This is a genomic window from Pelatocladus sp. BLCC-F211, from assembly GCF_041928655.1.
GTDB lineage: Bacteria > Cyanobacteriota > Cyanobacteriia > Cyanobacteriales > Nostocaceae > Pelatocladus.
Genome location: NZ_JBHFLM010000167.1, coordinates 1 through 57,671, shown reverse-complemented (window position 1 = coordinate 57,671; position 57,671 = coordinate 1). Strand labels below are relative to the sequence as shown.

The following is a 57,671-nucleotide window of genomic DNA, read 5'->3' as shown; positions in this document are numbered from 1 at the left end:
CACTACGAAAAAATTCAAGCTCAATGTGGAACTCTTCATCTTTTGGATATTGCTAGACCCATAGGTTTAGATGATATCTATGTAGAAGTCGATTTTTTTGAAGAAATCACCAGTAAAAGATGGCTGGATATGACTGAATTACAACGGCTAGATTCTAATAATTTAGACCGTTTTAATTTAACTAATTTTCATCAAAAAAGAATTCCTGCTTTAGAAGCAGTTGCTAAGTACTCCAAATTGATGGTGTTTGGTAAAACAGGTTCTGGGAAAACCACTTTTTTACAATCAATCGCAGTTCGTTGTAATCAAGGTAAGTTTAAATCCGATTATCTACCAGTTTTTATCAGTTTAAAAAATTTGGCTAAAAACAATCATGACAGCCATCAAATTAAATTATCAACATATATTTATCAAGAATTTAATGATTACGGTATTCCTGAATCTGAATTGATGTCAATATTGTCTCAGGGAAAAGCATTGATTTTACTAGATTCATTAGATGAATTAACAGATACAGAAAGTGAAATAATTATTAGAGAAATCTACAATTTTTCTGAAAAATTTTATAAGAATACAATCATTATTACTTGTCGTCTTGCTGCTCAACAATATCAGTTTAAGGGTTTTACTGAAGTTGAAATTGCTGATTTAAGTAAATCACAAATCGCAACTTTTGCAGATAAATGGTTTGTAGCTGTAGTGAAAATTTCTCTTTGGGAGGGAAAAGCCAAGGCTGCTGAATTTATGAAAAAATTAGAATTACCAGAAAATCAGCAAATTTTAGAGTTAGCAACAACGCCAATTTTACTAAATCTTACTTGCTTGATATTTCAATTCCTAGGAGATTTTCCAGCCTTGCGCTCAGAACTTTACAAGCAAGCATTAGAATTGTTGTTAGTGCGTTGGGATCAAGCTAGAGGAATTAAAATAGATGAAGTTTATCGCAATTTGTCGTTACTAGATAAAATTAAGTTACTTTGTCGTGTAGCAGCAACTACCTTTACTCAAGGAGATTATTTTTTTTCAAAAACCAAAATCCAATTATTGATCGCTGAGTATCTACGTGATCTTCCTAATGCGCCCACAGATTTAGAAGCATTAGGTCTGAATAGCGCTGCTGCATTGCAAGCTATTGAAGCACAACACGGTTTATTACTCGAACAAGGGCGCAGTATTTATTCTTTTTCGCATTTAACATTTCAAGAATATTTAACTGCGAGAGAAATACTTACTGTTGGAAATTCCCAAAACCTGCAAGAATTTGTCATCCATATTGGAGAAAAACGTTGGCGAGAAGTTTTTTTACTAGCTGCGGAAATGATGCGACCTGCGGATGAATTATTGTTATTAATGAAACAACAAATAGATAATTTGGTGATTTCAAATCAGAAATTGCAAAAATTTCTGATTTGGTTAGGTGAAAAAACTTCTAGTATAAAGGTATCTTATTATCCAGCTAGTGTACGTGCTTTTTATTTTACCCTGGCGCTGCCTCCAGATTATTCTCTTTCTTATAATCAAACTTTGGCTTTATCTCTAGATAGTCGATTAGCAGGAAAATTAGCTGTTGATTTAGCTTTAGACATGGCATTAATACATGCATTGACTATTAGTTTAAAGATGACTACTGATATTTTCTATCAACGCTTATCTGCGATTGCACTTGCTCTTGACTTACAGCACTTACTACAAGATCGTTCTGATCTAGAGCAGTCACTGCAAAATCTACACGAGGAACTTCCATCACCCCAAGAAAGTAGAATAGCTTTGAAAGGATGGTGGCAAGAAAACGGAGAAATCTGGACCAGTAAATTACGAGATTTAATCATTCGCGATCGCCAAATAGGTCATGATTGGCAGTTTAATGAGAATGACTTACAAAAATTACAGGAATATTGGAACGCTAACAAGATTTTACTAGATTGTCTCAATAATGCTAGCAATGTTACTTCCGCAACAATCAAATTCATAGAAAAAAATTTATTATTAGTCAATCACCATTAATCTGTTATCAAGAAAATCATCTTCCTTTCGGGAAAAGCACCTAGTCAGAGTGGAATCTATAACTATAGTTACAAACATAACAATAATTCCATTCTCAGGTAGTAGCCTATTTTTTAGTTCTGGTTATACTAGGAGATTGATACACTAGTCTTCCCAATAATATCAACACCAAAGCAAAGTCAGTTTATGCATACAAATTTATTTTCTCAAGTCCCATAATACCGATTTGCTAGAGTCAGACGACAATCACAGTTCAGATTGTAGTTGTTTGATAAGTCAAGCAACTGAGTTCATATCCAGAAAATACATAATCACTCACATAATTCTCTGAGGAAGGAGCGATGAAAGCGGAACTGATTGAATTGGTTTCCAAAGTTCTACGGGTCTTGCAAATCAATATGAGTTGGATGACTTGGAATTTATTTCTGGCGTTTATACCTTTAGCTTTGAGCGTTTGGCTGTTTCGCATCAAACGTGGACGTTCTTGGGTTTGGTGGCTAGGATTTTTGGTCTTCTACGCTTTTTTACCAAATGCACCCTATTTGTTAACTGATATTATTCACCTCATCGACGATATCCGCACAATTCAATCTGTGTGGATGATTACCTTGGTGCTAATTCCTGTGTATTTCCTAGTTATCATGGCTGGTTTTGAAGCCTATGTTATCTCCTTGATTAATGTGGGATACTATCTACACCGTATTGGCAAGAGTCAATGGATTGTCTGGATGGAAATGATCACTCATGCCTTATGTGCTGTTGGTATTTATTGGGGTAGATTCTTACGTTTTAACAGTTGGGATTTTATCACTCAACCGGATGCTTTGTTAACTAGAGGCATAGAAGAAACTTTGGGTAAACAGCCTTTAGTGATAATTGCCATTACTTTTGCTATACTCGTTGGCTTACATTGGCTGATGAAACGAGTAACTTTAGGTTTTGTGAGCCGAAATAGCAAAAGCATAGGCATTCAGCCAATAAGTATTAATCCTAACAGTCATAATGCTGGTTAACTTACCCGATGTTCTATTGAACTTACGGATAAATATCCAGATGTAGTAGATGATGAAAGAATATTTAGAAGCAACCGAAATTATTGACTGGAAACATCCTACAGTTCTGGAGTTAGCGAAAAACCTCGCATCAAAGCATCAAACACCAGAGGCGATCGCTAAAGCTTGTTTTGAATGGGTACGAGATGAAATTTATCATAGTTGTGACTATCAAATGAATCCTGTAACTTGTAAAGCTTCAGACGTACTCAAATACAAAACAGGTTATTGCTATGCAAAGAGTCATTTACTAGCAGCATTACTCAGAGCGAATGGTATTCCAGCAGGTTTTTGCTATCAGAGACTAAGCATTGATGATCATGGTGAACCCTATAGTTTGCATGGTTTCAACGCAATATACCTACCGAAAATAGGTTGGTACCGTGTTGATGCTAGAGGAAATCGTCCAGATATTAATGCTCAATTTATCCCTCCACAAGAACAGTTAGCTTATAAAAATCAACTTTCAGGTGAAGCAGAATTTGAAAACATTTTCTCTGAACCTCTTTCAGTTGTTGTGGAAGCACTAATGGCTTACAGTACATGGAATGAAATGCTCAACCATCTTCCTGATGTTTCCCTAGCAACTTTTGATAAATATGGTTTGATTTTGAAAGTTCCTGCTAGTTAACTCTCAGGTAAGTAGAACGATTTGAAAAAAACAAACTATGTGAAGTAATGTAAAAATATTGGAATCTAGTTCGTAGTAAGGACTTTAGTCCTCAAATAAGGACTAAAGTCCTTACTACAAACCTTTTTTTAGTGTTTGGACTATCAATTCAGCATCTTTGCCAAAAAACTTTCCTTTTCGCCATTACTCCAAATGATGAGGCAGGAAAATTGCCAAGCCATGTTATAATTCACCCTCCGAAAGCAAACTTTGCGAGCATAAGCTAAATTTACAAAGCCTCTAGTCGGTGTGTGGCAAAAAATTGGTTGGGTCATTGCTACAATTTTGAATAATCAAAACGATGAATAGTTGTTTTGAGATAGAGAGGCGCTTGAGATCATGAGTCCGGAGCGCCTTCTCTATATTTTTTATATTACACTAAGAATTTTTAGCTTGCTAACTAAGAATTCATGGTTTAATATAAAATAATGAGTTAAATTTTTACTCTATTTAGGTCGTTTTGTAATAAGTGCGATCATGCGAATAAGACAAGTCAAAGAAATTGAAATTGAAGGTTTGGGCGATCGCATCAAGCAAGCTCGACTAGATTCCAGGAAATCTCTCGAACAGATATGTGATGAGGTTGGTGTGTCGCGCACTTACTGGTATGACATCGAAAAGGAAACTCTCAAAGGAGCGCTTTCCATTGAGAACCTCCGCAAAATTGAAGAAGCATTGGGGGTTGATTTAGATGTGAAATTCTGAGGATTGGGGATTGAGGATTGGGGAGCGGGTATAAGGAGGATGTGGGGTTAAGTAGACTGATTTTTGCCTTGTCTGTTTACCAGCGATCGCCTAAACTAAAATCATGCGATCGCTCTCTGATCACAACCCCATCACCAACCGATAATGTGCTTCAATTTGAGCAACTGTTTGAGATTGGCGCTGAGTATCCCACTGACTGTGATGAAATAATTCTTGTCGTAATTTATCAACATCAATTGTTGTGACTTTCCCCTCAGCAACAATTTGTTTACCATTCACCCACGCACTATTAACTACATTACTAGGACGTCCTAAAACTAATAAACCAATTGGATCTGTACGCGGTAATAATGATAAATTAGTCAGATCATAAAGTACTAAATCTGCTTTTTTCCCAACACTGAGAGAACCAAGTTTATCTGCTGTATTCAATCCCTTTGCACCACCCAAAGCAGACATTTCTACTGCTTGTCTGGGTGTAATCCAGTGCTGATAATCTAAATCAGTGACGTTATGTAAAATAGAACCAATTTTGATCGCTTCTAGTAAATCTTGGGAATCATTACTAGATGCACCATCGCAACCAAAAGTTACGTTTACTCCTGCTTGCCGATATTTTAAAATTGGGGCGATACCACTACCCAAACGCAAGTTACTTAAGGGATTATGAACTACGCTAGATTGAGTTTCAGCGAGAATGGCAATATCATTGTCAGTGAGATGAACACAATGGGCTAGGCTTGTGCGATAGTCTAAAAAACCAATGCGTTGGAGATGTGCAACGGCGGTACAACCGTATTTTTCTTGGGCTAGTTTTTCCTGTGCTTTGGTTTCTAGTAAATGGGAGTGACGACAAAGATTGTATTTTTCGCTTAACTGTCTACATCCATCAAATAAAGCATCAGAACACAGTTGGATACCAGTTGGGGCGACGAGAATATTAACACCTGATTCTGGACGATGAAACTGTTTTACTGCTGCTTCAATTATTTCTAATGTTGCCTGCGTTGAGCGAAAATAAGGTTCATGAGTTTGTTGAGTTTCCCCGGATGGGATACCAGCAGTAATCGATTCATCTTGAATCAGGGGCGCAACAAAGGCACGAATACCAACTTCTTTGTAAGCGCGAACTGCTGTGGCGATTGTTTCTAGTTCTTTACCAGGTATCAATACTAAATGATCTACGACACTCGTACCGCCAGAAAGTAGAGTTTCGACTGCTGTTCCTAAAGCACTGAGGTAAACTTTTTCGGGATCGAGAGGCGCGAAATCATAGAGTTCTGCTAGCCATAATTCTAGGGGTAACATAGACATGATCCCCCGTTGCCACATTTCCGATGAATGGGTATGGGCGTTGAAGAATCCTGGTAATAAAAGTTTATGTTCACCGTTAATAGCTGTTCCCACCACCTCAAGCTGGGGTGCGATCGCACTAATAATTCCCTCAATCACTTGCACATCAACAGTGGTGTAACCAGCCTCGACAGGAATTAAAGCATTCTGAATAGTAAAGTTCATCTAATGTTTAACCTTAATTAAGTAATCCAGCTCTGGAGCTAATTTCAAGTTACAAAGTAAACAATGATGTTGGATGTTGCTTTTATGGATCTGCCTCTTCGGATATTAGGAATTGCACCAAACGCTTGGGCAGTAAATCAGGCGATCGCAGATATCACTCGTCCTCCCCTTGACCCACAACCCGTTATCTTAGCAACAGAAACCAAAAATCTGCGCCTTGATCTCGCAAAAGCTGCCATCCTCGTCATTGATATGCAAAATGATTTTTGTCACCCTGATGGTTGGTTATCACATATTGGTGTAGATGTCAACCCAGCACGTCAACCAATCAAACCTTTGCAAAATTTATTGCCAACACTGCGGGCAACTGGAGTTCCGATAATATGGGTAAATTGGGGAAACCGTCCTGACTTACTCAATATTAGTGCAGGTATACACCACGTCTACAATTCCACAGGCGAAGGTGTGGGGTTAGGTGATCCATTACCTAATAACGGTGCTAAGGTACTGATGAAGGGTAGTTGGGCAGCAGCTGTGGTAGATGAACTCGAACAATTACCAGGAGATATTTTTATTGATAAATACCGCATGAGTGCTTTCTGGGATACTCCTTTAGATACTATCCTGCGGAACTTGGGCAGAACGACACTATTTTTTGCTGGTGTCAATGCTGATCAATGTGTTATGGCGACTTTACAAGATGCCAATTTTTTAGGATACGACTGCATATTAGTTAAAGATTGTACAGCGACAACTTCCCCTGAATATTGCTGGTTAGCAACACTATATAACGTCAAACAGTGTTTCGGTTTTGTCACAGATTCAGAAGCAATTTTCAAAGCAATTAATAGTTTGTAGGTAGTAGGGGCGTAACATCCCTACTAACAAATGACAAATGACAAATGACAAATGACAAATGACATAGACGCGCAAGCGGCTTCTCGAAGAGTAGGACAAATGACATATGATCAATTGCTGTGTAATTCCTGTTGTCAAATCTCCCAAAGATTACCAAGTTTATCGTATTAGCCCCCAGGATTCAAATCGTTTGGCGATCGTATTTGACCCAGCGATCGCGAATACTTCCCTAACTTGTTGTGTGGAAATTTTTGATGTTGGTGGTAAAACTCCCCCAAATCGTCATCAATTAGCTGTAGAGATGTTTTTTGTTCTCAAAGGGGAAGGTAGGGCGTCTTGTGATGGTAAAAGTGTTTCCATTAAAGCTGGAGATAGTTTATTAGTGCCTCCTACTGGTACTCATGTAATTGAGAATACGGGTTCAGGACGTTTATATACATTGACTGTGATGGTTCCCAATGAAGATTTTGCCGAACTCATTCGTAGTGGGACACCTGTAGAATTCGATGCGGAAGATATGGCTGTGCTTGGTAGATTTGATGCTTTTGTTGCGAATTAAAGATATCTGTGGTTGATTTTTGTGGATTGTGGAGAAGTGGGAAGGATAAAAATTTTCTTTACATTCAGAAATTTTGATAGGTTTGTAGTAAGGACTTTAGTCCTTACTACGAACTTCTTTAGCTTGTGACAATCCTTGTGGCAAACTACTAGCCATCAAAAACTTTGAACGAGAATGTTAGTTTTTGATCAACGCTGGGTATTCTCTTAACAGGAGGCTTGCTGGTACTTAAGTATTTACCGCAGTAACTGTTTAAAGATGGCTAGTTCTGGAGAAGAATACCTAGTTAACCGCAGCAAGAAAATTGAGCGGCGAAAAAGGATTTTAACCTGGGTGTCAATTGTATCTTTTGTTGGCTCTGGGCTTTTTGCTATAGTTCCTACAATACAAGAAGTTATCGAGAATCCCTCAACTCAACCTGTGTCTGCTGAGTCTTCATTACAGCAACAGGAACAGGGTTATAAGTTGGTGTTACAACGAGAGCCAGAAAATAGAGCTGCTTTAGAAGGATTAGTAAAAATACGGTTAGAGTCACAGAATTTCAAGGGTGCAGTCGAACCTTTAGAAAAACTAGTAAAACTGAATCCTGAAAGACAAGATTACAAAAATCTTTTAGAACAATTGAAAAAGCAAATAGGTAATCAGAGCAAAAAATAGAATAACAAATTAAAAATATGAATAACGAAATTACTAATTCTGACCTGAACCGTTTAATTCCTCCCGAAATTAAAAATGATGAATTTTATGCAACTATTCAAAGAATTGCTAGAGAAGAAAATATAAAAACAGTTTTAGAAATCGGTTCATCTTCAGGAGAAGGAAGCACAGAAGCATTTGTTACAGGAATGCGCCAAAATCCTCACAAACCCATATTGTTTTGTATGGAGGTATCAAAAACTAGATTTACTGAATTGAAAAAGAGATATGAAAATGATGATTTTGTAAAAGTATATAATTTATCTTCTGTACCTGTAGAGAGTTTTCCTAGTGAAAATGAAGTTGTTGAATTCTATAACAATACTGAAAACAATCTAAAACTTTATCCGTTAGAACTTGTTCTTTCTTGGCTACAGCAAGATATTGAGTATGTAAGAAATTCTGGATTAACCGAACATGGAATTAAAAAAATAAAACAAGATAACAATGTCGTTTTTTTTGATTTAGTATTAATTGATGGCTCAGAATTTACTGGTAGTGCTGAATTAGATAAAATTTATGGAGCAAAATATATTTGTTTAGATGATATCAATACATTTAAAAACTATAGAAACCATTATAAACTAATTTCAGATAAAAACTATACACTCATTGTTCAAAATAATTTTGTAAGAAATGGTTACTCTATATTCAAGAAAAATGAAAATATAGAAAATTATTGTTCTGCTTATCATATTGCTATTCCAGCACTGCCAATTCACTTTTTTACTATTGTTCTTAATGGACAACCATTTATCCGTTACCACATTGAAATATTCAAACAACTACCTTTCAAATGGCATTGGCATATTGTTGAAGGTGTGGCAGATTTAAAACATGACACCAGTTGGAGTGTAAAACTCGGTGGATGTATTAGCGATGAAATTCATCGAAATGGGCGTAGTTGTGATGGAACTACGGAATATTTAGATGAATTGGCAGAACTTTATCCAGATAACATCACAATTTACCGTCAATCGGAAGGCGTGTTCTGGGATGGTAAACGAGAAATGGTTAATGCACCACTTGCTAACATTCAAGAAGAATGCTTATTGTGGCAAATAGATGTCGATGAGCTATGGACATTAGAACAGATTTGTACTGCTAGGGAAATATTTATTAGTAACCCAGAAAAAACAGCTGCTTTCTATTGGTGTTGGTATTTTGTCGGTGAACAATTAATTATTAGCACTCGGAACTGTTATGCACAGAATCCTCAACAAGAGTGGTTAAGAACTTGGAGATTTAAACCGGGATATATTTGGGCTGCACATGAGCCTCCTGTGTTGGTAGAACCTTTAGCTGATGGTCAGTATAAAAATATAGCAAATACTAATCCTTTTTTACATCAAGAAACAGAACAGCATGGTTTAGTTTTTCAGCATTTTGCTTATGTCACACAAGAACAATTGAGCTTTAAAGAAAAATACTATGGTTATAGTAATGCTGTTGCTCAATGGAGCTTCTTACAAAAGAATACTAAATTTCCAATTTTATTAAGGGAATATTTTCCTTGGGTTCAAGATGCAACTCAAGTAGACATTGCAGATAGACAAGGAGTAGTTCCAATTGCCCAAAGAGACAATTACAATAACAATTGGCGATTTTTACAACCAGAAGAAGTACAGCAGCAAATTGCTAAAATCAGCAAACTATCACCGATAATTCTCATTGATGGTGTATTTTTCCAACTCTATCAAACTGGAATTGCGCGTGTTTGGAAATCTCTATTAGAAGAGTGGGCAAACAATGAGTTTGCTAAACATATTATTGTACTTGATCGTGCTGGAACTGCTCCGAAATTTTCTGGTATTAAGTATTTGAATGTACCACACTATGACTATAACAGGATCAATACTGAGCGAGAATTTTTACAGCAAATATGCGATCAAGAAGGTGCAGATTTATTTATCTCTTCTTACTATACAACACCTATAAAAACACCTTCTGTGTTCATGGCTTATGATATGATTCCAGAAGTCATGGGCTGGGATATGAATCATCCCATGTGGCAAGATAAACAACAAGCAATAAAACACGCATCCGCTTATATAGCTATTTCCAAAAATACAGCACTTGACTTGGCAAAATGTTTTAATCATATATCTTTAGAATCTCTTACTGTAGCATATTGTGGAGTTAGCAGTACTTTTAAAGAATCTACATCTGAAGATGTAAGTTTTTTGAAAACAAAATATGGAATCACCAAGCCTTACTTCTTATTAGCTGGTATTGGGACTGGATATAAAAATAGTATTTTATTCTTCCAAGCTTTTTCACAGCTTGTTAGCAGCTATGGTTTTGATATTGTTGTTACAGGTAGCGGAGGTTTATTGGAATCTCAGTTTAGATCCTGTACATTTGGTAGTGTTGTTCATATGCTGCAACTGAATGATGAGGAATTAGCAATAGCTTATTCTGGTGCAGTAGCATTAGTTTATCCATCTAAGTATGAAGGTTTTGGCCTACCTGTATTAGAAGCAATGGCTTGTGGTTGTCCTGTGATTACTTGTCCTAACGCTTCTATTCCAGAAGTAGCTGGAGAAGCTGCAATATATATCAATTATGATGATGTAGATGGACTAGCAAATGCACTTTGCGAAGTACAAAAACCTAGTGTTCGTCAATCATTAATTGCTGCGGGTTTAGAACAAGCGAAAAAGTTTTCTTGGTCAAAAATGGCAGAAATTGTCAGTTCGGCTTTAATTGATGCAACACTTTTATCTTTAAATCTTAAGGAGATAAACTTAATTGTTTTCCCTGATTGGCTCCAACCAGAAGAATTTATCAGTTTAGAATTGGCACAAGTGATTAAGACACTCGCAACTCATCCTGATAGTTGCAATATGACTTTACTAATTGATACTAATAATATTGCTACTGAAGATGCAGATTTATTGTTATCAAGTGTCACAATGAGCCTTCTCATGGAGGAAGATTTAGATATTACTGATGGATTAGAAATTTCTCTAGTGGGAAATTTAGCTGAGATCCAGTGGAAGGTATTACTACCTCGTCTTCATGGGCGAATTATTTTGCAAAATGAAAATCAACAAGCATTAATACAAGCAAAAGCAGATAATATTACATCTTATGAGTTAGCAAGTTTTAGCCAAGCACGAGATCAAGATTTTTTTTTACTTGAGTAATAAATTATTTGCTGAAGGAAGATGGCAAGAAGCGATCGCCTCATATAAAAAATTGATAGAATTGCAGCAAGTAAGTGCAGATATTTATTTCAATTTAAGCCAATGTTATAGAAATTTAAGCTTACTGGATGATTATTTTCAGATTCTACAGCAAGGGATTCAATTTTACCCTACAGATGCGAGACTGCATTTTACACTGATTATTGATTTGCGACGTTATGGGCGTATTCAAGAAGCGATTGTTAGTACAGACAAAGCTTGCCAATTTTTACCGGATGATTATACTTTCCAAATTCTCAAATATTTAACAGTTCCGAGTATTTACAACACTCAAGAAGAAATAAAATTATATCGCCAACGATTTACCAAAGGATTGCAAGATTTAATTGAGCAAACATCTCTCAATACTCTTGCAGAAAAACAAAGTGCTTTAGCAGGTATTGGTAGATTGACTAATTTTTATCTATCGTATCAGGCACAAAATGACATAGATTTACAACGCCAGTATGGGAAATTAGTACATGAAATTATGGCGGCTAATTTTCCTCAATGTGTTGAGAGTTTATCTATGCCTAAATTGCAACCTAATCAAAAAATCCGTGTTGGTTACGTTTCCTATTATCTGCATTCTTATAGTGGTACACTTTGGTTAACTGGCTGGTTAAAATATTGCGATCGCCAGAATTTTGAAATTTACTGTTATTACATAGGTAATGAACCAGATGCTGTCACCGATAAATTTCAAGAATACAGTGATTTTTTCTACCATATTCCTTGCAATTTATCAGCAGTTTGTGAACAGATAATTACTGATAAATTACATATTTTAGTCTATCCAGAAATTGGTATGAATCCCCAGACTATGCAAATGGCTGGTCTGCGGCTTGCACCTGTGCAGTGTGTTGCTTGGGGACACCCAGTAACTACTGGTTTACCTACAATTGATTACTTTTTATCTAGCGAGTTAATGGAACCAGAAAATGCTCAGGAACATTATTCAGAAAAATTAATTCGCTTACCTAATATTGGTGTTTCTTACCCTAAACCTTATATTCCACCAGTTGTTAAAAATCGCTCTGATTTTGGCTTGTCAGATGATGCAGTTCTCTATCTATGCTGTCAAGCACCGTTTAAATATTTACCACAATACGATTTTATTTTTGCGGAAATCGCTCGTCGTGTTCCTCAAGCTAAATTTGTGTTTCTGCGTGGTACTTTGCTTCAAGAACGTCTAAAACGTGTATTTGCTGCTGTTGATCTCAATAGTGAAAATTACTGCATACATCTGAATATTCCTGAACGTTTAGACTATTTGATGATTAATTTACTCTCAGATATTTACCTAGATACTTTTACTTGGTCTGGTGGTAATACTAGCTTAGAAGCGATCGCATGTAATCTCCCTATTGTTACCTGTCCAGGAGAATTTATGCGAGGTCGTCACTCTGACAGTTTTCTGAAAATGTTGGGAGTGACAGATACTATTGCTCAAAATGAAATTGAATATATCGAAATTGCTGTGAAATTAGCTCAAGATCCGGCTTGGCGACGCGAGATTTCAGAACGAATTAGCCAAAGTCACGACCGACTATTTGATGATCAAGCCTGTGTTGCAGGTTTGGAAGCTTTTTATAAACAGGTTGTGGAATTAAGTTTAAGTTCGTAGTAAGCACTTCAGTGCTTAGGAAATAGAGGACTGAAGTCCTCACTACTAACAAAGTCAATAGTTTGTATAAGCACTTTAATGCTTAACAAATATTATGTATGAATATCGCAAACTCACGCCAGAAGAAAAAGCTGAATTAGTTGAACACCGATTGAGTCGTGGTTATCCGCCTCACGCACCGCCACACCCTGTACAAGATAGACAATTTTACTTATTAACAGTAGCTTGCTACGAACATCAATCTCATATGCACTCTGAATCTCGTCGTCAGCAACTGTTAAATATGATATTTAATTACTTTGGTAATCTTGGAAATGAAGAAATGAGTACGGAAGCACTGACTACGAACTTAACAATTTGTGCCTGGATTATTTTGCCTAATCATTATCATTTGCTGGTTCGTGTTGCGAACTTTGAGATTTTGAGTGAATTATTTCGTAAAATACATGGTACGCTTTCTCGCCAGTGGAATCTTGAGGACAATATAACTAAGCGAAAAGTTTGGTATAGATGGAGCGATCGCGCTATTCGCTCTGAAAGACATTACTATACAACCCTGAACTATATTCATTACAACCCAGTCAAACATGGTTTAGTGACATCTCCTTATGACTGGGTCGAAAGTAGTGTTCATTGGTATTTACAAGCTAATGGGCGACAATGGTTACGTGATTTGTGGATTCAATATCCGGTACTAGATTATGGTAAAGATTGGGATAATTTTTAACGTTTGTAGTAAGCAGCTCTAGCCCTCTCAGAATTTATTTTGAGGGCTTCAGCCCTCACTACGAACTAATATATATTTGCCACATTTGTTCGTAAGCCTTTTCCATTTCACGGGTAAATTGCTTACCATTCCATAGAGGTGATGTTTTCCTTGACTGTCTCAATTTCCACGCAATTTGTTGTCTTAAAGCTTCATCTTTACCCAAGCGTACACCCCACTCTACATATTCTTCATCAGTCCAGGCAATACCTTCTGTGATTCCAGCATTCATCATCATGGTGTAACTGTTACGAGCGGCGAATTGTTCACCAACTTTTGTCACCATAGGAATACACATCCACAGAGTTTCTAAAGTGGTTGTAGCTCCATTGTAAGGATAGGTATCTAATACAACATCTGCGATACCCAAATTAGCCCGGTGAACTGATTCAGACATAACGTTTGGCAAAAATCTAAGTTTTGATGTGTCTACTCCTTGTTCTTGCCCTAGTTGCTCAAAGAAAGTTTTAATAGACTCTTGATCAGCTAGCCCTTTAATTAATAAATAGCTATTGGGAACTTCTTGGATAATCCTTAATTGTAGTCTAGTAACCTCTGGATGTCGCTTAAAACCTCGTTGAGCAGAGAAAAACACTACTGCATTATGAGGGATGTCTAATTGTTCACGAGTTACTGTCGGGACACCTACCTCAAAACCATCAACTGCTATATAGGTTTGAGGTAAACGCCAAATTTTTTCAGTGTAATATTCCTGAGCTGATTCTGGTAAAACATAGGGGTCAGCAATAAAGTAATCCACTGCTGGAATTCCTGAAGCATCCCAACCTAACCAAGTAACTTGAATTGGTGCTGGCTTTAGGGCTATGATGCTACAACTAATATCTAGAGTAATACTATCTAAGTCGATCAAAATATCAATTTCATCTTGATATATTTGTTCTGCGATTTCTGGAATTGAATTTGATTTAAAGGATTTTTCTACATGATTGAGATACCATTCATGCAGTGGATCAAAGACCGGGTTAGTACTAATAAAATAAGCATTTATTTGAAATTCATCTTGGTTACTATGTTCAAACAACCATCGAGCTAACCAACCTACAGAATGGCTTCTAAGGCAATGTGATAGATATCCTATTTTTATTTTTTTATCAGTTCTATTTTTATTCTTTCTCTCTATATGTCCGTGATAATATTGCTCTACTTTTTCCCTATTGTTATTTTCTATATTTATTTGGCAAAGCCGTAATAATTTATTTTGTATATCTCTATTTTTTCGTGGGTTGTCTTCAATATAGGGTGTAAAAAAGTTAGCATTAAATAGTCTTGCTATTCTAATATTGTTAAGTTCTTTAGGGTTTTCTTCGAGCAACAATTTAACTAATGATTCTTGTCTTTGATGCACAGAACAAGATTCTTCCCAGTGTCCGCCTGCACTCATTAACACCCTAATGATTTGGCGATTAGCAAAAATTTTATCTGCTAATTCTTCTACTATAGAAAAGAAGAAATTAGCAATTTTTATACCTTTTTCATATTGCCCAGAGCTTTCATAAAAACTAGCTAAATGACCACAAATCTCTGTATTATTAGGACTTAATTTTAAATACACCTCACAAAATTGAGCTGCAAATTGGGGCATTATTTTAGCATAAGCTATTTCTAAAGAAGTTGGCAATAATACCATCAATAAATCTTCGGTATTCTTTTGAAAATGTGGTAGACAAGCTTCCAAAAAATTCAAGGTTGATGGGTGTGCAGGGGCATAAATTAAAATACTCTTGAGAGTTTCTAATAATAGTTCTAAATTAACTTCTATTCTGGGTTCAGCCTGGAGTATTTTAATTATTCCCGTTTCTTGGAAATCATCACCTGTGTAAATTTCTAGCTTGATAGATAGCTGTAATAGATGCAATAAATTGTGAGGATTTTTAGGTGCAATTTCTTTAATATTTTGGCGAACTTTCTCAGCAATTACATATTGTTCCAGTTTTTCTCGGCGTTCAGCTTCTTTTTGCAAGACCTCAACTAATTCTTCATTCCAAACCTCGATTTGTTCTGGTTCTCCTTCTATCATGACCATGAACCATGTCGTCTGAGCTTCTACCTCCTTACCTTGCAACAATAACATTAAACCTAGATACCAATAATTTAATTTCACATCAGGTTCTGCGTTAATTGCTTGCTCGTAGAGATTAGCAGCTTGGAAGTAGTCTTCTTCGATGAGCAAATTATAAGCTTTTTGCTGTAATTGAACTGGACTAGCATTTAAAACAGATTGATTCATAGGATTTTCCTAAATAAATGACAAAAATGAGTAGTCAATAGACCACTCATTCATTTTGATAAAATGATTACTAGACGATAACGGTTACAGGCAGGTGTAGTAACAAATTTTGTATTTTATTACCTAGATAAAGAGACATAGTTGGTCTGACATCCAGTGAAGCTACTACTATCAGTGAGGGTTGCTACACCTGTAGTAGGGCCTGCTGACTCACAAGCAATAGCTAAAGTTAGTGACTCTGAAGTGGCGGTAGCAGCAGTAGTTGTGCCTACAACACCATAGTAAGATTTCAGGGCATTTTTATAGGCTGTACCTGTAAATGCACCAACCGCTGACAAACCAGAAGTGACTGTGTATAAGTAATTATCGGTTTGACTCTTAATCCCTACTTGCAATTCAGAGAGGTTGGTAGCGAACTTTTGATATTCCAAGAAGTAAGCTTGTTGAGAACGGTTAACTGTACCTACGTAGTTTCTCGCTTCTGACTGTTTAGCTTTGTTTACTTGACCCAGTAGCGAAGGTAGTGCGATCGCAGCAAGTACACCGATAATAATTACTACCACCAATAATTCAATTAGTGTAAAACCTTCTTCATTTTTTTTCTTACGGTTGTTCAAATGCTGGAGGAATTTGGCTTGCAGTTCTGGCTTGAGCATTGGTTTCTCCTGAAGTGGGTATCTTATAAGTAATTGTCGTGTTGTAAAAGTAACTTACCCACTTGCGATCGCTTTCATATCACTCTGGTAAAAAATTTTCTCGCCAACGCGCAAAAGGGATGGGATTGAGGGGAGAAGGAGGACAAGGAGGACAAGAAATTTTAGATTTTAGATTGAAATCCAAAATCGCAAATCCAAAATTCTTCCCGATGCCCAATGACAAATGACAATTGACCATTGACTAACAACCAACAATTTATTTATTATGCTAAATTATACGTAGTCGTTATGAGTTTGGATATTTAGCCATCATGACTAACCCAAATGTAGAAAACGTGGTAATTATCGGTTCTGGGCCAGCCGGCTACACAGCTGCTATTTACGCGGGACGCGCCAACCTGAAACCAATTGTATTTGAGGGGTTCCAAGTAGGGGGTTTACCTGGTGGACAGTTGATGACAACAACGGAAGTAGAAAACTTTCCTGGCTTCCCCAAAGGGATTACTGGGCCAGAACTGATGGATTTGATGAAGGCTCAAGCCGAACGTTGGGGGGCTGAACTGTACACAGAAGACGTGATTGAAGTAGATTTGAGTCAGCGTCCGTTTACAGTCCGCTCAGAGGAACGAGAATTTAAAACCCATAGTTTAATTATTGCCACAGGTGCAACGGCAAAGCGTTTAGGTTTAACTAACGAGCATGAATTTTGGAGTCGTGGTATTTCTGCTTGTGCAATCTGTGATGGCGCTACACCAATTTTCCACGGTGCTGAATTAGCTGTGGTGGGTGGTGGCGACTCAGCAGCAGAAGAGGCTATTTATCTAACTAAATATGGCTCTAAGGTAAATTTGCTGGTACGCTCTGAAAATATGCGGGCTTCTAAAGCTATGCAAGACCGGGTTTTGAGTAACCCCAAAATCCATGTTCATTGGAACACTGAACCTGTGAATGTGTTCGGAAACGGTCACATGGAAGGGGTGAAAATCCGTAACAGTAAGACTGGGGAAGAAAGCGAACTGCACGTCAAGGGTTTATTTTACGCGATTGGTCATACTCCCAATACTTCTTTGTTTCAAGGACAAATAGAACTCGATGAAGTGGGTTACGTTGTTAGCAAGCCTGGTTCACCAGAAACTAGTTTAGAAGGCGTTTTTGCTGCTGGTGACGTACAGGATCATGAATATCGTCAAGCAATTACCGCAGCAGGTAGTGGTTGTATGGCGGCAATGTTAGCAGAACGGTGGTTGTCTAGCAATGGCTTAATTCAGGAGTTTCATCAAGTCTCACAAACTCCCGATAATGAATTAGAGCCTCAGCCGACCTCTAACAAAACTCTGACTGATGACGAATTTGATTTAACTGCAACACGTCATGAGGGAAGTTATTCTCTGCGGAAGCTTTTCCATGAAAGCGATCGCCTGCTCATTGTAAAATACGTTTCTCCTGGTTGTGGCCCTTGTCATACCCTCAAACCTATACTTAATAAAGTAGTCGATGACTTTGACGGCAAAATCCATTTTGTGGAAATTGATATCGACAAAGACCGGGAAATTGCGGAAAATGCAGGTATTAGCGGAACTCCCACAATTCAGTTCTTTAAGAACAAGGAACTGTTAAAAGAACTTAAAGGTGTGAAGCAAAAGAGCGAGTATCGACAGTTGATAGAAAGTAATTTGTAGTTATTACGCTATGGGTGTCTAATACCCTTTCACAAAAATCTTGATATTGGATTTACTGTAGGGGCGTACCGTCTACGCCCCTACCGATTTTTTTAGCTTCGCTATTAAACCTCGTTCATCTTGAAAAGAGGAGTTTTTCAAAAAGGACATTATGTAGGTTGGGTGGAACGGAGTGTAACCCAACCTACAAAACTACAGTTCTCAAAGTAGACGTGGTTTAGAATTGATTCCAAAGTGGGAAAGTGACGGAAAACCAAAATTTTAATGTTGAGAAGGCTAAATTTTTCGTAAATTAACCAACAGCATTATTGATTGTACAGCTCTCAAGTTAGCCACTCATATGACCAAAATTGCACCCGCTATTATTGTGCTGGGTAACAACAGTATCCCCGTTGCCCGTAAGATGATTAGTGTTTTGCCAGAAGCGCAGTTATACGGACTAGCAGGCCGGACTTCTGATGTGGATGTAAGTTTTACAGACTTTGGAGTTACACTGCGGGAATTATTTACAAATGGCACACCGATTATTGGCTTTTGTGCTACAGGTATTTTGATCAGAACCTTAGCACCACTGCTTGCCAACAAGCGACAGGAACCCCCAGTTTTAGCTGTTGCAGAGGATGGTAGTGCAGTTGTACCCCTATTGGGAGGACTTAATGGTGTCAATAGTTTGGCACGAAAGATTGCCAGTGTATTAAGTATAAAACCTGCAATCACAACTACGGGTGATATCCGCTTTGGTATTGCGTTAGAAGACCCGCCAGAAGGCTATCGTTTGTCTAACCCGGAATATGCCAAAACCTTTATGTCTGACCTCTTAGCAGGGCAATCGGTGCGCTTAGAAGGTAATGCAGCTTGGCTAAGAAATAATTTGTTACCTATTGCTCAAGAAGCAGAAAAGGTCATAGAAGTTACAGATAAGGAAGTAGATTCCACAGCAAATCACTTAATTTATCATCCTGCAACGATCGCCATCGGAATTACCCACCTTAATCCCCGCTTACAAACTGGGGAAAATTCCGAGTTAGTCGCCTTAGTAAAACAAATGCTAGTAGATGCACAGTTAGCTCCGGCGTCTGTGGCTGGGGTTTTTGCTAGTATCTCAGACGCAGCTGAACCTGGTTTCCAAGCGATCGCTAATTCTTTCAACGTACCAATTCGTTTTTTTACTCCCGATGCGATCGCTCAAATTATGTCTCAAAACAATACCACAGATGTGGCAACCGGAGCGGCTTTATTAGCTGCGGCGGCTGGGGAATTGGTAATGCAACGGCAAACAGCGAATTTTTCCTGTGCGATCGCGATCGCACCTTTACCCATCGACATCAATACCACAGGTACACCACGGGGACGCTTGGCAATTATTGGCACAGGGCCAGGTAAAAGTGATTGGATGTCGCCGGAAGTCAAAGAAATCTTACGTAATGCCACTGATTTTGTTGGTTATTCTACTTACTTGAATTTAGTTAGTATTTTCACCAAAGATAAGCGCCTGCATGAGTCTGACAATCGTGAAGAAATTGCACGAGCAAAAGTAGCCCTAGATTTAGCAGCAGAGGGACGGTTTGTGGTAGTAGTATCCTCTGGTGATCCTGGAATCTATGCAATGGCAGCCGCAGTCTTTGAAGTGCTGGATCAACAAGCCAAGCCAGAGTGGCAAAGTATTGAAATTCAAGTAGCACCGGGTATTTCCGCAATGCAAGCTGCCGCAGCCAAAATAGGCGCACCCCTTGGTCATGATTTCTGTGTAATTTCTCTCTCAGATATTTTAAAACCCTGGTCAATTATCGAACAACGCATTAGTGCTGCTGCCCAAGCAGATTTTGTAATTGCTTTTTATAACCCAGTTTCTAAACAACGCACCTGGCAATTAGCAGAGACACAAAAAATACTTCTGCGTCATCGTTCTGCCGATACTCCGGTAGTACTTGCGCGCAACCTCGGTAGAGATGGAGAATCAACTTTAGTGTGTACTCTGGGAAATTTAGTACCAGAACATGCTGATATGCGGACAGTGATTATTGTCGGTTCCAGCAAAACTCGCATGATTCAAAAACGAGATGGTGGGAACTGGGTTTATACTCCTCGTCGCTATGATGATTAATACCGAGATCAAAATATGAAATATCACTATGCACTTACATCTGCCCTGATTGGTGTCTCTGTTGTGATCGTGCAGTCTCAGATTGCAACTGCTCTATCTTCACAACAGTTAGAAAGTATCAGTCAAGAAATTACAGTCAAGATTATTGATAATAATCAAACTCCCCCTGGTAATGGTTCAGGAATAATTATCAAGCGCTCCGGTAACACCTACACCGTCCTGACTGCTTACCATGTGGTACAAGCTGGGAAAAAATACGAAATCATTACCCCTGATCAACAAAGTTATACAACCAACACTGTGAAACAATTGCAAGGGTTAGATTTAGCCATTGTTGAGTTTAGCAGTAGTAAAACTTATAACGTTGCAAAAATGGGTAATTCCGATCAAGCCACAGCCAGCACAACTGTATATGTTGCTGGGTTTCCTGGAAAGACAGCAGCAATTTCTAATCCTGGCTTATTTTTTGTCAAGGGACAGGTGAATGCTAACGGCACTGCCCAGCGTGATGGTTACAACTTAATTTACGATAATAAGACTGCCAAAGGCATGAGCGGCGGGCCTGTGCTGAATGAACAGGGGGAAGTAGTAGGCGTTCATGGTAGGGTTGACGATCAATTAGATGTGGGTATAGGCACTACTATCAATGTAGCTTTACAAAAAATACCAGTTGTGACGGCAAATGTGGAAGTTAGTGTGCCAAGTAAAACAGTTGCTACTGCGTTTAAAGCTGACGACTTCTATATCAAAGCAAACAGAAATTATGCTCAGAAAGACTATCAAGGAGCAATTGCCAATTATAGTGAAGCAATTCGCCTCAATCCCAAATATGCTTATGCTTACCTATACAGAGGTGTAGCCCGCTACCAATTGGGAGATAAGCAAGGGGAAATTGCTGACTACAACCAAGCCCTCAAGATTAATCCTAACCTTGACAAAGCCTACTACAACAGAGGTATAGCCCGCTCCGAATTGGGAGATAAGCAAGGGGCGATCGCAGATTATAATCAAGCCCTCAAAATTAATCCTAACTATGTGGATGCTTACTACAACAGAGGTATTATCCGGGCTGATTTAGGAGATAAGCAAGGGGCAATCGCAGATTATAATCAAGCCCTCAAAATTAATCCTAACTATACCAATGCCTACCTCAACCGGGGTATTGTCCGTGCTGAATTGAGAGACAACCAAGGGGCTATAGCTGATTATAATCAAGCCCTCAAAATTAATCCCAACTATGACAAAGCCTACTACAACAGAGGTATTGCCCACTTCGATTTGAGAGACAACCAAGGGGCTATAGCTGATTATAATCAAGCCATCAAAATTAATCCTAACTATGCTAATGCCTACTACAACAGAGGTATTGTCCGCGATGATTTGGGAGATAACCAAGGGGCTATAGCTGATTACACCCAAGCCATTAAAATTAATCCTAACTATGCTAATGCATACAACAACCGGGGTAGACTTCGTTTACGTTTAGGAGATACGCAAGGAGCGAGCGCAGATTATAATCAAGCCCTCAAAATTAATCCCAAGCTTTTGGAAGCCTACATTGGTCGATGTAATCTTCGCTCAGAGTTGGGAGACTACCAAGGGGCTATAGCCGATTGTAACCAAGCACTGAAAATTAACCCTAAAGATTCTGGTGCCTACAATAACCTGGGTAAAGCTCGTTATGGATTACAAGATTACCAAGGGGCGATCGCTGATTACAACCAAGCACTTAAGATTAATCCCAACTATGGCTATGCTTATTATGGTCGAGGTTTATCCCGTGCCAAGTTGGGTGATCAGCAAGCTGGGATTGCTGATTTACAAAAAGCTGCTGAAATCTTGCGAAAAGAAGGAGATACACAGTGGTATCAAAACGCATTGGAGGATATTAGAAGGCTTCAGCAGTAGGTAGAGTCAGACATAGAAGATGAAAATTATCTGGTGAGGAGCGATCGCACCAGCACTAATATTCAAGTTTCTTGTTTCAAACTCGAAGTTTCTTGTTTCAAACCCGAAGTTTCTTGTTTCAAACTCGAAGTTTCTTGTTTCAAACCCGAAGTTTCTTGTTTCAAACCCGAAGTTTCTTGTTTCAAACCTGAAATTTCTTGTTTCAAACCTGAAGTTTCTTGTTTCAAACCCGAAGTTTCTTGTTTCAAGCTTGAATTTTATTGCACCAGGCGACTAGAAGTGGCGGCTAAACAGACAAAACCCGCAAGACAAGGGTTAAAAGCCTTGATTTTCCGTTAGTCCGCGCAGGCGGACTTGGTTTGTATAGCCCCAACTTCTAATCGCCAGGGCTAGTTTTAGACTGTTGCAACAGAAAAGTTTCCACCTCATCTGTGGTTGGTTGAGATGCGATCGCTCCTGGTTTTATTGTTGTCAATGCTCCGACAGCGCTAGCATAGGTAACAATTTGTTTAGCTTTTTCTGGATTACTTAAGCTTTTGATTCCATGAGTTAGTAATTGGTGGATGAAGCCAGCCACAAAACTATCTCCGGCGCCAGTCGTATCAACCACATTCACAGCAAAGGCGGGTAACTCACCATCCTGTTCTTCAAAAGAGTAAGCACAACCTTGTTCGCCATCCGTCACCACTACACCTTCAATGGAGTCAAGATGGTTGAGAATTTCCCTTGGTTTTCTGGTGTTAAATAGCCATTCGGCTTCTTCTAGTGAGAGTTTGAGAAAATCGACTTGTTTGAATAAGGCGCGAATCGTTTGTGGTGCTATGTCAGGGTTAGGCCAAAATACAGGACGCCAATTTACATCTAGCAATACTTTGAGGTTGTATTCTTCCGCTAGTTCCAAAGTGCGGTAAACTGCTTTGGCACTTTCTGGATAAGCTAATTCCAAAGTACCCAAAACCAGAAAATCTGCGGCTTCAAAGAGCTTGATGGGTAATTGCTTGGCTTGCAAGCGGGTATCAGCAAATTCTGTGGTGTCGTACTGTCCAAATCCGGCAAATTGGCGATCGCCTTCAACAGAGCGAACCACATAAACTTGTCGCGTTGGTGCTGTTGGATGGCGCTGCACACCAATTGTATCCACACCTATATTTTGCAATAAATCTACCAGTTCATTACCTGGTTGATCTTCACCCACACAACCAATAAATCCCGTGGGGATACCCAGCTTGACTAAAGCACAGGCTACGTTGGCTGGCGCTCCCCCTGGATAAGGAGTCCAAGACTCCACCTCGGCGAGCGATCGCCCCAACTGATCAGCTAAACAATCAAATAAAATCTCACCCAGGCACAGAACACGGGGATTACTCATCTGGTTTTAAATTTCGGAAGACGATTTTCCAGTAAAGAATCTACAATAATTTCTACTATTTTGGGGGCGATGTGTAACACAATTAAACAGCTTTGTGAAAAGAGTATTAATACTAACAGTTGAAATGCCCACCAGCAAAAGAATCTTCTAGAATGAGAGAGTGATTGAGTACATATACCAAGGAGGATGAAATAAAGCATGGCTGGTGGCGAGTCTCAGACACCTGTAAGTCTGTCAGACAGAGAACTGCAAATTATCGACTTAGTGGCCGCTGGCTTAACTAATCAAGAAATTGCAGCAAAGCTTGAAATTAGCAAGCGTACGGTTGATAACCATATCAGCAATATTCTCACCAAAACTGGTACAGACAATCGAGTAGCTCTTGTTCGCTGGGCTTTGCACTGGGGCAAAGTCTGTTTGAATGATGTAAATTGCTGTCCTTTGCCAAATCCAAATATGACCGAACAAAATTACTAGTATGCTGACAAGCCTATTTTGATTGGTTTTTGTTCATTTTTCTCCTCACGCCTGATGTTAAAATGGGAACCTTTCAAAATTCAGCGCTACAGAGTACTGAAACATGGGTGAGGGGTAGGGACAGTTGCCCAAAAATGAGAAAAATGTTTGCCAGGTTAAGCATCCCAACTGTAAGAGCGAGGGTATTGGGCATTAGGTATTGGGCATGGGGCATGGGGCATTGGGTATGGGAAATTACTATTATCTCTAGCACCTACCTAGCCCCTAGCATCTAGCCCCTAGTCAATTAATTTTGGATTTTAGATTTGCGATTGGAGATTGACTGTAAATTCAATCTAAAATCCAAAATCCAAAATCCAAAATCCAAAATCTCAAATCTCAAATCTCAAATTGCTACAGTCAACAAAAATTAGCAACAATCCATAGACTCAAAGGTTAAATTTGAAGGAAATATATATTGCTCCATCAGCTTAGAGAGCAGTGTTTTTATGAATAATCTTGCTGATACCAAAATAGATGGGTTTCCTTTTGACTTATTTAATTTTGATTTCACAGCGCCTCAACCCACATTAGATGCTGATTTACTCAAACAGTTATCTTTTATTCCAGGGTTGAAAGAAATTCTCATGCTGCGGCAAGTTCATGCTCTAGAACATGCTACAGTCTGGCTTCTGAGCGAATCAAAAGTTACCCATCCTTCACCGTTTATCTCTAATAACATTCAGGTAGATAACAATTTATTTGGTGGTTTGTCTACAGAAGAAGGATTCTACCTTTACGGAGATGTAAATATTAGCGACTTGCGACGTGCAGTTACACTTGCTTTACATCGACTGATCAATGGAGAATGGCATTTAGCTGTACACCCCCGTTGTGGTACAAATGCATCAGTTGCAATGCTATTGACGGCTGGATTTGCTGTTAGTATGCATATGTTGCTACCACTAGGCATAATAGAACAACTCTTAGGTCTAGGGTTGGCAACAACAACAGCCGCAGAATTAGCCCCTGATGTAGGTGCTTTAGCACAAAAATACCTCACAACTGCAATTCCTTTCAATTTAAAAATTGAAAACATCACACATACACGGGATTTGTCAGGACGAGAAGCATATTTTGTGAAAGTATGCTGGCGAGAGTGAGGGACGGGGGGACAAGGGGGACAAAGGAAGGGGGACAAGGGAAGGGGGACAAAGAAGAATAACCATTGACCATTGACCAATGACCATTGACCATTGACTACTAACCAATTTATTAATGAGAAAGCTTTACTTTTTACTTCCGGGGACAGATAGCAAGTTTGCTTGTGGTGGTCTTTGGGCAGAATTAAAAACATTTAATCTTGCTAAGGAAGTTTGTCATGCTGATGTTGTCACTTACCGCCAAAGAGAGAAAGGAAAACTCTTTATTAATGATTTGCTACAAGAGAAAAATTTAGATGATGTGATTTTTGTGATTAGTTGGGGCTTTGATGTTGCTCGACTTGCTACTAAGCTTCAACAATATAATGTTGTTTACCATGCCCATAGTGCAGGTTATGGATTTAAATTACCTGCAAGTATTCCAATTATTAGTGTCAGCCGGGATACTATGGGATATTGGGGACAATCTTCACCTCATTCATTAATATATTATTTGCCGAATCAAATTAGTAACGAATTTCAAAATTTAAATTCGCAAAGAGATATAGATATATTAGTTCAAGCTCGGAAATCTTCGCAGTATTTGATGCAAGACTTGATTCCAGCTTTGCGAGAAAAATGCAAAGTCTTTGTTGTTAATTCCTATGTAGATGATTTACCAGGAGTATTCAATCGCGCTAAGATTTACCTCTATGATTCTGCTGAATACTGGGCGCAGCAAGGCGTAAGTGAAGGATTTGGTTTGCAACCGTTGGAAGCTCTGGCTTGTGGTTGTCAAGTTTTTTCTAGTATTAATGGTGGTTTATCGGATTATTTAGATCCTGGTTTTAATTGCTATAAAATAGCTGGATATTCAAAAGAGTATGATGTTCAACGTATTCTGAAATTACTGAATAATTGGACACCATCGGCATTATCTGAAGAGTTTTTGGCAGAATACAGATATGAAAATATTATCAAACGTTTAGAATTAATTTTAGATGATTTAAATGATTTTTTTGATCATAAAAAAGATCATCCTGGTAATATCAAAAATCTGACAAAAATGCGTTTGACTAGATTGCGCTTACAAACACTATTTAATAAGGTGAAAAAGAAGTATTTCAAAATTTGATAATTGATAACCAATGACCAATGACCAATGACGTTAGATTATATGTAAGTCATCATTGACTATTTCTCTGACTTTAGCCGCAGAATCTTGTTGTAATGCTGCTGTGAAGATCGCCTGTGCTTTTGGTATTGTTAATTGAGCGATCGCACTTTTAAATCTAGGAATTGCTTGGGGATTGAGACTCACTTCATCTAGTCCCAAGCCTAATAATATTGGTGCTGCGAGGGGATCGGCGGCGATTTCACCACACAACCCCACCCAGATACCAGCAGCGTGTCCAACTTCGACGGTTTGTTGGATCATTCGTAATACTGCTGGGTGCAAAGCATCGGTTAAATTTGCGACTTTGGGATTGGTGCGATCTGCTGCCATGATGTATTGACTAAGATCATTTGTACCAATACTAAAAAAGTCTACTTCCCTAGCTAAATGGTCGGCAATAGTGACTGCTGATGGAACTTCTACCATGATCCCTATTTCCATATCTTCATCAAAACCAATACCAGCTTGACGTAGTTCTGCTTGTACTTCGGCTAATATTACTTTTGCTGCTTGGATTTCGGTGACAGTCGCAATCATGGGAAACATGATTTTGATTTGATGGTGCAGGCTAGCCCGTAAAATAGCCCTTAGTTGTGTTTTCAAAACTTGGGGACGATCCAAACAAAAACGAATTCCCCGCCAACCTAAAAAAGGATTAGTTTCTACACCCACACCTAAATAAGGAATTGACTTGTCTCCACCAACATCGAGGGTACGGATAATTAAAGGACGATTATCTAAAATTTGAGCGATCGCCTGATAAACTTCTAGTTGCTGTTCTTCAGTAGGAGCAGTTGCACGATTCAGATAAAGAAACTCCGTGCGGAGTAGCCCGACACCTTCTGCACCAAAACTCACTGCTTGTTGTGTATCATGGACACTGTTGACATTAGCGAACACATTAATTCGGTGGCGATCGCGAGTCATGCAAGGTTGGTGGGTAATACTTCTTATTTGTTGCTGAGTTGCGTGTTGTGTATCTCGCTTGGCTTGAAGTGCTACCAGAGTATCTGCTTCTGGCCGTACCCAGACTCTACCCATCTCTCCATCAATAGCTAACTGTGTACCATCGGTTAGCTGTAATATTTCTAGTGGTAAGCCGACAATTGCTGGAATACCCAAAGACCGAGCCAGGATGGCTGTGTGGGATGTGGCGCTACCACCTGTGATACAAATGCCCAAAACTCTTGTCGGATCTAAGCTAGCTGTATCTGAGGGAGTCAGATCAGCCGCAACTAAAATCGCTGGTTGGGATACATCCACGATCATCATCGGAGTTCCCGATAATACCCGTAATACTCGCTCTCCCACATCAACAACATCGGCGATGCGTTCTTGTAAATAGGGATCATCAAGATGGCGATAGTTATTTGCTACCTCATTAATCACTTCTTGCCAAACAGCTTCTGCATTGAGGTGCTGGCTCAAAATGTGCTGCTGTGCTGTTTCTAACAAAGTTGGATCTTCTAAAAATAATAAATGGGCATCAAAAATAGCAGCTTCCGCATCACCAATTTGAATCGAGGAGTGTGACAGCAAAGTTTGAATTTCTTGTTGGGCAGTGTGCAATGCTGATTGTAAACGTTGCCACTCATCATTGGGATTTTCTACGTGATAATGCTGTATTTTTTCTAAAGAAGTTGTTTGGTTCGAGCTGATAGGCGTTTTTCGATAGCGAAAACAAGGTGCGATCGCCACTCCACTAGAGGCGGGAATACCTTGGAGGGAGGAGAGAGTGTGGGGAGTAATGTAGAGACGCGATTCATCGCGTCTGGGAGTGTGGGGAGGAGTGTTGTCTTCGCCGAAGTTGGTGGTGAATAATGTTTGTAATGCGGCTAATGCTGCTTCTGCGTCAGTACCAGTAGCAGTTATGACAATTTCGTCTCCTTGACGTACTCCTAACATTGCTACTTGGTTGATACTGTCAGCGCGGACAAATTCGCTAGCTTTAGTAGCATTTTTGACTTTAATTTGGGATTGGAATCGGGCAGCACACCCTACAAATTGAGCTGCGGGGCGGGCGTGTAATCCAAATCTATTACTGACTCTCAGCGTGATTTCGTGTGTGTGTGGCGTGTCATTAATCATTGGTTCTTCACGAATGACCAATGACAAATGACTATCATCCAAACCTAACTGAGTTGCTTTTGCTACTAATGCTCCCTGTGCTTCTGCGATTACCTGTTGGATGTGATTACCGGCTGCTGCTGCAACTACTGCGGCGATCGCACCTTCAACTAGAGGCGCTGCACACAAATGTACTTGCTGTTGTTGTTCGCTGGGGAGGAACTCTAACGCCATTTCTGCACTCATCAAGGCGCTACCGAGATCCATCAGTACCAACACACCATCATCACTATATACAGATGCGATCGCCTCATAAACCTGTATCGCATCTGTACCTAAAGGATTTGCGGGATCGTCAATTCCTGCTGCAACGGCGATGGGAACATGATCTTGAACCATCTGTACCGCCAGTTCTCGCACGCCTTCTGCTAGCCGTTTACTGTGAGAAACAATAACAATTCCAATCACGGAGACACCGTTAATTAATTGCGGATTGCTTTCTTCAACCTCATTATGGGGGGTAACTCAAATTTTTGGGTAAATTTTCAGCAAACCGTAATCTATTGGGTGTCATTGGTCATTTGTTATTAGTAGAGACGCGATTAATCGCGTCTTTACAATAGGCGATTAATCGCGTTTGTACAATAATCATTAGTCATTTGTGAAGATAAATAAATACTGGAAGAATGTCTAAAATCGCTTTTTATTGGTAGTGTAGGGGAAAAATTAGAAATTCACACCCTTATTCCCTCATACCCTCACACTCTTGCTTCTATGACGCTGTATCAGTATCAAGTTGGAGGTAGTCTTCCCGAAGATGCGCCAACCTATGTCACCCGTAAAGCTGACGCTGAACTCTACGAAGCTTTGCAAGCGGGGGAGTTTTGTTATGTACTCAACTCTCGACAAATGGGTAAATCTAGCTTGCGGGTGCAGGTGATGCGGCGATTGCAACAAGAGGAAATTGCATGTGCTGCTATTGATATTACAGCGATTGGGACGGCAGATATCACGCCGGAACAATGGTACGCCGGGGTGATTGATAGTTTAATTGGGACTTTTGGACTCTACCATGATTTTGATTTAGAAAATTGGTGGTTCGAGCATAATTTGCTTTCACCAGTGCAGAAGTTAAGCAAGTTTCTCGAAACGGTTTTACTTCAGAGAATTACTGACAAAATTATTATTTTTATTGATGAAATAGATAGTATTCTCAGCATTCAATTCAATTTAGATGATTTTTTTGCTGTGATTCGCGATTGTTACAACCGTCGTGCTGACCAACCAGCATACAACCGTTTGACGTTTGCATTAATTGGAGTTTGTACACCTTCCGATTTAATTGGGGATAAGCGAAGGACACCATTTAATATTGGTAGAGCAATTGATTTAACGGGATTTCAACTTGAAGAAGCGCAGCCATTAGCAAGAGGACTTACATCTGTTGGTGATCCACAAGCATTAATGCAAGCTGTGTTGGAGTGGACTAGTGGACAGCCGTTTTTGACACAGAAAGTTTGTAAGTTGGTAGCGCAGGTGGGGAGTGAGGGAAGTAATGTAGAGACGCGATTCATCGCGTCTGGGAATGTGGGGAGACGCGGGGAGGAGGGGGAAGTTTCTATTTTTGTGGGACGTTTGGTGCGTCAGCGGATTGTTGAAAATTGGGAAATGCATGATGAGCCGGAGCATTTGCGGACAATTCGAGATAGGCTGTTGCGGAGTAGTGAACAGCGGACTGGGCAATTATTGGCTTTGGCTCAACAGATTTTGCAACAGGGAGAGGTTGCAAGTGATAATAGCCCGGAGCAAACAGAGTTGCGGTTAACAGGATTGGCTGTAAAACGTGGTGGCAAACTGTTAATTTATAACCGCATTTATGCAGAGGTATTTAATCAACAATGGTGTGAGCAACAATTAGCAAAACTCCGCCCTTATGCGAGTGAAATTAATGCTTGGATGGCTTCAGAGTGTGAAGATGAATCGCGTTTATTGCGGGGACAAGCTTTGCAAGAGGCTTTACAGTGGGCGACTGGCAAAAGTTTGAGCAGTGTAGATTATCAGTATTTATCTGCGAGTCAGGAATTTGATAAACGAGAAGTCCAACACGCTTTGGTAGCAGAACAGGAAGCAAATCAGCTTTTGGCACAGGCGCGACAACAGGCGGAAAAGGCTTTAGAGACGGAAAGAGAAGCAAATCAGGTATTAGCAAATGCTCAAAAGAAGGCGAGGCGGATTTTATTTGGGACTACAACTGCGGCAGTTATTTCTTTAGCATTGGCTGGATTTGGTTGGCAACAATTTAGAACAGCGCAAACTGTTACACGGTTGGAACAATCATCTGCGCGTTTGTTCCGATTGTCTGAGTTTATTAGTATTGATAATTTAGTCGAGGCAACACAGTCTGTAAAAGAGCTAAAACAAATAGTCAAAGATAATGGCTCATTTACGAAATATCCAACTGTTAGCCCTCTGTTAGCTTTGCAAACTACTCTCGAAAATATCAGCGAGAAAAATCAATTGAGGCATAACAGTGCGGTCAACAAAGTGGTGTTTAGCCCCGATGGCAAAACTATTGCCACTGCATCAAATGACAACACAGCCAAGTTATGGAATCTCCAAGGCAAACTAATTGCCACCTTCAACCATAATAGTTGGGTCAACAACGTGGTGTTTAGCCCCGATGGCAAGACTATTGCCACTGCATCAAGTGACAAGACAGCCAAGTTGTGGAGTCTTCAAGGTCAAGAAATTGCCACCTTCAAACATAACAGTGCGGTCAACAACGTGGTGTTTAGCCCCGATGGCAAGACTGTTGCGACTGCATCAAGTGACAAGACAGCCAAGTTGTGGAGTCTTCAAGGTCAAGAAATTGCCACCTTCAAACATAACGGTGCGGTCAACAACGTGGTGTTTAGCCCCGATGGCAAGACTGTTGCCACTGCATCAGATGACAAGACAGCCAAGTTGTGGAATCTCCAAGGCAAACTAATTGCCACCTTCAAGCATAACGATTCTGTCAACAACGTGGTGTTTAGCCCCGATGGCAAGACTGTTGCGACTGCATCAAGTGACAAGACAGCCAAGTTGTGGAATCTTCAAGGCAAACTAATTGCCACCCTCAACCATAATAGTTGGGTCAACAACGTGGTGTTTAGCCCCGATGGCAAGACTATTGCCACGACTGCATTAGTGGACAACACAGCCAAGTTGTGGAATCTCCAAGGCAAAGAAGTTGCCACCCTCAAGTATAATGGCGAGATCTACAACGTGGTGTTTAGCCCCGATGGCAACACTGTTGCGACTGCATCAAGTGACGGCACAGCCAAGTTGTGGAATCTCCAAGGCAAACAAATTGCCACCCTCAAGCATAACGGTGCGGTAATCAACGTGGTGTTTAGCTCTAATAGCAAGACTGTGGCGACTGCATCAAGTGACGGCACAGCCAAGTTGTGGAATCTCCAAGGCAAACCAATTGCTACCCTCAAACATAATAGTGAGGTCAACAACGTGGTGTTTAGCCCTGATGGCAAAACTGTTGCTACTGCATCAGGTGACGATAATATTCGCTTATGGACTCAGGTAGGGGATGATTGGCAGCAGTTGGCTGAATATCAAGGTAAAAATGGAGTATTCAGCCCAGATGGTAAGTTAATAGCGGTTGTTGTAGATAATACTGTGCAGTTGCGTCCGGTTGAGGGTTTAGATGAACTGCTGGTGCGGGGGTGCGATTGGCTGAGAGATTATTTTGCTAGCCATCCTGATGTGTCGAATGAGGCGTGCCGTTAAAAGGATGGGGAAAGGGGAAGGGTGAAGGCTGAAGGGTGCGATTAAGGCTTTTTCGATGAGTATTTGAGCTTCGTTGTTGAGTATTTGAGCCTCGGCATCGAGTCTTTTATACTCATTAACGAGTCTTTGATCTCCGTCGTCGAGCCTTTGATCTCCGTCGTCGAGTCTTTTATACTCATTAACGAGTCTTTGAGCCTCGTCGATGAGATTAACGTGATTAAGGTTAAAGTAAACGAATTCCCTCAGTTCCTTGCAACTTTGCATCAAATGTAACGGTTTCACTGCATCCAGCTTGTTCGTTTAACTTTCCAATTAGATAATCAGAGAAATCTGCTTTTCCTTTTTTCATCTGCTGTAATGACCACAAAGCAGCTTCTCTGTTTTCAAAATCAAAAGCATCTGCTTTCAGTATTTTCTCGATCACTTCGGTAATTTCAATACGACTAAGTTTGTAAGAAGTTTTCAGTACCCAGACAAGTTCACACAAAACAATATTGTTGATAAAACAAGTTTCACCGCTTGCCTTAACCTGTTTAATATATTCATCCGCTAGTTTCCATTGTTCCAAATCATCCCGTACAAGATAACGAACAATAACATTTGTATCCAGCCCCTTGCTCACAAGCTACCACCACACTGTTCAATTGCTTCATTCATCTGTTCAACAGACACAGCCTTTCTTCCTGGCTTGTGCAGAATACCAGATAAGTCTTCAACTTGAACATTCAATGGTTGAATATATACTCTACCGTCAGCTTCAATAAAGAAACTAATGCGATCGCCTGGACGTAAGTTCAGTTTCTCGCGAATTTCCTTGGGGATAGTTGTTTGACCTTTACTAGTAATTGTGGCAATAGACATACTTTTCCTTACAACAAATATAATTTCTTACTTTATTTTGACATTCTCCCACTCTTTGAAGGGGTGGGATTCTCAATTGACTTAGCTTGCTGATCCTATCGCCTCAATTGCGGCTTCAAGAGCGATCGCCACATGAGTCCAATGTGTCCCCCCTTGGCAGTACACTACATACGGTTCTCGTAATGGCCCATCAGCTGAGAACTCTAATGTGCTACCCTCAATAAATGTCCCGCCAGCCATGACGACTTTGCTTTCGTAACCTGGCATTTGATCAGGAATGGGGTCTAGATAAGAACCGATGGGTGAATTTTGTTGTATCGCTTTACAAAAGGCAATTAGCTTCTCGGCGGAACCGAGTTTAATTGCCTGGATCACATCACGCCGAGGTGCAAGAGGTGCGGGATTAACTGGATAACCAAGCTTGTCAAAAACATAACCTGTCAAGTGCGTACCTTTCATGGCTTCTCCTACCATCTGGGGTGCAAGAAATAAGCCTTGGAAGAGCAGACGATTTTGATCAAAGGTCGCACCGCCGTAACTACCGATACCAGGGGCAGTTAGGCGACAGGCAGCCGCTTCTACCAAATCAGCACGACCGGCGACATAACCACCTGCTGTGACAATAGTTCCACCGGGATTTTTGATCAAGGAACCCGCCATTAAATCAGCACCAACGTGCGTAGGTTCACTGACTTCGATAAATTCGCCGTAGCAATTATCAACAAAACAAATCGTGTTCGGATTTTGCTGCTTGACTAAATTAATTATTTTTTCAATATCAGCAATTGACAGACTCGGTCGCCAAGAATAGCCACAAGAGCGCTGAATTAGGACTAGACTAGTTTTATCCTCCACCGCTCGACTTAAAGCTTGCCAATCCACACTTCCTTCTGGGGTAAGATCCAATTGGCGATAGCGAATGCCAAACTCTATAAGGGAGCCTTGACCATGACCCCGTAAACCTATTACTTCTTCTAATGTGTCGTAAGGAGCGCCAGCAACCGAGAGTATTTCATCACCAGGACGGAGGACACCAAATAAGGCACAAGCGATCGCGTGAGTACCAGAGACAAACTGAACTCGCACAATAGCTGCCTCTGCGCCCATAACTTCGGCAAACACCTTGTCTAAAGTTTCTCGCCCTAAGTCATCATGACCGTATCCTGTGACACCTGCAAAATGGTGAGCGCCGACTCGATGATGACGAAAAGCACTTAACACTCTGTAAAGGTTTCTCTTGACCTGAGCGTCAATTCCAGAAAAAATCTGTAACAGTGCCTGTTCTGCTTGCCGCAGCTGTTCTAAGCTGTTCATTAGTTCCTCATTCACAAAAAAACATAATATGCGGATTTAAGGATCGCGCAGACTAGGCTGAACAATTCCTATTCAGGTTACTGCATGACAATTGCTACATCAACAAAATCCCGAAGCCATTTAGTACACATTACATTCTTGACTGTTGTGCACGCTGCTGCGTTGCTTGCTCTGTTTCCCGCTTTCTTTAGCTGGAAAGCAGTTGGTGTGTGCTTGTTTCTCCATTGGGTAACAGGTGGCTTAGGTATTACTCTGGGCTATCACCGCCTCGTCACCCACCGTAGTTTTCAAACCCCCAAGTGGCTAGAATACTTCCTTGTTTTGTGCGGAACCCTTTCCTGCGAAGGAGGCCCAATAGAATGGGTCGGTATGCATCGAATGCATCATTTATACTCAGATAAGGAGTTAGATCCCCATGATTCCAACAAAGGCTTCTGGTGGAGTCACATGGGTTGGATGTTTTTTCATTCACCACTTCAGCCAGAAGTACCTCGCTTTACGAAAGATATTGGCGATGACCCAGTTTATCAGTTTTTCCAAAACAATTTAATTTGGCTCCAAGTAGCTCTAGGTGTAGTACTGTTTTTGCTAGGTGGCTGGCCTTTTGTGATCTGGGGAGTTTTTGTTCGCTTAGTTTTTGTATGGCATTGCACCTGGTTTGTCAATAGTGCGACCCATAAATTTGGTTATCGTACTTATGAATCAGGCGATCGCTCAACAAATTGTTGGTGGGTTGCCTTATTAACTTACGGTGAAGGTTGGCACAATAACCACCACGCTTTTCAGTATTCGGCTCGTCACGGACTGCAATGGTGGGAAATTGACATGACTTGGATGACAGTCAAACTGCTACAAGTCCTTGGCCTTGCCACGAATGTCAAGTTGGCTGATAAATAGTCATGAGATGATTAAAGTCATCAATTATTGATAATAGAACTAACGCTGTGTGCGATTTTTAACCCCCCTCATTTACTGGCTTGTAGCCTAAGAATGAGTGGGGTTTTCAAAATTTTAAATCCAGAAAAATAGTTGGCAGGCATGTGCATTCAGACACGTTAGCTTGATATAATCCAGAACGCTAATGTTACAAAACTTCACAGCAAGTTCATTTTTGAGTCACTTGAATGTGAAGTGTTTTGGTATTTACTAATTCATGACAACATCAACAATCAACATCCTCAAGCCATCAGATAGCATTAATCAAGCTGACTTCAAGCTGAAAGATATTATTAAAAGCCTGCCACGGGAATGTTTCTTGCAGAATCGGCGCAAAGCTTGGACAAGACTTGTGATCAATGTATTGATGGTTGGCTTGGGCTATTTCTGCCTAACCATTGCTCCTTGGTTTCTCTTACCTCCAGTCTGGATTTTTATCGGCACTGCTTTGACAGGTTTTTTTGTTATAGCTCATGATTGTGGTCATCGTTCGTTTGCTAAACGCCGTTGGGTAAACGATTTGGTGGGACATTTGATGATGATGCCGTTAGTTTATCCGTTTCACAGTTGGCGAATTAAGCATAATTATCATCATGCTCATACTAATAAGCTAGAAGAAGACAATGCTTGGCATCCAATCAGACCACATGTATATGAAGGCTGGGGAAAATTATTACAGTGGGGTTTTGAGGGTTTCATGCGGAACCGTTTATGGTGGATCGGTTCAATCCTGCATTGGGCAAACCTGCACTTTAATTGGACGAAATTCCGTGCTAAGGATCAATCAAAAATCAAGCTATCCATTGCTGTAGTAGTGCTATTTGCAGCGATCGCTTTCCCTTTGATCATTGTTAATCTCGGTATTTGGGGATTTATCAAATTTTGGTTTATCCCTTGGTTGGTTTTCCATTTTTGGATGAGTACCTTTACCTTGGTTCACCATACTGCTCCATATATTCCTTTTGTAGAAGCAGCAAACTGGAACGCCGCCATAGCACAGCTATCTGGTACTGTTCACTGCGATTATCCTCGTTGGATCGAATTTCTCTGCCATGATATCAATGTCCACGTTCCCCACCACATTTCTACAGCGATTCCTTCTTATAATTTACGGTTAGCTCATCGTAGCCTAGAAGAAAATTGGGGAAATTATCTGAGTAAATCCCGATTCTCTGTGTCTTTAATCAAGCAGATAACAGACCAGTGTCATCTTTATGATCCAGAGAGTGGATATTTATCTATGCAGGATTACCAGAAAGCTAAGGGTGTAAGGGTGTAAGGGCATGAATCAGTTATCAGTTAACAGTTAACTGAATAACTGATAACTGTTCCCTATTTTCAACTATTAGAACCGTCCATTTCCCTGCACGATATGTTTGACCGTAGTTAGGCTTTCTAGGCTGATAAAGCCACGTCGATGACCTTTCTGGTTGGACATACCAAGAAATACGCCATCTCCCCGTGCAGGGTTACGGGTAAAGCGGGGAGAAGAATTGATGTAACTGGAGGCGCTGTTGACTCCCAAGGCAAATTGTCGGCTTTCTTGGTAAGATTCTGTAACAATACAGTCGGCGTGACCACTGCTGTACTGATTAATCCAAGTGATCGCTCCCTCTAAGCTATCCACTAATTTAAAAGCAATGGTTTTAGTTAAATAAGCGCTTTCCCATTCTCCATCTTTGGCTAGTTGTAACTGGGGAAAAGCTTCTACTAATTCTGGATCTCCTTTAATTTCAAAGCCTTTCTCTTGTAAGCTGTTCCACAGAGTAATTAAAGAAGATGGCATAGCTTGCCGATGAATCAAAACTTTTTCGATCGCATTCACCGGATCAGGTTGGCTACAGTGGCTATCAACAATTATCCAACGTACCATTTCCAAGCTGCCATTGAGTGACCAATACAGGTAACAATTACCCATTGTTGACTTCAGTACTGGTGCTGTAGATTGCCGTACCACCTGCTGTACTAAGCTAGAACGCCCGTAGGGAATGACTAAATTTAAATACTGGTCTTGGCTGACCAAATCACGGATGGAAGCACCGTGTTCAGTTTGGATTAATTCTATACAGCCAGACGATAAACCAGCATCAGCAATTCCAGCTTGTAAAGCCTCAGCGATCGCCGCGTTCGAGTGACTAGCTTCTGTACCACCTTTAAGGATCAAACAATTACCTGTTTTGATACATAAACCTGCTGCGATCGCTGCTAATTCTGGAAACGCTTCATAAATAAACGCGATCACTCCTAAAGGCGTTAGCTGTGTGTAAGTCTGGGAATCTTCGAGTTGATAGTCAGCACTACGCACTCGCCGCAGTGGATCAGATAGTTCTCCTAGTCGTTGCAAAATATCTACAGCTGCTTCCAGACGTCTTGGGGTTAGCTTTAGCCAGTCCAAAATTAAATCTGGTATAGCCATTTCCCGACTAGCTTCTAAATCCAAAGTATTAGCTTCTAGAATATCGTCAAAAGAACGTTTGATCGCCTCTGCCATAGCCAAGACGGCGCGACTGCGATCTATCCCTTTGGTAATTCCTAACTTTAAAGAAGCAGCGTAGGCACGCTTAGTGCTGGCGATTGTTTCGGGGCTGTGATCAAAAGCATCCACTGTCATTGAATCAACGTCTGTAAGTAAGCCAGACCATCAGTGCGGGTAGAATTGCCAAAAGTACTGCTACCATTGCCCAAGCGATTATACTAGAACCACTGGCCAATCGTAGCGCTAATGGCAACCATATAATCACTAGCACGAAAATAATGCCAAGTGCTACTGGTAGATAGCTTTCTCCTAAACGCGGATGGACGACTTGCCAGGTAGAACCTGTCCAGCGCCAAGCGCGTTTATAGGGATAGGTAGTAGAAAGCTGTTCCAGCACATAACCATTATCTTCAACTACAAAGATTTGTTGACAGCGATCGCACCCAAACGCTTCTGTAAGCGTAATCGGAATTAACCGTCCCCGACGACGACAGGGACAGGGATATTCGCTATTAAAATCAAGTTTTTCGGGTTTTTGAGATTGCACAAGGATCTTATAACTTGAGCGTGTTTATGGACAGCAGGAGAAGATCATCCTCTTGTTAAGGTTTTTGAGGTTGGTTAATCTCCTTGAAACTTTTTTTATAATAGTTCAGCTACTTTGTGTGATTCTTGCCTACAGAATATATTTTTGTTCAATAGAGTGGCAAAAAAGGTTTGCACCTGACAACTAAAGAAATTACAGTGGTCTTTCTTAATTAAGTGTAGTGCATCCCACATCATTCTTGATTGCTGAGTTTGGGGATTGGGGATTGGGGAAAGGGTATCGGGGAAAGGGGATCGGGGAAGAGGGAAATCAATGACCAATGACTAATGACAATTGACAATTGACTCCTTCAGAAATTTACTTCTGCTTTAATAACTGAAGGATCGGGGGTTGGATCAAGGCGAAAACCTAGTTTCTCGCAAACTCGCTGCATACCGGAATTGTCAGCAAGGATTTCTGCACTAATGTAATTTAAGTGTTCGCTGCGTCCTACCTGAAGTAGTCTTTTGAGTAATTCGGTTCCTAAACCTTGACATTGAAAATTATCACTGACTAGCATCGCAAACTCAGCACCTTGTGTACCGTGGATTTTACTTAATCTTGCGATCGCTAAAAGTTCATGTTGTCCGGTTTGGGGATTGTGATAGTCAGCAACTAAAGCCATTTCTTGGTCATAATCGATAAAGCAAAGGCGTGTGAGTCTCTCATGGGCGATACGCTGACTGAGTTTGATCAGGTGAAAATAACGAAAATAAACGCTTTCTTCCGATAAGGTTTTGTGAAACTGAATCATTAATGGTTCGTCTTCTGGACGAATCGGGCGAATTGTGATTTCCATCCCGTTTTTCATTGTCCAAGACGAAACGTATTGTGTGGGGTAAGGACGAATAGCAGGTTTTGGTAAATCTGCCTCTTTGACATCTAAATCGTGTAGCACAATCCGTGCATCAAGGGCAATAAAAGAATTTTGAGTAATTGCTTGTACCAATAAAGGATTTATATCAATTTCTTTAATCCAGCGTTGTTCAACTACAAGTTGGCTAAAATGTACCAAAAGTTGTTCTAATGCTTCTAAATCTACAGCTTTTCTACCCCTGACTCCCTGTAGTGCTTTGTAAATTCGGGTTTGTTCCATCATTCGCCGCGCTAATGTCGTATTTAGCGGCGGAAGCCCCAAAGCCCGATCCTGAAATATTTCTACCAACTGTCCGCCAGTACCGAAAAGTAGAACAGGGCCAAACTGGGGATCAATACTGCTACCCAAAATCAGTTCATAACTATTTTTTAAATCAATCATCGGCTGCACAGTAACGCCAGTAAAGTGACTTTCCCCGACTTTCTCTTTCACGGAAGTTGCAATTGCTGCATAAGCCTGACGGACTGCTTCCGCATCATGTAAATTTAAATGCACACCATCCACGTCAGTTTTATGGGTGATGGTTTCCGAAAATACCTTTAATACAACCGGATAGCCAATTTTATCCGCTAGCCGCACAGCCTCATTTGTACTAGTTGCTACTTTTGTTTCCACCGTAGGAATACCGTATGCTGCTAGAACTTGTTTTGATTCCACCTCAGTTAGTAAAGTTCTACCAGCTATTCGTGCTTTTTGAATGATGGTTTCAACAATCACTCGCTCATTCGCTACATCTTGATTTTCAGTCAGCACAGGTGTTTCATACAGTCCCCGCAAGTTGTAACTATAACGCCACATGTAGTTAAAAACACGGGCGGCAGTATCGGGAAAAGGGAAAGTGGGAATCGAAGCTTGATTGAGAATTTCTGCCCCTGCTTCTATATCTGTATCTCCCATCCAACTAGCCAGGATGGGTTTACCAATTTTGGCGTAAGGTTTGAGCAAGTGGGCGGTTTGGGTAGGGTTGGTCATTGCCTGTGGTGTTAAAATTACCAGCAAACCATCACTATTGGGGTCTTTGGCAGTAATTTCTAAAGCTTGGGCATAGCGGGTCGGATCAGCATCACCTAATAGATCGATAGGGTTGTGATGATTGCCATTGGCTGGTAATATTTGATCTAAGGCTGCATGAGTTGCGGCAGATAATTCTGCTAACTCACCCCCGCCAGTAATGAGTGCATCGGTCGCCAGTACTCCAGGACCGCCAGCGTTGGTAATCACAGTCAGTCGGCGACCTTGAGGACGAGGTTGTTTTGCTAACACCTCTGCCATATCGAATAACTCAGAAATACTGTTTACTCGCAATACTCCACAACGTCGTAACGCAGCATCAAACACCGCATCACTTCCCGCTAAAGCCCCTGTATGAGACGCTGCGGCTTTGGCTGCGGCTTCTGTACGTCCAGCTTTGATCACAATAATCGGCTTAGTGAGGGCAACTTCCCGTGCTGCGGAGAGAAACGATCGCGCATCACCAATCGATTCCATGTAGATTACAATACTTTCTGTGTGCGGGTCATCACCAAGGTAATAAATCAAATCACCCCAACCCACATCCAGCATGGAACCGATGGAAATAAAGGCACTAAAACCGACGTTTTCTCGAAAACTCCAATCTAAAATTGCCGTACACAGCGCCCCACTTTGACTAATAAATCCCACCTTCCCCGGAAATGCCATGCTATTAGCAAAGGTAGCATTTAAGCCCGTGTGAGGATTCATCACACCCAAACAATTAGGCCCAATCAACCGCGTTTTGCTGTGATGCAGTTGTTCTAAAACTTGCTGTTCTAGCTTGGCGCCATCTGCACCTGTTTCTTTGAATCCAGCCGAAAGCACGATCGCACCTTTAACTCCCACCTCTGCACATTCACCAATAATCCCTGGAACAGTAGCAGCAGGTGTAATCACGATCGCTAAATCAATAGGCTCTGGAACTGCGGCAATATTAGGATAGGTTTTAATCCCAAGTACACTGCTACGGTTCGGATTGACAGGAAAAACCGTTCCCCCAAAAGGATGACTGATCAGATTCCAAAGTACAGTTCGTCCCACACTGCGATCACGATCAGTAGCACCAATTACAGCGATCGTTTTCGGCGCAAATATCGCGTCTAAAGGTTGATATTCGGATCGGAGAATATCATAAGTGCGGTCTGAAGTTAGTGTGGAATTTGTTTGCATGGTTCTTTTGGGATTGATTGGGGATAGGGGATTGGGGATTGGGGATTGGGAATTGGGGATTGGGGATTGGGGATTGGGAATTGGGGATTGGGGATTGGGGATTGGGGATTGGGGATTAGTTTTTCTCCTTTGTCTCCCTACTCCCTGCTCCCTACTCTCTGCTCCCTGATTCCTGATCCCCGTTCCCCATTCACTTCATGATAAAGTGCGGCATCGGTGCGACAACCCCGGTAAGCTAGGATATACAATTCTTTCAAATCATTGATGAGTGGATAGCGAGGATTAGCACCTGTGCATTGGTCATCAAATGCTTGATCTGCCATTTGTTCAACTTTGGCGTAAAATTCTTGATCTTCATCTCCCAAAGCTGCTTGGATGGTGTGAGGAATATCAAGTTGATGTTTGAGATTTTCTACTGCTTCCACCAATCTTTCTATTTTTTCATCCTGTGTATCGCCACCCAATCTTAAATAATCTGCGATTTGGGCGTAACGTGCTTTGGCGTTCGGATACTTATATTGCGGGAAGATTGCTTGTTTAAAGGGAATATCTGTGGCATTGTAACGGATGACGTGGGAAATCATCAGTGCATTTGCTAAACCGTGGGGTATGTGGAAGGTTGCACCAAGTTGATGTGCCATTGAGTGACATACACCTAAGAATGCATTTGCAAAAGCCATCCCAGCGATAGTTGCTGCGTAGTGTACTTTTTCCCGCGCTTCGGGATCACTAGCACCATTTTTGTACGCTCGTGGTAAATATGTAAACAGTAGAGCGATCGCTTGCAGTGCTAAACCATCGGTAAAATCTGTCGCCATTACCGATACATAGGCTTCTAATGCATGAGTTAGCGCATCAATACCACCGTATGCCGTCAATTTTTTCGGCATATTTAATACTAACTCTGGATCTACAATTGCCATATTCGGCGTTAAAGCGTAATCTGCTAACGGGTATTTCACTCCTGCTTGATCATCGGTAACAACTGCAAAAGGTGTCACTTCTGAACCTGTACCCGAAGTTGTGGGAATTGCTACCATAATTGCTTTTTTTCCCAAGGTAGGTAATTCGTATACCCGCTTGCGGATATCCATAAACCGTGTAGCCAATCCTGCAAATTCGACATCGGGATGTTCGTACATCAACCACATGACTTTTGCTGCATCCATCGGTGAACCACCACCAATCGCAATAATCACATCTGGTTGATAACTACGTAATAAAGCTAACCCTTGATTAACATTTGAGAGAGTCGGATCAGGTTCGACATCATGAAAGATATCGTATTTAACACCAATTTTATCCAAAATTTGCGTGACTTTGTCAATTATTCCCAACTCAAATAAGGGTTTGTCAGTCACAATAAACGCACGTTTTTTTCCGGCTAAATCACTTAAAGCTACAGGCAAACAGCCATATTTAAAGTAAACTTTTGGAGGAACGCGGAACCACAACATATTTTCTCGGCGTTCCGACACAGTTTTGATATTTAATAGGTGATGGGGTGCAACGTTATCAGAAATCGTATTACCACCCCAAGTACCACAACCCAAAGTCAACGAGGGGTCAAGTTTAAAGTTATATAAGTCACCGATTGCCCCTTGGGATGAAGGCGTGTTAATCAGAACTCTGCCTGTTTTGACGGTATTTTTAAAATAAGTAATCTCATCCAAATTGGCTAGATTAGTATACAGTACCGCCGTATGTCCTGGTCCACCAAACTCAATTAATTGATCTGCTTTTGTGACTGCTTCATGGAAGTTATGCGCCCGGTACATTGCTAGGATTGGAGATAGCTTTTCGTAAGCAAAAGGTTCAGCCGGACCAATCATTTCTACTTCGGCAATTAAAACTTTATAACTGCTAGGCAAAGGACAATAATTATCTGTATTACAGCCACTAATCTCGCGTTTAAGTTCAATCCTAGCAATTTTTGCTAGTTTCTCAACTGATTGTCCCACAATTGCCGGGTTTAAATGTCCTTGTTTCAAAATCAAATTGCCGAGTTTGTGTTTTTCTTGGTTAGTGAGAAAGTACGCCCCACGACAAATAAATTCTTGTTTTACTTGTTCGTAAATCTCATCAATAACAATCACTGATTGTTCAGAAGCACAAATCATGCCGTTGTCGAAAGTTTTACTTAGCAAAATTGAACTGACAGCAGTTTGAATATCTGCCGTGGCGTCGATGATTGCGGGAGTATTTCCCGCACCCACACCCAAGGAAGGATGTCCCGATGAATAAGCAGCACGTACCATTCCCGGCCCGCCAGTTGCCAAAATTAACTGAATTTCTCGATGCTGCATCAAAGCTTGAGAAAGTTCTACTGCCGGTTCATCAATCCAACCAATAATATCTGCTGGCGCTCCTGCTGCGATCGCTGCTGTTAAGACTGTTTGAGCGGCTGCAATTGTAGATTTTTTAGCTTTCGGATGGGGAGAAAAAATAATCCCATTACGGGTTTTCAGAGTAATTAAAGCTTTAAAAACAGTAGTAGAAGTCGGATTAGTAACAGGTACAATACCTGCCAAAATACCCACAGGTTCAGCAATCTTTTGAATGCCAAAAGATTTATCTTCTTCAATTACACCACAAGTTTTTTCGTGCTTATATTTATTGTAAATATATTCCGAAGCAAAGTGATTTTTAATCACCTTATCTTCCACAATCCCCATACCTGTTTCAGCAACAGCAAGCTTCGCCAAATAAATGCGTTCCGCATTAGCTGCTAAGGCTGCCTGCTTAAAGATAAAATCAACTTGATCTTGTGAATAGCTAGCATATTTTTCCTGTGCTATCTTCACTCTTTCAATTAATGCTTCCAATTCTTGAATATTAGTAATCTGCATAATTTTTACTCTAGCAATAATTCAACTGTGTCAGAAAAATCTCAGGAATGCGGATTAAATAAAATACAATTTTTTGATTCGATAGAGTGTGTTAGCGCTAGCGTCACGCACCAAAATAATCATGAGTAGTGCGTTATTATCTATTAACAATTACCCATTACCGACAATATAAGTGTTCAAGCGATCGCTAAAACTCCTCTACTTCTAAAAATATCTAAAGCTTGTTGCACTTGTTCAGCAGACGGAGTTGGGGTATTCTGCAATAAGTATTCAAAACCTAATTGTTGCCACTTATATTCACCCATTTTGTGAAATGGCAAAACTTCCACTTTTTCTACATTCTTAAGTGTGGCAATAAAATCAGCTAATCCTTGAATATTCTGCGGATCATCAGTTAAACCAGGAACTAAGACAAAGCGAATCCAAGTTGGCTTATTAATCTCACTCAAGTATTTAGCCAGATTCAAAGTTGGTTCAATATCAACACTTGTGACTTGTTTATATGTAGCCGGATCAAATGATTTGATATCAAGTAGCACTAAATCTACATACTCCAACACAGTTTTTGCAACTTCCAACTCACAAAAACCAGAAGTATCTAATGCTGTATGCATACCCAATTCCTGACAGCGTCGAAAGATTTCTCTGACAAAATCAGGTTGGTATAAAGGTTCTCCACCACTAATCGTGACCCCACCACCAGAAGCTTTCATATAAGATGTATACTTCTGAATTTCTGCGATTAGTTCATCAACACTGGCTTGCTTACCATTTTCTAAGTAGCGACAATCGGGATTGCAGCAGTACAGACAACGCAGTGGACATCCGGTTGTAAAAATGATAAAGCGAATACCAGGGCCATCAACAGTACCGCAGGTTTCCACTGAGTGGATGAAACCAGAAGTAATTGGCTGTGACACAGACTGATTGTTTACGCCAACACAAGTGTGAGATGTTTGATTGAGCATCATATTCGCCTATCAAAGCTTTTGTTTAACCTCAATTGCAGTTATAGGCAAATAGTTTGAGGAAGTTGTGAGGAAACTTGGAGGATGAAAAAGCACATACACGCAAGCAGTTTCTGTAAGGTACACAGATGATCATGGGTTGCTGCAAAGTTAATCCCCTTTGTCTCCCTTATCTCCCTTATCTCCCTTATCCCCCTTGTCCCCATATTCCCCGATCCCCGATTCCTATACTTGTCGATATTCGGCAAATTCCATCGAGAAAGTAGCCATTCCTTGAGAAAGCGATCGCAATTCTGTAGAATAACCAAACATCTCTGCTAAGGGGACTTCTGCTTGAATGACTACATCGTTGTCTCGTGTCTGGGAACCGAGCAACAAAGCCCGTCGCGATAATAATCTACCCTGAATTCTTCCTACAAACTGGCTTGGGGTTTCTACTTCCAGGAACATCATTGGTTCTAAAATAGTTGGGTTGGCTTTCGCAAAAGCTTCTTCAAACCCAAGTCTTGCTGCAAAACGAAAGGCGATTTCTGAGGAATCAATCGGATGGTGCGAACCGCCTTCTAATATTACTTTGACTCCCATAATTGGATATCCTTTTAGCCATCCTGTTTTCAGAGCATCGATACATCCTTGTTCGCAAGCGCTAATATACTGGGCGGGGATTGCACCACCAACAACTCGGTTTTCAAAGATAAAAGGTTCTGTACAAGGTTCTAAGCGTCCTCTGACATGGGCGTATTGTCCAGCACCGCCAGTTTGTTTTTTGAGGGTGTAGTCAAAAGTTGCAGACTGGTTGATGGTTTCTCGGTAAGCTACCGCAGGCGGACTCACATAAACTTCGGCGTGGTATTCGCGTTTCATCCGTTCTAAGTAAATTTGCAGATGTAACTCACCCATTCCTGACATTAAAGTTTGATGAGAATCTGGATCTGTACTGACGTGTAAGGTCGGATCTTCGCGCACAAAACGGTGCAAGGCTTTGGCTATACGATCTATATCTTCTTGGCTTTTGGGCGTGATCGCGATCGCCATTACGGGTTCTGGTACAAATATTCCTTCTAGGGAAAGATTTGTACCCAAAGAACACAAGGTATCGCCTGATGCACACTCAACCCCCATTAACCCAATTATTTCGCCAGCTTCAGCAGAGGTTAATTCTTGTCGCTGATCAACTTCTATCCTGACGAGTCGGTTGATGCGGACTTGTTTTTTGGTGCGGCTATTGTAAAGGCGATCGCCTTGCTTGAGTGTGCCAGAATAAAGGCGGGCGTAAGTTAGTTGACCAAATTCATCTTCAATCAGTTTAAATACTAATGCTACCACTGATGCTTGTGGATCGGGATGAACTTGTACTTGTTTGTCGGTGGAGACATCTGTTGCTGCGATGGCACCTCGTTCGAGGGGAGAAGGTAGATATAATGCGATCGCATCGAGTAAATTTTGCACACCTTTATTTTTGAACGCCGAACCCATCAACACAGGTGTAAATTCCAGACTCAGAGTTCCCTGACGAATCGTATCCCAAATCATTTGCTTGGGTACTTCTTCACCCGCCAGCAACTTTGTCATCATTGGTTCTGAATGGATGGATATTTGATCAAGCAGTTTATCCCGTGCTATTTGTGCTTGTGGTTGCAAATCTTCAGGAATCGATTTTCTATCCCAGTTTTCGCCATTTTCTCCTGTAAAGTAATTGGCGTTCATCTCGATTAAATCGATTACACCCTCAAATTTATCTTCTAAACCAATAGGTAATTGCAGTACCACAGGGTTTAAACCAAGTTTTTCTCGCATTGCATCAACTACACGGAAAGGATTCGCACCTATCCTATCTAATTTGTTGATAAAAGCGATACGTGGCACATGATAGCGCTTCATTTGTCTATCTACTGTGATTGACTGGGATTGCACGCCAGCCACACCACACAATACCATAATAGCCCCATCTAACACCCGTAGAGAACGCTCTACCTCTATCGTAAAATCCACATGTCCAGGTGTATCAATTAAATTAATTTGGGTGTCGTTCCAAAAACAGGTGATTGCTGCGGAAGTGATTGTAATCCCTTTTTCCCGTTCTAATTCCATGTAATCCATCGTCGCGCCATCACCATCCCCACCAACCTCTTCCATCTTGTGGATTTTGCCGGTATAGTACAAAATTCGCTCAGAAATAGTGGTTTTCCCAGCATCAATGTGGGCGGAAATACCAATATTGCGAATATGGCTGCGAGGAATCATGGTAAAGGTTCCTAAAGTCGAGTTAGGGCATACAATCTCTAAGTTTAAAAATAGATAAAGAATGTGAGGATTTTGTGAGTTGGAAATCGATGATTAGGAGTGCGTTGGCGCTACAGTGACTCGAAAAATCAACAAAACAGATTAAAATTAAACCTATTTTAGAAGTATTCAGTTAATTAACTTTGGAAAAACCCCAGGAACTACTATTAGCTAAACTAGGAGAAGGATTACCTGCTATCACTCCATCCTTTGGAGCAGCTTTAGCAGAAGCCTGTGCTGTATGCTTAGAAGACCAAAGTCATTCACAAGGTGTAGAACTGTCGATAAATGGAGACTTTAAGGCTAAATTTAAGCTTTACTGGGAACCAGTAACTGAGCAAATGTTGCGGTGCTGGAATGATCAGGAGTTTACAACAGAACAAGCCGCTTATGGTGTTGCTTTTTTAATTATTAAGCAATTGACTGATTTAACAGTTATTGAGCGTTCCCGTAAAGGAACAGGTTTTGATTACTGGTTAGGTAGTGAAAATAAAGATAGTGAACTTCCATTTCAAAATAAAGTAAGACTAGAAGTTTCAGGTATACGTAAAGGTGATGATAGTCGTATTAGAGCTAGAGTAAAACAGAAAATAGAGCAAACAAAACCTTCTGATGGTGAATATCTTGCTTACATAATTGTGGTGGAATTTAGTAAACCCTTATCTGTGATTGTGAAAAAATGAATCAAATTAAAGAGTTACACAATCAAGCAATGGATTTAGCTGAAGCAGCTTTTTTAGCTAAACTTCAAGGGAATTTAGAACAATCTAATCAACTGACTCGACAAGCTTTTGAGAAAGAAACTCAAGCAGCAGCACTAATTGCAAATCAAATTGATGCTGAACCGACTCGTTCTGTATTACATCGCAGTGCGGCTTCTCTTGCTATTGAATGTGAGGAGTTTCAAACAGCAGAACGTCTAATTGTAACTGCTTTATCAGGAAATCCTCCACAAGAAATTGTGGCAGAATTAAAGGATTTATTTATTCAAATAAATTTGCGTCCTTACTTGCAGCGCCGTGGAATTGAAATGGATAATGATAAAATTGGTAATCTTATTTCGAGGCAAATATAATCTCTAATTTTGAAAGATTTATGAATGAGTTTTAAAGTTCACGTATTCATTAGACATCTCTAGAAATTAAATATGCGTTATCCAGAAACCTTGTAGAGACGTAGCACTGCTACGTCTCTACATTCATTTTCACGCCTATGTCTATTACAAAGATCGCGTTTGTAGCAAAAGTAATTGCAGATTTCATGAAATACTTTCAGGAACATGAATGGGTGAGGATTTCTACTCGCCCCATATTCACCTAAAACCTTTCATGGAACGTCCGCTTAATCACATCAAGCTGCTGTTCCCTTGTCAATTTAATAAAATTCACCGCGTAACCCGACACCCGTATTGTTAACTGTGGATATAACTCAGAATGATCCATCGCATCCATCAGCATCTCTCGATTCATGACGTTGACATTGATATGGTGTCCACCATCATGGAAGTATCCATCCAGCATTCCCACGAGGTTGTTAATTCTGTCAGCTTCAACTTTACCTAGCGCTGATGGTACGATTGAAAAGGTATTAGAAATGCCATCCTGAGAGTATTCGTAAGGTAATTTCGCAACCGATGCAAGGGATGCAACTGCACCTTTAGTATCCCGTCCATGCATGGGGTTTGCACCTGGTGCAAAAGGTTCTCCGGCTTTTCTACCGTCGGGTGTGTTTCCTGTTTTCTTCCCATACACAACGTTAGAAGTAATTGTTAATACTGATTGTGTAGGTACGGCATTACGGTAAGTCTTGTGTTTGCGGAGTTCTTTCATGAACCTGGTAACTAAATGCACCGCAATCTCATCAACTTGATCGTCATTATTGCCGTATTTCGGGAAATCTCCTTGAATTTGGTAATCTACTGCTAATCCGGCTTCATTCCGCAATACTTTGACTTTGGCATATTTAATTGCAGACAAAGCATCTGTAACCACTGACAACCCTGCAATCCCACAAGCCATGGTACGGAAAACATCGCGATCGTGCAATGCCATTTCTAAGCGTTCGTAACAGTATTTATCATGCATATAATGGATGACGTTGAGGGTATTAATGTAGGTTTTTGCCAACCACGCCATCATCCCTTCAAATTTTCTCCATACCTCCTTGTAGTCTAGATATTCTGAGGTAATCGGTGCTGTTTCTGGTGCGATTTGTTCGCCGGATTTTTCATCTTTACCGCCATTGATCGCGTATAGCAGACATTTAGCTAGGTTAACTCGTGCGCCAAAAAACTGCATTTGTTTACCAATTCGCATCGCTGAAACACAGCAGGCGATCGCATAATCATCACCCCAGTATAAACGCATCAGATCATCGTTTTCGTACTGAATTGAACTAGTGTCAATCGAAACTTTAGTACAATAGCGTTTAAAGTGATCTGGTAAGCGTTCTGACCACAACACCGTTAAATTTGGCTCTGGTGCTGGCCCCAAATTATACAGTGTATGTAACATGCGGAAGCTAGTTTTCGTTACTAACGGTCTACCGTCTTCCCCAATTCCGCCAATGCATTCTGTCACCCAGGTAGGATCACCAGAAAACAACTGGTTATAATCAGGAGTTCGCAAGAAACGTACCATCCGCAATTTCATCACAAAATGGTCAATGATTTCTTGCAATTGCGCTTCTGTAATTAAGTCTTGTCGCAAATCCCGTTCAAAGTAAATATCAAGGAACGTTGAAATTCTGCCAATCGACATCGCCGCCCCATTTTGTTCTTTTACCGCCCCTAAGTAGGCAAAATAAAGCCACTGTACAGCTTCTTTGGCGTTTGCGGCTGGGTGACTAATATCACAACCATAGCTAGCAGCCATTTCTTTGAGTTCAAACAGCGCTTTGATTTGATCAGAAATTTCTTCTCGCAGACGAATTGTATCTTCATCGATCACGTCTACATCCAAAGATTCCAGCTGGGCTTTCTTATCTTCAATCAGACTATCAACACCGTATAATGGCACACGCCGATAATCGCCGATAATGCGTCCACGTCCATAAGCATCTGGTAATCCTGTTATAATTCCAGAATGCCGTGCCAAGCGCATTTCGCGAGTATAAGCATCAAATACACCATCATTGTGGGTTTTGCGATACTTGGTAAATATCTCTGCGGTTTGCGGACTTAAGTGATAACCGTATGCTTCCAATGAGTCTTTGACGACACGAATCCCACCAAACGGCATAATTGCCCGTTTGAGGGGTTTGTCAGTTTGTAACCCAATAATTTGTTCGAGTTCGCGGTTGATATAACCCGGATGATGGGAAGTAATGGTCGAAACAACTTCAGTATCAGTATCTAAAATACCTTTTTCTCGCTCAATCGCCATTAAATCTTTAACTTGACGCCAAAGTTCTTGAGTGCGTTCAGTTGCATCTGTTAAAAAAGATTCATCGCCTGTGTAAGGTGTATAGTTTTTCTGGATGAAGTCACGTACATTGATTTCTTTCATCCATTTACCACTTTTAAAATTATGCCATTGTGCCAACATATGATTAATATCCCTCAGTTCACAAAGCTATTATTTTTGAAATGCTTATTTATCTTGCTTGGGATAATAGTTGCAGTGTGATTGTTCTTGATTTTGAACCTAAAACTTGTCTCTAGGTTTAGTTATACGTCAAGAATTTGAGGAAATTGTGAGGATATATGTAGGGTATTTGTTAAATAAATTACATTAATACTTTTTACACATTAATACACCCAGATGGTTTATCGGTGTTCGTCATTTACACAAACTTTTTCCAAGTTGATGCGATCGCACAGTCTCTAAATATAACAAAATGTAACAATATTATCTTTAGCAACTTTGTATGAGTTATGAGCGATCGCTAGTGGGTAAGTACTACTGAGAGTTTTGAAATTGCTTTATATAACCGATCATGACATTATGTAAAGTATCTGTAACATAATGTTGAAATTATTCTTTAATAAGAAATTCAAATATAAAAGTTAAAAAGTTCCAAAGGATAACTTATTACATTCTTGATATATTGTGAAACAAGTTACAAATTACGTGGTGTGCAATGAAGTCTTGAGTTCACCACTCCCTTAAATCAAGAACAAGTTTAGGGGAGTGCGAGCAACAGCGAGGTAAATAAAATTTTATTCCTGGAAAAAGGGGAACATAACACCGTACAATAGTGCGTGCCTACAACGCAAGTACACTGGTGAGAAAATTTCCCCACAATTCTTAGGGGTGAATGCTCCAGTCCAGACTTATGAGAGTTTCCAGCAAATCTCCTAAGTCAGAAAACCACTAACCTTAGTCAAAGACAACCCAAAAACAGAAGATGTTCCGAATCTTTTTTTGTTTGGGGGAAACAGCCAAGGTTTAGAGGGAGTTGCACGCGGCGTGGTTTGTAAGTAGAAAGAGTGACTTCTTGGAAGGGAATTATGTCTTACGCTCAAACGAAGACTCAGACAAAATCTGGGTATCAAGCCGGGGTTAAAGATTACAGACTGACTTACTACACCCCAGATTACACACCTAAAGATACAGATATTCTGGCCGCATTCCGGATGACTCCCCAACCCGGAGTTCCCCCTGAAGAAGCAGGTGCTGCTGTAGCGGCTGAGTCTTCCACTGGTACTTGGACTACCGTATGGACTGACTTGCTGACCGACCTAGATCGCTACAAAGGTCGTTGTTATGATATCGAACCCGTTGCTGGTGAGGACAATCAGTACATTGCTTACGTAGCTTATCCTCTAGACTTGTTTGAGGAAGGTTCTGTAACCAACATGTTGACCTCAATAGTAGGTAACGTATTCGGTTTCAAAGCTTTACGAGCGCTGCGTCTGGAAGACTTGCGGATTCCAGTTGCTTACCTCAAGACTTTCCAAGGCCCTCCCCACGGTATCCAAGTTGAGCGTGACAAATTAAACAAATACGGTCGTCCTTTGTTGGGTTGTACCATTAAGCCCAAACTCGGTTTGTCTGCGAAGAACTACGGACGTGCAGTCTACGAGTGCTTGCGCGGTGGTTTGGACTTCACCAAAGACGACGAAAATATCAACTCCCAGCCTTTCCAACGTTGGCGCGATCGCTTCCTGTTTGTAGCTGATGCAATTCACAAAGCCCAAGCAGAAACAGGCGAAATCAAAGGTCACTACCTGAACGTTACCGCTCCTACCTGCGAAGAAATGATGAAACGGGCTGAGTTCGCTAAAGAACTTAAAATGCCTATCATCATGCATGACTACTTGACCGCAGGTTTCACCGCCAACACAACTTTGGCTAAATGGTGTCGCGACAACGGTATATTGCTCCACATCCACCGAGCGATGCACGCGGTAATTGACCGTCAAAAGAACCACGGTATCCACTTCCGCGTTTTGGCTAAGACTCTGCGGATGTCTGGTGGAGACCATATTCACACTGGTACGGTGGTCGGTAAGCTAGAGGGTGAGCGCGGTATTACCATGGGCTTCGTTGACCTGCTGCGCGAAAACTATGTTGAGCAAGACAAGTCTCGCGGTATTTACTTCACCCAAGATTGGGCTTCTATGCCTGGTGTAATGGCTGTTGCTTCTGGTGGTATCCACGTATGGCACATGCCAGCATTGGTAGAAATCTTTGGTGATGATTCCGTACTGCAATTCGGTGGTGGTACACTCGGCCACCCCTGGGGTAACGCTCCTGGTGCAACCGCAAACCGTGTTGCTTTGGAAGCTTGTATTCAAGCTCGTAACGAAGGTCGCAACTTGGCTCGCGAAGGTAACGACGTTATCCGTGAAGCTGCTAAGTGGTCTCCTGAGTTGGCTGCTGCTTGCGAACTGTGGAAAGAAATCAAGTTCGAGTTCGAGGCCATGGATACAGTCTGACGTCAAGTAAAAAGTTAAAAGTTGAAAGATAAAAGAAAATTCTTCTTAACTTTTGACTTTTGACTTTTGACTTTTGACTTAATTAGGGGCTGGGGTCAAGCATGAATCTGAAACAAATTGCGAAGGACACAGCCAAGACGCTGCAAAGCTACCTGACTTATCAGGCAGTTAGGACGGTGTTGGCTCAACTCAGTGAAACCAATCCTCCCTTGGCATATTGGCTGCACAAATTTTCTGCACAAGACAAAATCCAGGACGGAGAGGCTTACATTGAAGAACTTTTCCGAGAAAAGCCGGATTTAGCATTGCGGATCATGACAGTCAGAGAACACATAGCGGAGGAAGTCACCGAATTCTTGCCGGAAATGGTTCGTGCTGGTATTCTACAAGCCAATATGGAACACCGCCGCCAGCATCTTGAGCGGATAACGCAGTTAAACCAATCAAACCCCAGTGCCGAATCAGAACAGCAAGCAACTTCAGATCAAAACAGTGAACAGTAATTATCATGAACTGAATAATTGTACAGACGCGATTCATCGCGTCTCTAACTGATCACTGAACAACTAATTGTCAACCGCAATAATTATCATTTAGCTATGCAAACTCTACCAAAAGAGCGTCGTTACGAAACCCTTTCTTATCTACCTCCCCTCACCGATGCTCAAATCGCCAAGCAGATCCAGTACATTCTAAATCAAGGCTACATTCCAGCGATCGAGTTCAACGAATCTTCTGAGCCTACTGTATACTACTGGACATTGTGGAAACTGCCTTTGTTCAGCGCTAAAAGTACTCAAGACGTGTTGAGCGAAGTACAAGCTTGTCGTTCTCAATATGGCAACTGCTTCATCCGTGTTGTTGGCTTTGACAACATCAAACAGTGCCAAGTTCTCAGCTTTATCGTTCACAAGCCCAGTAGCAGCAGATACTAAAGCTGGTAAGCTCTGATTAATTAATATATTCCCTCAACTAGAGAGGTAGATTACTCTACCTCTCTTATTTACTGAAAAGTCTTGGGTTGTTAGTTGTTAGTTGTTTTCTCAGTGGCTACCTTCTGAACAAGTTGAACATCTATATCTAATGCCTTAGCTATTTGTTCTACACTCAATCCTAGTGTTAGTAACTGAGGTATTGTTTCTAACTTAGCCTCTTGCTTACCCTCTTGTTTACCCTCTTGCTTACCTTCCTCAAAAGCTTCCTGATATACCCGTGTTTGCTTTAATTCACCTAGTCCCAACATTTTCTCTATCTCCTCCCGGCTCAGGCGGGGAAATTTATAGACTATGATTGTTTCTATCAATTGTATGAGTTCTCGTTGAGTAACTTGATTCTCTATCTGTTGTTGAGCAGAAGTGATTATAGCGTTTCCTAAGCAACTGAGGTATACCCCAATCCTTCTTAATAAAGTTAATAGCTTTGAAAACGTACCTCACTAGGTCGAGAACCGCTATATCTCCTTAGCTTTTGTTGTCGCAGTGTTTTCTGGTTCTACAATTAATTTAACATTTCACAAATGGATAATTTGAAGTTAATTAAGCCATTTTAATCACAAATAATCATAAAAATAAACTTATCTATCTCTGAAGAATAGTGACAGATAGTCACAAAAAAATTAACATCATTTTCAGATATTTTATCTATCCCCAAGGTTTATGAGTTACTACATTCCTCCCGGCTTTTTAGACAAACTTGCTGTTCACATCACCAAAAACTTTCTTGATATTCCTGGTGTTAGAGTACCTTTGATTTTAGGTATTCATGGACGTAAAGGTGAAGGTAAATCTTTTCAATGTGAGTTAGTTTTTGAAAAAATGGGTGTAGAAGTAACTCACATTTCGGGCGGAGAATTAGAAAGTCCAGATGCAGGAGATCCAGCACGGCTAATTCGTCTACGCTATCGGGAAACCGCAGAATTAATCAAGGTGCGCGGTAAAATGTGCGTGATTATGATTAATGATTTAGACGCGGGTGCTGGACGTTTTGATGAGGGTACGCAGTATACAGTAAACACCCAATTGGTGAACGCCACACTGATGAATATTGCCGATAACCCTACTGATGTGCAGTTGCCTGGTAGCTATGATGCTACACCATTACATCGTGTACCAATTATTGTTACAGGAAATGATTTCTCTACTCTGTACGCGCCACTAATTCGTGATGGTCGGATGGAGAAATTTTATTGGGAACCAGACCGAGATGACAAAATAGGAATTGTTGGTGGAATTTTTAGTGAAGATGGACTTTCGCAACGGGAAATAGAACAACTTGTTGATACTTTCTTGAATCAGTCTATCGACTTTTTTAGTGCTTTGCGATCGCGTATTTATGACGAACAAATCCGCAAGTTTATTCATGACATTGGAATTGAAAGCGTCTCGATGCGGGTAGTCAACAGTTTAGAAGGGCCACCTCAATTTAAAAAACCTAATTTTAGTCTGTCTCATTTAATTGAGATGGGTAACTTCATAGTGGGAGAACAACAACGTGTTCAGAATTCGCAGTTAGTTACAGAATATAATCGCGGTTTGTATACTCGAAATCTATCCCAACCTGCTGCTGCACCCACACAAGCTAATCAACCTTTTAGCAATCATGATAACGGCTATCAGAAATCACACTCTAATAATACTCATCTCACTCTAGAAACCCAAGGACAAATACGTGAACTACTATCACAAGGTTACAAAATTGGCATTGAACACGTAGATGAGCGCCGTTTCCGTACAGGTTCGTGGCAAAATTGCGCTGTTGGTAAAATCGATGCTGAGTCTGATGCTATCTCCACTATCGAATCTTGCCTAGCGGAATACACTGGCGAGTATGTGCGCCTAGTAGGAGTTGATCCAAAAAATAAACGTCGCGTAATGGAAACAATTATTCAGCGTCCAAATGGGAAAGTAAATCATTAGTCAATGGTCATTGGTCAATGGTCATTGGTCATTTGTCATTAGTTATTCTCCCTTGTCTCCCTTGTCCTCCTTGTCCCCCTTCCCCATCATTGGAGTTTCAAAAACTTCTCTAAGGCGACTACCATACTGGGAGGCCAGCGACGGATATTTTTCACCCAGTTGATATCTTTATATCGGGTGTCAAGTCCGTAGGCTGCTACCCAGTTACTTTCCGCCTCTCCTTTTTGTCCTTTTACCCAAAGGGCGGCGGTGAGTGCAGCACGTGTGTCAGCAAAATTGGGGTATTTGCGGACTATATTTTTCATTTCTCGGATGGCTTGGTCTATTTGACCAGTTTCATACAAAACCAAGGCATAGTTACCACGAGCAATGACTAAATTTGGTGATATTGCCATTGACTTTTGGTAATCAGCAATTGCTTCTTCCCATTCACCCAAACCTGCTTTAGCTGTACCACGATTGTTGTAAGCCATCGCATCGTTGGGATCAACTTCTAGGATATGATTGTAGTCTGCGATCGCTTCTTCCCATCTCCCCAAAGCTTCAAGGGCTGTACCACGGTTTAAATATGGATCTGTCACATCAGGAGCAAGTTCTATAGCTTTGTTAAAATCTGCTAGTGCCTCTTGCAATTTGTTCTGACTTACTCTAGAGTTTCCCCGGTTACTCCAAATCGCTGCATTATCTGGGAACCTTTCAATAATTTTTGTCCAGTACTGTTCAGCCTTAGCAAAATCCCCTTTACTTGTCGCGACAAAAGCTGATTTTGCTAAGTTATCCCATTTTTGTATTTCTTCTGGCGTGAAGTTTGGTCTTTGAGGTTGGGCGATGACTGCTTCACTCCAGCCAAACATCAGCAGCAGACTCAACAAAATCACAAATAATCTCATCATTGGGGATCGGGGATTAGGGATTAGGGATTGGGGATTAGGGATTAGGGATTGGGGATTAGGGATTAGGGATTGGGGATTAGGGATTAGGGATTAAGGATTGGGGATTAGGGATTGGGGAGCAGGGAGCAGGGAGCAGGGAGCAGGGAGCAGGGAGCAGTTAACAGTTTAATTTGATAACTGATAACTGATAATTCTCCCTTGTCCCCAATCCCCGATCTCCGATCCCTAATCCCCGATCCCCGATCCCCAATTCCTCATAACAACGATAACTGTTCATCTTTTTCTGCGGGATACCCCGACCTGCTTCGCTGAGGTCGGGGAGGGATAGCAGGTCAAACTTGGTGGCTCGATGCCATCAAGTTTGACAATCTCCGAGTTGGCAGCACGATTAATCCCGTGCTTCGCTGTACCAG

General features: G+C 40.8%; 43 protein-coding genes (1 of these 43 running past the window's edge). 25 read left to right on the top strand and 18 right to left on the bottom strand.

Annotation, left to right across the window (positions count from 1 at the left end; genetic code table 11):
- From ACE1AT_RS20870 to ACE1AT_RS20855, 4 genes are all read left to right on the top strand, one after another.
- Window positions 1–2,004 carry the 3' portion of an NACHT domain-containing protein gene (locus ACE1AT_RS20870; RefSeq protein WP_374871780.1) on the top strand. It extends 303 nt beyond the left edge of the window, so only the last 2,004 of its 2,307 coding nucleotides appear in the window; the start codon falls outside the window, past its left edge; the stop codon is at window positions 2,002–2,004.
- A gap of 341 nt (window positions 2,005–2,345) precedes the next feature.
- Window positions 2,346–3,017, top strand: a complete 672-nt coding sequence (locus ACE1AT_RS20865) for a DUF1361 domain-containing protein (protein WP_374871778.1) — start codon at window positions 2,346–2,348, stop codon at window positions 3,015–3,017.
- A 52-nt stretch (window positions 3,018–3,069) separates the two neighbouring features.
- Window positions 3,070–3,687: a transglutaminase family protein gene (locus ACE1AT_RS20860; protein ID WP_374871842.1), complete on the top strand. Its 618-nt coding sequence runs from the start codon at window positions 3,070–3,072 to the stop codon at window positions 3,685–3,687.
- Window positions 3,688–4,203: 516 nt separating this feature from the next.
- Complete coding sequence (locus ACE1AT_RS20855) at window positions 4,204–4,431, top strand: helix-turn-helix transcriptional regulator (RefSeq protein WP_016861702.1); 228 nt, start codon at window positions 4,204–4,206, stop codon at window positions 4,429–4,431.
- A 120-nt stretch (window positions 4,432–4,551) separates the two neighbouring features.
- Here ACE1AT_RS20855 and ACE1AT_RS20850 read toward each other — a convergent pair whose 3' ends face one another.
- Window positions 4,552–5,949: an amidohydrolase gene (locus ACE1AT_RS20850; RefSeq protein ID WP_374871775.1), complete on the bottom strand. Its 1,398-nt coding sequence runs from the start codon at window positions 5,947–5,949 to the stop codon at window positions 4,552–4,554.
- 84 nt (window positions 5,950–6,033) lie between these two features.
- Here ACE1AT_RS20850 and ACE1AT_RS20845 point away from each other — a divergent pair, with 84 nt between their 5' ends.
- The 6 genes from ACE1AT_RS20845 to ACE1AT_RS20820 all read left to right on the top strand — a co-directional run bounded on the left by ACE1AT_RS20845 (window position 6,034) and on the right by ACE1AT_RS20820 (window position 13,604).
- On the top strand, window positions 6,034–6,807 hold the full coding sequence (locus ACE1AT_RS20845; protein ID WP_374871773.1) for a cysteine hydrolase family protein: 774 nt from the start codon (window positions 6,034–6,036) through the stop codon (window positions 6,805–6,807).
- Between the two features lie 106 nt (window positions 6,808–6,913).
- Complete coding sequence (locus ACE1AT_RS20840; RefSeq protein WP_374871771.1) at window positions 6,914–7,366, top strand: cupin domain-containing protein; 453 nt, start codon at window positions 6,914–6,916, stop codon at window positions 7,364–7,366.
- Window positions 7,367–7,624: 258 nt separating this feature from the next.
- Window positions 7,625–8,023 carry a tetratricopeptide repeat protein gene (locus ACE1AT_RS20835; RefSeq protein ID WP_374871769.1) on the top strand — a complete coding sequence of 133 codons (399 nt, stop codon included), beginning with the start codon at window positions 7,625–7,627 and terminating at the stop codon, window positions 8,021–8,023.
- 17 nt (window positions 8,024–8,040) lie between these two features.
- Window positions 8,041–11,211 (top strand): glycosyltransferase family 4 protein, encoded by a 3,171-nt coding sequence (locus tag ACE1AT_RS20830; protein WP_374871767.1) that lies wholly within the window; start codon window positions 8,041–8,043, stop codon window positions 11,209–11,211.
- Window positions 11,204–12,877, top strand: a complete 1,674-nt coding sequence (locus ACE1AT_RS20825; protein ID WP_374871765.1) for a tetratricopeptide repeat protein — start codon at window positions 11,204–11,206, stop codon at window positions 12,875–12,877. The genes ACE1AT_RS20830 and ACE1AT_RS20825 overlap by 8 nt, the downstream gene beginning before the upstream one ends.
- A gap of 94 nt (window positions 12,878–12,971) precedes the next feature.
- A complete protein-coding gene (locus tag ACE1AT_RS20820; RefSeq protein WP_374871763.1) occupies window positions 12,972–13,604 on the top strand; it encodes a transposase in 633 nt (210 codons plus the stop codon).
- Window positions 13,605–13,662: 58 nt separating this feature from the next.
- Here the strand turns inward: ACE1AT_RS20820 and ACE1AT_RS20815 are convergent, their stop codons facing one another.
- Both ACE1AT_RS20815 and ACE1AT_RS20810 read right to left on the bottom strand, forming a co-directional pair.
- Window positions 13,663–15,891, bottom strand: coding sequence for an O-linked N-acetylglucosamine transferase, SPINDLY family protein (locus ACE1AT_RS20815; RefSeq protein WP_374871761.1), 2,229 nt, complete (start codon window positions 15,889–15,891; stop codon window positions 13,663–13,665).
- A 119-nt stretch (window positions 15,892–16,010) separates the two neighbouring features.
- Window positions 16,011–16,547, bottom strand: a complete 537-nt coding sequence (locus ACE1AT_RS20810) for a type IV pilin-like G/H family protein (RefSeq protein ID WP_374871759.1) — start codon at window positions 16,545–16,547, stop codon at window positions 16,011–16,013.
- A 311-nt stretch (window positions 16,548–16,858) separates the two neighbouring features.
- Here ACE1AT_RS20810 and trxB point away from each other — a divergent pair, with 311 nt between their 5' ends.
- The 3 genes from trxB to ACE1AT_RS20795 all read left to right on the top strand — a co-directional run bounded on the left by trxB (window position 16,859) and on the right by ACE1AT_RS20795 (window position 22,238).
- Entirely contained in the window at window positions 16,859–18,226 is a 1,368-nt protein-coding gene (gene trxB, locus ACE1AT_RS20805) for a thioredoxin-disulfide reductase (RefSeq protein ID WP_374871757.1), read from the top strand.
- 340 nt (window positions 18,227–18,566) lie between these two features.
- Window positions 18,567–20,330: a precorrin-3B C(17)-methyltransferase gene (gene cobJ, locus ACE1AT_RS20800; RefSeq protein WP_374871755.1), complete on the top strand. Its 1,764-nt coding sequence runs from the start codon at window positions 18,567–18,569 to the stop codon at window positions 20,328–20,330.
- A 15-nt stretch (window positions 20,331–20,345) separates the two neighbouring features.
- Window positions 20,346–22,238, top strand: coding sequence for a tetratricopeptide repeat protein (locus tag ACE1AT_RS20795; protein WP_374871754.1), 1,893 nt, complete (start codon window positions 20,346–20,348; stop codon window positions 22,236–22,238).
- Between the two features lie 62 nt (window positions 22,239–22,300).
- On the opposite strand, the gene ACE1AT_RS20790 is transcribed toward ACE1AT_RS20795, so the two are convergent.
- Together ACE1AT_RS20790 and ACE1AT_RS20785 are read right to left on the bottom strand one after the other, a co-directional pair.
- The gene (locus ACE1AT_RS20790; protein WP_374871753.1) at window positions 22,301–22,486 is read right to left on the bottom strand and encodes a hypothetical protein; all 186 of its coding nucleotides are present in this window, start codon (window positions 22,484–22,486) and stop codon (window positions 22,301–22,303) included.
- A gap of 128 nt (window positions 22,487–22,614) precedes the next feature.
- Entirely contained in the window at window positions 22,615–23,607 is a 993-nt protein-coding gene (locus ACE1AT_RS20785) for a carbohydrate kinase (protein ID WP_374871751.1), read from the bottom strand.
- Between the two features lie 198 nt (window positions 23,608–23,805).
- Between ACE1AT_RS20785 and ACE1AT_RS20780 the strand changes: the two genes are divergently transcribed.
- The 3 genes from ACE1AT_RS20780 to ACE1AT_RS20770 all read left to right on the top strand — a co-directional run bounded on the left by ACE1AT_RS20780 (window position 23,806) and on the right by ACE1AT_RS20770 (window position 26,340).
- A complete protein-coding gene (locus ACE1AT_RS20780) occupies window positions 23,806–24,084 on the top strand; it encodes a LuxR C-terminal-related transcriptional regulator (protein WP_374871750.1) in 279 nt (92 codons plus the stop codon).
- A gap of 488 nt (window positions 24,085–24,572) precedes the next feature.
- On the top strand, window positions 24,573–25,226 hold the full coding sequence (locus tag ACE1AT_RS20775; RefSeq protein WP_374871748.1) for a DUF6391 domain-containing protein: 654 nt from the start codon (window positions 24,573–24,575) through the stop codon (window positions 25,224–25,226).
- Between the two features lie 115 nt (window positions 25,227–25,341).
- On the top strand, window positions 25,342–26,340 hold the full coding sequence (locus ACE1AT_RS20770; protein WP_374871746.1) for a glycosyltransferase: 999 nt from the start codon (window positions 25,342–25,344) through the stop codon (window positions 26,338–26,340).
- 33 nt (window positions 26,341–26,373) lie between these two features.
- On the opposite strand, the gene ptsP is transcribed toward ACE1AT_RS20770, so the two are convergent.
- Window positions 26,374–28,917, bottom strand: a complete 2,544-nt coding sequence (gene ptsP, locus ACE1AT_RS20765) for a phosphoenolpyruvate--protein phosphotransferase (RefSeq protein WP_374871744.1) — start codon at window positions 28,915–28,917, stop codon at window positions 26,374–26,376.
- A 306-nt stretch (window positions 28,918–29,223) separates the two neighbouring features.
- Here ptsP and ACE1AT_RS20760 point away from each other — a divergent pair, with 306 nt between their 5' ends.
- Window positions 29,224–32,235, top strand: coding sequence for an AAA-like domain-containing protein (locus ACE1AT_RS20760; RefSeq protein WP_374871742.1), 3,012 nt, complete (start codon window positions 29,224–29,226; stop codon window positions 32,233–32,235).
- A 223-nt stretch (window positions 32,236–32,458) separates the two neighbouring features.
- Here ACE1AT_RS20760 and ACE1AT_RS20755 read toward each other — a convergent pair whose 3' ends face one another.
- From ACE1AT_RS20755 to ACE1AT_RS20745, 3 genes are all read right to left on the bottom strand, one after another.
- Window positions 32,459–32,857, bottom strand: coding sequence for a PIN domain-containing protein (locus tag ACE1AT_RS20755; protein ID WP_374871740.1), 399 nt, complete (start codon window positions 32,855–32,857; stop codon window positions 32,459–32,461).
- Window positions 32,854–33,096 (bottom strand): AbrB/MazE/SpoVT family DNA-binding domain-containing protein, encoded by a 243-nt coding sequence (locus ACE1AT_RS20750; RefSeq protein ID WP_374871738.1) that lies wholly within the window; start codon window positions 33,094–33,096, stop codon window positions 32,854–32,856. The genes ACE1AT_RS20755 and ACE1AT_RS20750 overlap by 4 nt, the downstream gene beginning before the upstream one ends.
- An 81-nt stretch (window positions 33,097–33,177) precedes the next feature.
- On the bottom strand, window positions 33,178–34,410 hold the full coding sequence (locus ACE1AT_RS20745) for an aminotransferase class I/II-fold pyridoxal phosphate-dependent enzyme (RefSeq protein WP_374871736.1): 1,233 nt from the start codon (window positions 34,408–34,410) through the stop codon (window positions 33,178–33,180).
- Between the two features lie 84 nt (window positions 34,411–34,494).
- On the opposite strand from ACE1AT_RS20745, the gene ACE1AT_RS20740 reads away from it, so the two are divergent.
- Window positions 34,495–35,307, top strand: coding sequence for an acyl-CoA desaturase (locus ACE1AT_RS20740; RefSeq protein ID WP_374871734.1), 813 nt, complete (start codon window positions 34,495–34,497; stop codon window positions 35,305–35,307).
- 256 nt (window positions 35,308–35,563) lie between these two features.
- On the top strand, window positions 35,564–36,625 hold the full coding sequence (locus ACE1AT_RS20735; protein WP_374871732.1) for a fatty acid desaturase: 1,062 nt from the start codon (window positions 35,564–35,566) through the stop codon (window positions 36,623–36,625).
- A 66-nt stretch (window positions 36,626–36,691) separates the two neighbouring features.
- On the opposite strand, the gene ACE1AT_RS20730 is transcribed toward ACE1AT_RS20735, so the two are convergent.
- The 6 genes from ACE1AT_RS20730 to fusA all read right to left on the bottom strand — a co-directional run bounded on the left by ACE1AT_RS20730 (window position 36,692) and on the right by fusA (window position 47,530).
- Window positions 36,692–37,957, bottom strand: coding sequence for a glutamate-5-semialdehyde dehydrogenase (locus ACE1AT_RS20730; protein WP_374871730.1), 1,266 nt, complete (start codon window positions 37,955–37,957; stop codon window positions 36,692–36,694).
- Window positions 37,958–37,961: 4 nt separating this feature from the next.
- Entirely contained in the window at window positions 37,962–38,369 is a 408-nt protein-coding gene (locus ACE1AT_RS20725) for a hypothetical protein (RefSeq protein WP_017309508.1), read from the bottom strand.
- A gap of 349 nt (window positions 38,370–38,718) precedes the next feature.
- Complete coding sequence (locus ACE1AT_RS20720) at window positions 38,719–41,469, bottom strand: bifunctional acetate--CoA ligase family protein/GNAT family N-acetyltransferase (RefSeq protein ID WP_374871728.1); 2,751 nt, start codon at window positions 41,467–41,469, stop codon at window positions 38,719–38,721.
- A gap of 137 nt (window positions 41,470–41,606) precedes the next feature.
- A complete protein-coding gene (gene adhE / locus ACE1AT_RS20715; RefSeq protein WP_374871726.1) occupies window positions 41,607–44,318 on the bottom strand; it encodes a bifunctional acetaldehyde-CoA/alcohol dehydrogenase in 2,712 nt (903 codons plus the stop codon).
- 176 nt (window positions 44,319–44,494) lie between these two features.
- Window positions 44,495–45,286: a pyruvate formate-lyase-activating protein gene (gene pflA, locus ACE1AT_RS20710; protein ID WP_374871840.1), complete on the bottom strand. Its 792-nt coding sequence runs from the start codon at window positions 45,284–45,286 to the stop codon at window positions 44,495–44,497.
- Window positions 45,287–45,511: 225 nt separating this feature from the next.
- Window positions 45,512–47,530, bottom strand: coding sequence for an elongation factor G (fusA, locus tag ACE1AT_RS20705; RefSeq protein ID WP_374871724.1), 2,019 nt, complete (start codon window positions 47,528–47,530; stop codon window positions 45,512–45,514).
- A gap of 182 nt (window positions 47,531–47,712) precedes the next feature.
- Between fusA and ACE1AT_RS20700 the strand changes: the two genes are divergently transcribed.
- Both ACE1AT_RS20700 and ACE1AT_RS20695 read left to right on the top strand, forming a co-directional pair.
- Complete coding sequence (locus ACE1AT_RS20700; RefSeq protein ID WP_374871722.1) at window positions 47,713–48,252, top strand: hypothetical protein; 540 nt, start codon at window positions 47,713–47,715, stop codon at window positions 48,250–48,252.
- Window positions 48,249–48,644, top strand: coding sequence for a hypothetical protein (locus ACE1AT_RS20695; RefSeq protein ID WP_374871720.1), 396 nt, complete (start codon window positions 48,249–48,251; stop codon window positions 48,642–48,644). The genes ACE1AT_RS20700 and ACE1AT_RS20695 overlap by 4 nt, the downstream gene beginning before the upstream one ends.
- A 241-nt stretch (window positions 48,645–48,885) precedes the next feature.
- Here the strand turns inward: ACE1AT_RS20695 and pflB are convergent, their stop codons facing one another.
- Window positions 48,886–51,114: a formate C-acetyltransferase gene (gene pflB / locus ACE1AT_RS20690; protein WP_374871718.1), complete on the bottom strand. Its 2,229-nt coding sequence runs from the start codon at window positions 51,112–51,114 to the stop codon at window positions 48,886–48,888.
- Window positions 51,115–52,019: 905 nt separating this feature from the next.
- Here pflB and ACE1AT_RS20685 point away from each other — a divergent pair.
- The 3 genes from ACE1AT_RS20685 to ACE1AT_RS20675 all read left to right on the top strand — a co-directional run bounded on the left by ACE1AT_RS20685 (window position 52,020) and on the right by ACE1AT_RS20675 (window position 54,385).
- Window positions 52,020–53,450 (top strand): form I ribulose bisphosphate carboxylase large subunit, encoded by a 1,431-nt coding sequence (locus ACE1AT_RS20685; RefSeq protein WP_374871716.1) that lies wholly within the window; start codon window positions 52,020–52,022, stop codon window positions 53,448–53,450.
- 101 nt (window positions 53,451–53,551) lie between these two features.
- On the top strand, window positions 53,552–53,953 hold the full coding sequence (locus ACE1AT_RS20680) for a chaperonin family protein RbcX (protein WP_016859872.1): 402 nt from the start codon (window positions 53,552–53,554) through the stop codon (window positions 53,951–53,953).
- Between the two features lie 96 nt (window positions 53,954–54,049).
- Window positions 54,050–54,385 (top strand): ribulose bisphosphate carboxylase small subunit, encoded by a 336-nt coding sequence (locus ACE1AT_RS20675; protein ID WP_374871714.1) that lies wholly within the window; start codon window positions 54,050–54,052, stop codon window positions 54,383–54,385.
- Between the two features lie 89 nt (window positions 54,386–54,474).
- Here ACE1AT_RS20675 and ACE1AT_RS20670 read toward each other — a convergent pair whose 3' ends face one another.
- Entirely contained in the window at window positions 54,475–54,810 is a 336-nt protein-coding gene (locus tag ACE1AT_RS20670) for an Rpn family recombination-promoting nuclease/putative transposase (RefSeq protein ID WP_374871838.1), read from the bottom strand.
- Window positions 54,811–55,105: 295 nt separating this feature from the next.
- Between ACE1AT_RS20670 and ACE1AT_RS20665 the strand changes: the two genes are divergently transcribed.
- Complete coding sequence (locus ACE1AT_RS20665; protein WP_374871712.1) at window positions 55,106–56,365, top strand: ribulose bisphosphate carboxylase small subunit; 1,260 nt, start codon at window positions 55,106–55,108, stop codon at window positions 56,363–56,365.
- An 86-nt stretch (window positions 56,366–56,451) separates the two neighbouring features.
- Here ACE1AT_RS20665 and ACE1AT_RS20660 read toward each other — a convergent pair whose 3' ends face one another.
- A complete protein-coding gene (locus ACE1AT_RS20660) occupies window positions 56,452–57,255 on the bottom strand; it encodes a tetratricopeptide repeat protein (RefSeq protein ID WP_374871836.1) in 804 nt (267 codons plus the stop codon).
- Window positions 57,256–57,671: the final 416 nt, after the last annotated feature.

Coding starts and splice junctions, on each gene's coding strand:
- ACE1AT_RS20865 (WP_374871778.1), top strand. CDS start 2,346: ATGAAAGCGGAACTGATTGAATTGGTTTCCAAAGTTCTACGGGTCTTG.
- ACE1AT_RS20860 (WP_374871842.1), top strand. CDS start 3,070: ATGAAAGAATATTTAGAAGCAACCGAAATTATTGACTGGAAACATCCT.
- ACE1AT_RS20855 (WP_016861702.1), top strand. CDS start 4,204: ATGCGAATAAGACAAGTCAAAGAAATTGAAATTGAAGGTTTGGGCGAT.
- ACE1AT_RS20850 (WP_374871775.1), bottom strand. CDS start 5,949: ATGAACTTTACTATTCAGAATGCTTTAATTCCTGTCGAGGCTGGTTAC.
- ACE1AT_RS20845 (WP_374871773.1), top strand. CDS start 6,034: ATGGATCTGCCTCTTCGGATATTAGGAATTGCACCAAACGCTTGGGCA.
- ACE1AT_RS20840 (WP_374871771.1), top strand. CDS start 6,914: ATGATCAATTGCTGTGTAATTCCTGTTGTCAAATCTCCCAAAGATTAC.
- ACE1AT_RS20835 (WP_374871769.1), top strand. CDS start 7,625: ATGGCTAGTTCTGGAGAAGAATACCTAGTTAACCGCAGCAAGAAAATT.
- ACE1AT_RS20830 (WP_374871767.1), top strand. CDS start 8,041: ATGAATAACGAAATTACTAATTCTGACCTGAACCGTTTAATTCCTCCC.
- ACE1AT_RS20820 (WP_374871763.1), top strand. CDS start 12,972: ATGTATGAATATCGCAAACTCACGCCAGAAGAAAAAGCTGAATTAGTT.
- ACE1AT_RS20815 (WP_374871761.1), bottom strand. CDS start 15,891: ATGAATCAATCTGTTTTAAATGCTAGTCCAGTTCAATTACAGCAAAAA.
- ACE1AT_RS20810 (WP_374871759.1), bottom strand. CDS start 16,547: ATGCTCAAGCCAGAACTGCAAGCCAAATTCCTCCAGCATTTGAACAAC.
- trxB (WP_374871757.1), top strand. CDS start 16,859: ATGACTAACCCAAATGTAGAAAACGTGGTAATTATCGGTTCTGGGCCA.
- cobJ (WP_374871755.1), top strand. CDS start 18,567: ATGACCAAAATTGCACCCGCTATTATTGTGCTGGGTAACAACAGTATC.
- ACE1AT_RS20795 (WP_374871754.1), top strand. CDS start 20,346: ATGAAATATCACTATGCACTTACATCTGCCCTGATTGGTGTCTCTGTT.
- ACE1AT_RS20785 (WP_374871751.1), bottom strand. CDS start 23,607: ATGAGTAATCCCCGTGTTCTGTGCCTGGGTGAGATTTTATTTGATTGT.
- ACE1AT_RS20780 (WP_374871750.1), top strand. CDS start 23,806: ATGGCTGGTGGCGAGTCTCAGACACCTGTAAGTCTGTCAGACAGAGAA.
- ACE1AT_RS20775 (WP_374871748.1), top strand. CDS start 24,573: ATGAATAATCTTGCTGATACCAAAATAGATGGGTTTCCTTTTGACTTA.
- ACE1AT_RS20770 (WP_374871746.1), top strand. CDS start 25,342: ATGAGAAAGCTTTACTTTTTACTTCCGGGGACAGATAGCAAGTTTGCT.
- ACE1AT_RS20760 (WP_374871742.1), top strand. CDS start 29,224: ATGACGCTGTATCAGTATCAAGTTGGAGGTAGTCTTCCCGAAGATGCG.
- ACE1AT_RS20750 (WP_374871738.1), bottom strand. CDS start 33,096: ATGTCTATTGCCACAATTACTAGTAAAGGTCAAACAACTATCCCCAAG.
- ACE1AT_RS20745 (WP_374871736.1), bottom strand. CDS start 34,410: ATGAACAGCTTAGAACAGCTGCGGCAAGCAGAACAGGCACTGTTACAG.
- ACE1AT_RS20740 (WP_374871734.1), top strand. CDS start 34,495: ATGACAATTGCTACATCAACAAAATCCCGAAGCCATTTAGTACACATT.
- ACE1AT_RS20735 (WP_374871732.1), top strand. CDS start 35,564: ATGACAACATCAACAATCAACATCCTCAAGCCATCAGATAGCATTAAT.
- ACE1AT_RS20730 (WP_374871730.1), bottom strand. CDS start 37,957: ATGACAGTGGATGCTTTTGATCACAGCCCCGAAACAATCGCCAGCACT.
- ACE1AT_RS20720 (WP_374871728.1), bottom strand. CDS start 41,469: ATGCAAACAAATTCCACACTAACTTCAGACCGCACTTATGATATTCTC.
- adhE (WP_374871726.1), bottom strand. CDS start 44,318: ATGCAGATTACTAATATTCAAGAATTGGAAGCATTAATTGAAAGAGTG.
- pflA (WP_374871840.1), bottom strand. CDS start 45,286: ATGCTCAATCAAACATCTCACACTTGTGTTGGCGTAAACAATCAGTCT.
- fusA (WP_374871724.1), bottom strand. CDS start 47,530: ATGATTCCTCGCAGCCATATTCGCAATATTGGTATTTCCGCCCACATT.
- ACE1AT_RS20695 (WP_374871720.1), top strand. CDS start 48,249: ATGAATCAAATTAAAGAGTTACACAATCAAGCAATGGATTTAGCTGAA.
- pflB (WP_374871718.1), bottom strand. CDS start 51,114: ATGTTGGCACAATGGCATAATTTTAAAAGTGGTAAATGGATGAAAGAA.
- ACE1AT_RS20685 (WP_374871716.1), top strand. CDS start 52,020: ATGTCTTACGCTCAAACGAAGACTCAGACAAAATCTGGGTATCAAGCC.
- ACE1AT_RS20680 (WP_016859872.1), top strand. CDS start 53,552: ATGAATCTGAAACAAATTGCGAAGGACACAGCCAAGACGCTGCAAAGC.
- ACE1AT_RS20675 (WP_374871714.1), top strand. CDS start 54,050: ATGCAAACTCTACCAAAAGAGCGTCGTTACGAAACCCTTTCTTATCTA.
- ACE1AT_RS20665 (WP_374871712.1), top strand. CDS start 55,106: ATGAGTTACTACATTCCTCCCGGCTTTTTAGACAAACTTGCTGTTCAC.
- ACE1AT_RS20660 (WP_374871836.1), bottom strand. CDS start 57,255: ATGAGATTATTTGTGATTTTGTTGAGTCTGCTGCTGATGTTTGGCTGG.